Origin of the sequence: Sphingopyxis sp. (assembly GCF_016793825.1) — a bacterium.
Classification (GTDB): domain Bacteria; phylum Pseudomonadota; class Alphaproteobacteria; order Sphingomonadales; family Sphingomonadaceae; genus Sphingopyxis.
In genome coordinates, this window is record NZ_JAEULM010000017.1 from 1 (window position 1) to 53,729 (window position 53,729).

Annotated in this window: 61 protein-coding genes (1 of these 61 running past the window's edge); 24 read left to right on the forward strand and 37 right to left on the reverse strand. The window is 64.9% G+C overall.

Translation table 11 applies throughout. The annotated features are described in order from the left end of the window. The first annotated feature begins 135 nt into the window (after positions 1 to 135). Both JNM03_RS03685 and JNM03_RS03690 read left to right on the forward strand, forming a co-directional pair. Entirely contained in the window at positions 136 to 855 is a 720-nt protein-coding gene (locus JNM03_RS03685) for a hypothetical protein (RefSeq protein WP_294034471.1), read from the forward strand. Beyond that, positions 852 to 1,499 carry a hypothetical protein gene (locus JNM03_RS03690; RefSeq protein WP_294034472.1) on the forward strand — a complete coding sequence of 216 codons (648 nt, stop codon included), beginning with the start codon at positions 852 to 854 and terminating at the stop codon, positions 1,497 to 1,499. Before JNM03_RS03685 ends, JNM03_RS03690 begins: the two co-directional genes overlap by 4 nt. Before the next feature lie 26 nt (positions 1,500 to 1,525). Here JNM03_RS03690 and JNM03_RS03695 read toward each other — a convergent pair whose 3' ends face one another. From JNM03_RS03695 to JNM03_RS03705, 3 genes are all read right to left on the reverse strand, one after another. Then, positions 1,526 to 1,822 (reverse strand): hypothetical protein, encoded by a 297-nt coding sequence (locus JNM03_RS03695; RefSeq protein WP_294034474.1) that lies wholly within the window; start codon positions 1,820 to 1,822, stop codon positions 1,526 to 1,528. Next, positions 1,819 to 3,162, reverse strand: coding sequence for a hypothetical protein (locus JNM03_RS03700; protein WP_294034476.1), 1,344 nt, complete (start codon positions 3,160 to 3,162; stop codon positions 1,819 to 1,821). Before JNM03_RS03700 ends, JNM03_RS03695 begins: the two co-directional genes overlap by 4 nt. 103 nt (positions 3,163 to 3,265) lie before the next feature. Then, the gene (locus tag JNM03_RS03705) at positions 3,266 to 3,670 is read right to left on the reverse strand and encodes a helix-turn-helix transcriptional regulator (protein ID WP_294034478.1); all 405 of its coding nucleotides are present in this window, start codon (positions 3,668 to 3,670) and stop codon (positions 3,266 to 3,268) included. A gap of 222 nt (positions 3,671 to 3,892) precedes the next feature. Here JNM03_RS03705 and JNM03_RS03710 point away from each other — a divergent pair, with 222 nt between their 5' ends. Further along, complete coding sequence (locus tag JNM03_RS03710) at positions 3,893 to 4,519, forward strand: GNAT family N-acetyltransferase (protein WP_294034480.1); 627 nt, start codon at positions 3,893 to 3,895, stop codon at positions 4,517 to 4,519. A gap of 223 nt (positions 4,520 to 4,742) precedes the next feature. Here the strand turns inward: JNM03_RS03710 and JNM03_RS03715 are convergent, their stop codons facing one another. The 3 genes from JNM03_RS03715 to JNM03_RS03725 all read right to left on the reverse strand — a co-directional run bounded on the left by JNM03_RS03715 (position 4,743) and on the right by JNM03_RS03725 (position 5,900). After that, positions 4,743 to 5,027 (reverse strand): hypothetical protein, encoded by a 285-nt coding sequence (locus JNM03_RS03715; RefSeq protein ID WP_294034481.1) that lies wholly within the window; start codon positions 5,025 to 5,027, stop codon positions 4,743 to 4,745. A 187-nt stretch (positions 5,028 to 5,214) separates the two neighbouring features. Continuing rightward, on the reverse strand, positions 5,215 to 5,514 hold the full coding sequence (locus JNM03_RS03720) for a DUF1153 domain-containing protein (RefSeq protein WP_294034483.1): 300 nt from the start codon (positions 5,512 to 5,514) through the stop codon (positions 5,215 to 5,217). Positions 5,515 to 5,516: 2 nt separating this feature from the next. Then, positions 5,517 to 5,900, reverse strand: a complete 384-nt coding sequence (locus JNM03_RS03725) for a hypothetical protein (protein WP_294034484.1) — start codon at positions 5,898 to 5,900, stop codon at positions 5,517 to 5,519. Between the two features lie 132 nt (positions 5,901 to 6,032). Between JNM03_RS03725 and mnmA the strand changes: the two genes are divergently transcribed. The 5 genes from mnmA (at position 6,033) to JNM03_RS03750 (ending at position 10,105) form a co-directional block, all read left to right on the forward strand. Further along, on the forward strand, positions 6,033 to 7,181 hold the full coding sequence (gene mnmA / locus JNM03_RS03730; protein WP_294034486.1) for a tRNA 2-thiouridine(34) synthase MnmA: 1,149 nt from the start codon (positions 6,033 to 6,035) through the stop codon (positions 7,179 to 7,181). A 71-nt stretch (positions 7,182 to 7,252) separates the two neighbouring features. After that, entirely contained in the window at positions 7,253 to 7,672 is a 420-nt protein-coding gene (locus JNM03_RS03735) for a hypothetical protein (protein WP_294034488.1), read from the forward strand. Further along, positions 7,615 to 8,430 carry a hypothetical protein gene (locus JNM03_RS03740; RefSeq protein ID WP_294034489.1) on the forward strand — a complete coding sequence of 272 codons (816 nt, stop codon included), beginning with the start codon at positions 7,615 to 7,617 and terminating at the stop codon, positions 8,428 to 8,430. The genes JNM03_RS03735 and JNM03_RS03740 overlap by 58 nt, the downstream gene beginning before the upstream one ends. A gap of 298 nt (positions 8,431 to 8,728) precedes the next feature. Then, positions 8,729 to 9,415 (forward strand): DsbA family oxidoreductase, encoded by a 687-nt coding sequence (locus JNM03_RS03745; RefSeq protein ID WP_294034491.1) that lies wholly within the window; start codon positions 8,729 to 8,731, stop codon positions 9,413 to 9,415. Between the two features lie 111 nt (positions 9,416 to 9,526). Next, positions 9,527 to 10,105: a thermonuclease family protein gene (locus JNM03_RS03750; protein ID WP_294034493.1), complete on the forward strand. Its 579-nt coding sequence runs from the start codon at positions 9,527 to 9,529 to the stop codon at positions 10,103 to 10,105. A gap of 24 nt (positions 10,106 to 10,129) precedes the next feature. Here JNM03_RS03750 and JNM03_RS03755 read toward each other — a convergent pair whose 3' ends face one another. Next, positions 10,130 to 10,795, reverse strand: coding sequence for a hypothetical protein (locus tag JNM03_RS03755; protein WP_294034494.1), 666 nt, complete (start codon positions 10,793 to 10,795; stop codon positions 10,130 to 10,132). Between the two features lie 152 nt (positions 10,796 to 10,947). Here JNM03_RS03755 and JNM03_RS03760 point away from each other — a divergent pair, with 152 nt between their 5' ends. Further along, positions 10,948 to 11,187 carry a DUF2171 domain-containing protein gene (locus JNM03_RS03760; RefSeq protein WP_294034496.1) on the forward strand — a complete coding sequence of 80 codons (240 nt, stop codon included), beginning with the start codon at positions 10,948 to 10,950 and terminating at the stop codon, positions 11,185 to 11,187. Positions 11,188 to 11,306: 119 nt separating this feature from the next. Here JNM03_RS03760 and JNM03_RS03765 read toward each other — a convergent pair whose 3' ends face one another. Beyond that, a complete protein-coding gene (locus JNM03_RS03765) occupies positions 11,307 to 11,456 on the reverse strand; it encodes a hypothetical protein (protein WP_294034498.1) in 150 nt (49 codons plus the stop codon). A gap of 89 nt (positions 11,457 to 11,545) precedes the next feature. Continuing rightward, positions 11,546 to 12,184 (reverse strand): hypothetical protein, encoded by a 639-nt coding sequence (locus tag JNM03_RS03770; protein ID WP_294034499.1) that lies wholly within the window; start codon positions 12,182 to 12,184, stop codon positions 11,546 to 11,548. Between the two features lie 100 nt (positions 12,185 to 12,284). Here JNM03_RS03770 and JNM03_RS03775 point away from each other — a divergent pair, with 100 nt between their 5' ends. Then, positions 12,285 to 12,683 (forward strand): nuclear transport factor 2 family protein, encoded by a 399-nt coding sequence (locus tag JNM03_RS03775; protein ID WP_294034500.1) that lies wholly within the window; start codon positions 12,285 to 12,287, stop codon positions 12,681 to 12,683. Between the two features lie 93 nt (positions 12,684 to 12,776). Further along, positions 12,777 to 13,283, forward strand: coding sequence for a hypothetical protein (locus JNM03_RS03780; protein WP_294034501.1), 507 nt, complete (start codon positions 12,777 to 12,779; stop codon positions 13,281 to 13,283). A gap of 233 nt (positions 13,284 to 13,516) precedes the next feature. Here the strand turns inward: JNM03_RS03780 and JNM03_RS03785 are convergent, their stop codons facing one another. The 4 genes from JNM03_RS03785 to JNM03_RS03800 all read right to left on the reverse strand — a co-directional run bounded on the left by JNM03_RS03785 (position 13,517) and on the right by JNM03_RS03800 (position 15,104). Next, on the reverse strand, positions 13,517 to 14,059 hold the full coding sequence (locus JNM03_RS03785) for a DUF4440 domain-containing protein (protein ID WP_294034503.1): 543 nt from the start codon (positions 14,057 to 14,059) through the stop codon (positions 13,517 to 13,519). A 181-nt stretch (positions 14,060 to 14,240) separates the two neighbouring features. After that, a complete protein-coding gene (locus JNM03_RS03790; protein WP_294034505.1) occupies positions 14,241 to 14,555 on the reverse strand; it encodes a GIY-YIG nuclease family protein in 315 nt (104 codons plus the stop codon). A gap of 123 nt (positions 14,556 to 14,678) precedes the next feature. Next, positions 14,679 to 14,876, reverse strand: a complete 198-nt coding sequence (locus tag JNM03_RS03795; RefSeq protein ID WP_294034507.1) for a KTSC domain-containing protein — start codon at positions 14,874 to 14,876, stop codon at positions 14,679 to 14,681. A gap of 48 nt (positions 14,877 to 14,924) precedes the next feature. After that, entirely contained in the window at positions 14,925 to 15,104 is a 180-nt protein-coding gene (locus JNM03_RS03800) for a hypothetical protein (RefSeq protein ID WP_294034509.1), read from the reverse strand. Between the two features lie 531 nt (positions 15,105 to 15,635). Here JNM03_RS03800 and JNM03_RS03805 point away from each other — a divergent pair. Then, positions 15,636 to 16,232: a hypothetical protein gene (locus JNM03_RS03805; RefSeq protein WP_294034511.1), complete on the forward strand. Its 597-nt coding sequence runs from the start codon at positions 15,636 to 15,638 to the stop codon at positions 16,230 to 16,232. An 8-nt stretch (positions 16,233 to 16,240) separates the two neighbouring features. Here the strand turns inward: JNM03_RS03805 and JNM03_RS03810 are convergent, their stop codons facing one another. From JNM03_RS03810 to JNM03_RS03830, 5 genes are all read right to left on the reverse strand, one after another. Then, positions 16,241 to 16,468: a hypothetical protein gene (locus JNM03_RS03810; RefSeq protein ID WP_294034513.1), complete on the reverse strand. Its 228-nt coding sequence runs from the start codon at positions 16,466 to 16,468 to the stop codon at positions 16,241 to 16,243. Between the two features lie 153 nt (positions 16,469 to 16,621). Next, positions 16,622 to 17,686, reverse strand: a complete 1,065-nt coding sequence (locus JNM03_RS03815; protein WP_294034514.1) for a ribonucleotide-diphosphate reductase subunit beta — start codon at positions 17,684 to 17,686, stop codon at positions 16,622 to 16,624. Between the two features lie 117 nt (positions 17,687 to 17,803). Then, entirely contained in the window at positions 17,804 to 19,756 is a 1,953-nt protein-coding gene (locus JNM03_RS03820) for a ribonucleoside-diphosphate reductase subunit alpha (RefSeq protein WP_294034516.1), read from the reverse strand. Positions 19,757 to 20,399: 643 nt separating this feature from the next. Then, positions 20,400 to 22,670 (reverse strand): EAL domain-containing protein, encoded by a 2,271-nt coding sequence (locus JNM03_RS03825; RefSeq protein WP_294034518.1) that lies wholly within the window; start codon positions 22,668 to 22,670, stop codon positions 20,400 to 20,402. Positions 22,671 to 22,807: 137 nt separating this feature from the next. Further along, positions 22,808 to 24,550 carry an acyl-CoA dehydrogenase gene (locus tag JNM03_RS03830; RefSeq protein ID WP_294034520.1) on the reverse strand — a complete coding sequence of 581 codons (1,743 nt, stop codon included), beginning with the start codon at positions 24,548 to 24,550 and terminating at the stop codon, positions 22,808 to 22,810. 51 nt (positions 24,551 to 24,601) lie between these two features. On the opposite strand from JNM03_RS03830, the gene JNM03_RS03835 reads away from it, so the two are divergent. Further along, positions 24,602 to 25,561 carry an L-threonylcarbamoyladenylate synthase gene (locus tag JNM03_RS03835; RefSeq protein WP_294034522.1) on the forward strand — a complete coding sequence of 320 codons (960 nt, stop codon included), beginning with the start codon at positions 24,602 to 24,604 and terminating at the stop codon, positions 25,559 to 25,561. Positions 25,562 to 25,573: 12 nt separating this feature from the next. Here the strand turns inward: JNM03_RS03835 and JNM03_RS03840 are convergent, their stop codons facing one another. From JNM03_RS03840 to JNM03_RS03855, 4 genes are read right to left on the reverse strand one after another with little or no spacing between them, the layout of a single operon-like run. Next, positions 25,574 to 26,476 (reverse strand): DMT family transporter, encoded by a 903-nt coding sequence (locus tag JNM03_RS03840; RefSeq protein ID WP_294034525.1) that lies wholly within the window; start codon positions 26,474 to 26,476, stop codon positions 25,574 to 25,576. A gap of 34 nt (positions 26,477 to 26,510) precedes the next feature. Then, entirely contained in the window at positions 26,511 to 28,112 is a 1,602-nt protein-coding gene (locus tag JNM03_RS03845) for a peptidase S10 (protein ID WP_294034527.1), read from the reverse strand. Then, positions 28,109 to 28,888 (reverse strand): SDR family oxidoreductase, encoded by a 780-nt coding sequence (locus tag JNM03_RS03850; protein WP_294034529.1) that lies wholly within the window; start codon positions 28,886 to 28,888, stop codon positions 28,109 to 28,111. The genes JNM03_RS03845 and JNM03_RS03850 overlap by 4 nt, the downstream gene beginning before the upstream one ends. A 14-nt stretch (positions 28,889 to 28,902) precedes the next feature. Then, on the reverse strand, positions 28,903 to 29,397 hold the full coding sequence (locus JNM03_RS03855) for a thioredoxin family protein (RefSeq protein ID WP_294034531.1): 495 nt from the start codon (positions 29,395 to 29,397) through the stop codon (positions 28,903 to 28,905). 56 nt (positions 29,398 to 29,453) lie between these two features. Here JNM03_RS03855 and JNM03_RS03860 point away from each other — a divergent pair, with 56 nt between their 5' ends. From JNM03_RS03860 to JNM03_RS03880, 5 genes are all read left to right on the forward strand, one after another. Then, positions 29,454 to 30,971: an acyl-CoA carboxylase subunit beta gene (locus JNM03_RS03860; RefSeq protein ID WP_294034532.1), complete on the forward strand. Its 1,518-nt coding sequence runs from the start codon at positions 29,454 to 29,456 to the stop codon at positions 30,969 to 30,971. A gap of 64 nt (positions 30,972 to 31,035) precedes the next feature. Beyond that, complete coding sequence (locus JNM03_RS03865; RefSeq protein ID WP_294034533.1) at positions 31,036 to 32,181, forward strand: acyltransferase family protein; 1,146 nt, start codon at positions 31,036 to 31,038, stop codon at positions 32,179 to 32,181. A gap of 10 nt (positions 32,182 to 32,191) precedes the next feature. Next, complete coding sequence (locus JNM03_RS03870) at positions 32,192 to 32,398, forward strand: hypothetical protein (protein ID WP_294034535.1); 207 nt, start codon at positions 32,192 to 32,194, stop codon at positions 32,396 to 32,398. Positions 32,399 to 32,471: 73 nt separating this feature from the next. Beyond that, positions 32,472 to 33,599: a S41 family peptidase gene (locus JNM03_RS03875; RefSeq protein WP_294034537.1), complete on the forward strand. Its 1,128-nt coding sequence runs from the start codon at positions 32,472 to 32,474 to the stop codon at positions 33,597 to 33,599. 166 nt (positions 33,600 to 33,765) lie between these two features. Continuing rightward, positions 33,766 to 34,518, forward strand: a complete 753-nt coding sequence (locus tag JNM03_RS03880; protein ID WP_294034539.1) for a methyltransferase — start codon at positions 33,766 to 33,768, stop codon at positions 34,516 to 34,518. A 6-nt stretch (positions 34,519 to 34,524) separates the two neighbouring features. Here JNM03_RS03880 and JNM03_RS03885 read toward each other — a convergent pair whose 3' ends face one another. From JNM03_RS03885 to ispG, 5 genes are read right to left on the reverse strand one after another with little or no spacing between them, the layout of a single operon-like run. After that, entirely contained in the window at positions 34,525 to 35,010 is a 486-nt protein-coding gene (locus tag JNM03_RS03885; protein WP_294034541.1) for a GNAT family N-acetyltransferase, read from the reverse strand. A 31-nt stretch (positions 35,011 to 35,041) separates the two neighbouring features. After that, the gene (locus tag JNM03_RS03890; RefSeq protein ID WP_294034543.1) at positions 35,042 to 35,461 is read right to left on the reverse strand and encodes a hypothetical protein; all 420 of its coding nucleotides are present in this window, start codon (positions 35,459 to 35,461) and stop codon (positions 35,042 to 35,044) included. Continuing rightward, on the reverse strand, positions 35,458 to 36,183 hold the full coding sequence (locus tag JNM03_RS03895) for a hypothetical protein (RefSeq protein WP_294034545.1): 726 nt from the start codon (positions 36,181 to 36,183) through the stop codon (positions 35,458 to 35,460). Before JNM03_RS03895 ends, JNM03_RS03890 begins: the two co-directional genes overlap by 4 nt. Beyond that, positions 36,180 to 36,440, reverse strand: coding sequence for a hypothetical protein (locus JNM03_RS03900; RefSeq protein ID WP_294034546.1), 261 nt, complete (start codon positions 36,438 to 36,440; stop codon positions 36,180 to 36,182). The genes JNM03_RS03895 and JNM03_RS03900 overlap by 4 nt, the downstream gene beginning before the upstream one ends. After that, positions 36,437 to 37,588 (reverse strand): flavodoxin-dependent (E)-4-hydroxy-3-methylbut-2-enyl-diphosphate synthase, encoded by a 1,152-nt coding sequence (ispG, locus tag JNM03_RS03905; protein WP_294034548.1) that lies wholly within the window; start codon positions 37,586 to 37,588, stop codon positions 36,437 to 36,439. The genes JNM03_RS03900 and ispG overlap by 4 nt, the downstream gene beginning before the upstream one ends. A gap of 256 nt (positions 37,589 to 37,844) precedes the next feature. Here ispG and JNM03_RS03910 point away from each other — a divergent pair, with 256 nt between their 5' ends. From JNM03_RS03910 to creD, 3 genes are all read left to right on the forward strand, one after another. After that, on the forward strand, positions 37,845 to 38,597 hold the full coding sequence (locus JNM03_RS03910) for a TorF family putative porin (RefSeq protein ID WP_294034550.1): 753 nt from the start codon (positions 37,845 to 37,847) through the stop codon (positions 38,595 to 38,597). A gap of 326 nt (positions 38,598 to 38,923) precedes the next feature. Then, the gene (locus tag JNM03_RS03915) at positions 38,924 to 39,655 is read left to right on the forward strand and encodes a TorF family putative porin (RefSeq protein ID WP_294034552.1); all 732 of its coding nucleotides are present in this window, start codon (positions 38,924 to 38,926) and stop codon (positions 39,653 to 39,655) included. Positions 39,656 to 39,917: 262 nt separating this feature from the next. Continuing rightward, positions 39,918 to 41,318, forward strand: a complete 1,401-nt coding sequence (creD, locus tag JNM03_RS03920; protein ID WP_294034554.1) for a cell envelope integrity protein CreD — start codon at positions 39,918 to 39,920, stop codon at positions 41,316 to 41,318. 138 nt (positions 41,319 to 41,456) lie between these two features. Here creD and JNM03_RS03925 read toward each other — a convergent pair whose 3' ends face one another. From JNM03_RS03925 to JNM03_RS03940, 4 genes are all read right to left on the reverse strand, one after another. Beyond that, entirely contained in the window at positions 41,457 to 42,605 is a 1,149-nt protein-coding gene (locus JNM03_RS03925; protein WP_294034555.1) for an alpha-hydroxy acid oxidase, read from the reverse strand. A gap of 119 nt (positions 42,606 to 42,724) precedes the next feature. Then, entirely contained in the window at positions 42,725 to 43,990 is a 1,266-nt protein-coding gene (locus JNM03_RS03930; protein ID WP_294034557.1) for an FAD-dependent oxidoreductase, read from the reverse strand. Next, the gene (locus JNM03_RS03935) at positions 43,980 to 45,644 is read right to left on the reverse strand and encodes an amidohydrolase (protein ID WP_294034558.1); all 1,665 of its coding nucleotides are present in this window, start codon (positions 45,642 to 45,644) and stop codon (positions 43,980 to 43,982) included. The genes JNM03_RS03930 and JNM03_RS03935 overlap by 11 nt, the downstream gene beginning before the upstream one ends. Beyond that, complete coding sequence (locus tag JNM03_RS03940; RefSeq protein ID WP_294034560.1) at positions 45,641 to 46,519, reverse strand: NAD(P)-dependent oxidoreductase; 879 nt, start codon at positions 46,517 to 46,519, stop codon at positions 45,641 to 45,643. The genes JNM03_RS03935 and JNM03_RS03940 overlap by 4 nt, the downstream gene beginning before the upstream one ends. 59 nt (positions 46,520 to 46,578) lie before the next feature. Between JNM03_RS03940 and JNM03_RS03945 the strand changes: the two genes are divergently transcribed. Both JNM03_RS03945 and JNM03_RS03950 read left to right on the forward strand, forming a co-directional pair. Next, the gene (locus JNM03_RS03945; RefSeq protein WP_294034562.1) at positions 46,579 to 47,829 is read left to right on the forward strand and encodes a threonine ammonia-lyase; all 1,251 of its coding nucleotides are present in this window, start codon (positions 46,579 to 46,581) and stop codon (positions 47,827 to 47,829) included. Then, positions 47,826 to 48,224 (forward strand): thioesterase family protein, encoded by a 399-nt coding sequence (locus JNM03_RS03950; protein WP_294034564.1) that lies wholly within the window; start codon positions 47,826 to 47,828, stop codon positions 48,222 to 48,224. The genes JNM03_RS03945 and JNM03_RS03950 overlap by 4 nt, the downstream gene beginning before the upstream one ends. Here the strand turns inward: JNM03_RS03950 and JNM03_RS03955 are convergent. Further along, a complete protein-coding gene (locus JNM03_RS03955; RefSeq protein ID WP_294034565.1) occupies positions 48,221 to 48,934 on the reverse strand; it encodes an SIMPL domain-containing protein in 714 nt (237 codons plus the stop codon). The genes JNM03_RS03950 and JNM03_RS03955 overlap by 4 nt on opposite strands. Positions 48,935 to 49,040: 106 nt before the next feature. On the opposite strand from JNM03_RS03955, the gene JNM03_RS03960 reads away from it, so the two are divergent. Next, on the forward strand, positions 49,041 to 49,529 hold the full coding sequence (locus JNM03_RS03960) for a GNAT family N-acetyltransferase (protein WP_294034566.1): 489 nt from the start codon (positions 49,041 to 49,043) through the stop codon (positions 49,527 to 49,529). A gap of 29 nt (positions 49,530 to 49,558) precedes the next feature. Here JNM03_RS03960 and JNM03_RS03965 read toward each other — a convergent pair whose 3' ends face one another. From JNM03_RS03965 to JNM03_RS03985, 5 genes are all read right to left on the reverse strand, one after another. Next, a complete protein-coding gene (locus JNM03_RS03965; RefSeq protein ID WP_294034568.1) occupies positions 49,559 to 50,929 on the reverse strand; it encodes a sulfatase-like hydrolase/transferase in 1,371 nt (456 codons plus the stop codon). 106 nt (positions 50,930 to 51,035) lie between these two features. After that, entirely contained in the window at positions 51,036 to 51,512 is a 477-nt protein-coding gene (locus JNM03_RS03970) for a MarR family transcriptional regulator (protein ID WP_294034569.1), read from the reverse strand. Next, a complete protein-coding gene (locus JNM03_RS03975) occupies positions 51,496 to 52,827 on the reverse strand; it encodes a S41 family peptidase (protein ID WP_294034571.1) in 1,332 nt (443 codons plus the stop codon). Before JNM03_RS03975 ends, JNM03_RS03970 begins: the two co-directional genes overlap by 17 nt. Before the next feature lie 102 nt (positions 52,828 to 52,929). Further along, a complete protein-coding gene (locus tag JNM03_RS03980; protein ID WP_294034573.1) occupies positions 52,930 to 53,265 on the reverse strand; it encodes a hypothetical protein in 336 nt (111 codons plus the stop codon). A gap of 42 nt (positions 53,266 to 53,307) precedes the next feature. Further along, positions 53,308 to 53,729, reverse strand: partial view of an alpha/beta fold hydrolase gene (locus JNM03_RS03985; protein WP_294034575.1) — the 3' portion only. 319 nt of this gene lie beyond the right edge of the window; only the last 422 of its 741 coding nucleotides appear in the window; its start codon lies off the right edge, out of view; the stop codon is at positions 53,308 to 53,310.

Here is a 53,729-nt window from a genome sequence, read left to right on the forward strand (position 1 = left end):
TGCGCGCGCCTCCGGTCGGGCTACGCCCGCCCTCCGCCGCACGCAGCGCAAGGCCATCTTCAACAAACCAGCATCATATTATCCGAAAAGGGGGTCCCTCTTCGACGCCGATCGGGGGTCCCTTTTGAACGCCGTTTGACACTTGATGCCTTCATTTTGGCGGAGCTGGGCATGACAATGTTGCCGACCCATGACGACACGCCATTTGCTATTAGCAGGTCGTCTTTGCGTAGCGGTGGCAAAATGTTTCCGAATTACTATCGCCCTGATCGTCGCCATGCCGTCGAGGAACTTCGACGTCTGGGCGCCGATCTACTAGGCAATTTGGTGGATTTCATTCGCAATCAGCGCGCCATTTCGACTGACGATACGACCTATGTCGGCCTTGCCAATATCCGCTCCAACACGGGCGAATTTATTGACGCTGAGGAAGAGGTTGGCGGAATGGTGTCCGTCTTCAATACCGGTGATGTCCTGTTTGCCAAGCTGAGGCCTTATCTCAACAAGGTTTGGGTTGCCGATCGGCCTGGTGTCTGTTCTCCTGAATTTCACGTTTTGCGTCTGTCCTCTGGTGGACGCATTGAGTCCTCGGACTATCTGGCGGCAGCGTTGCGCGCTTCGCCAACGTTGACACAGACCGTTCGAATGATGACCGGCAACACCCACCCTCGGTTGGCGCCTGAGGATGTTGCCGAATTGGTCATCCCCGTCCCGTCACCTGCCGTCCAAAAGACTATTGCCGCCGAAGTCGATCGCCGCCGCACCGAGGCGCACCGCTTGCGCGCCGAGGCTCGCGTAGGGTGGGCGGCGGCGCGTCAGGCGTTCGAGGATGCACTGCTGGGGCCGGCGGAATGACGAAACTTCGCAATCTTGTCGCCGAAGTCGATGCAGCGCTTGACATCTATCTGGCCGGCCGCACCGGGCGGCAGTTCAATAAGGTCGCGTTCATTCTCGCAGATGATTGCTGCGAATTGGCGAGCAAGCTGTATTTGATTATGCAAAATCCGGGGTGGTCGGATGCACAGGGCAACGGCCGATTTAAGTCGTTCAGGACAGTAACGTCAGAAGTGCGTGCCGCGCTTCCTGCCACAGCGACTATCCTTGCCCGCATCGAAGCTCGGCGAGTGCGGCGTAATGGGTTCTTCCATTCGGCGGACTTGCTCGATCTGACTCTACAATCGCACGATGTAAATGACGCGATGCGTGACATGCTCGATTATGGTGCGTTGCTTTTCGGTCAAGATTGGGCTGACGAAGTGACCGGAACAGGCAATATGGAAACTGCGGAGGTCATCCTCCGCCTTGATTGCGCCGCTCGCGCCGACCCCCGCATCGGCCCCAAGGTCTCTGACGTGTTCGCCAAACGCAAGCGAACCGAAAAGCAAAAGGCCAAAGGCTGCGAGGTCACGCATCACCCTGAGGACCATCACTTACGCCTCGCGATCCGCAACGGCGGCAAGGAACTGCGCGATCAATTGGCCGCATTGCTGCCGCCGTAGATGTCATTGGCGATCCGACTGGACGTTCATTTTTCCTCCGAGCGCGCGATCCGCACCGCGCATCGCGCCGGAATTTCGACGATGCCGCTTATCCGCAAATCCTTGCCGCCAACAAGCATCGCCGATCCGGCGAGGGCTTTGATGCAGTCGTCTTTGTGGATCGGGCGGCCGACCGACAGGCGGGTTTGCGTCCTGCCGGGCTCGAAGTCGGGGTAGTCGATCCAGCTGCCGTCGGGTTCGCGCGGCTGGATCCATTCGATCGCTACGGTGCGGGCGAAGCGGGCGGCGATGCGGCCCGCGCGGGCGTCGTCGAGGGGGCTCATGCTTCGCCTGCCGGCTGCGGCTGGTTCGTGTCGACGGCGGCGTTGACGGGGTCGCCGTTCGCCGCCCGCCCTGCCTTCCACGCCGCCCAGCTTTCTTCGCTGTAGGCGGCGTTCCATTCGCGTTCCAGTGCGGCGATCGTGTGTTCGATGCGGCGGCGGGTGCCGTCGCGTTCGCGGCCCGTGTCGCCGCCCCGCAGCGTCGTGTTGGCGAGGAAGCCGTGGGGGTGCTGGTAGATCGGCTGGCGCGCAGCTTGCCAGGACTCGGCGCGTTCGCGCAGGGTGTGGGCGGCGAGGCGCATGTCGCCGCGGGTGAGCTTGACGGTTGCCGGTGTGTCGGCGGTTGTGGGGGTGCCGGCGGTTGTGGGGGCGGGGTCGCTCTCGCCGGCTTCGCCTTCGATCAGATCGTCCGCATAGCGTTCAAACCAGATTTCGTCCTCCGCGCCGCCCTCGGTCCCGGGGACGTAGTCGGCGGGGGGCGGGTTCGGGCTCGACAGGTCGCCGCCTTCCTCCGCATCCCAGTCGATATTGCCGGACCCTGCGGCCAGCGGGATGATCATGTCGGGGTGGAACATGTGCCATTCATGCTTCTGCGGGTTCGTATAGGCGTCCTCTTTGCGCACCGCGTCCCAGTCGGTGCCGGGGCCGGTGAGCATGTCCCATGCGGCGCGCTTGACCGGGTCGTGCGAGATCTTGCGCTGATAGGCGGTGCGGATGACGCGAAGGCGGTCGTCGAGGTCGGTCTCCTGCCGCCTGGCGCGCCGGTTGTGTTCGACCATCGCGGCCCGCCGCTCGGCTTCCCACTCGGCGCGCCATTTCTCGCGCAGGCGGCGGACCGCGTGCGGGATCGCGCTGGCGGGGCGACCATCGACGGGGTCGATGCTGCCGAAATTCTCGGGAAAGCGGCTGGCGGCGATATGCTGCATCGCGCGAATGTTCGGGCGGCGCCGCTCGAGGATGACCTGTCCTCGCTTCGAGATCGTCTCGGGCACGCCATAGATGGCATATTCCATGAGCAGATCGGCGACGCGGCGCGCGCCCGCCTCGACCGCGCGGTCCCATGCCGCGGCGAAGCTCTCCGCGCCGGCGCGCTTGCGCAGCTGGTAGAGCGCGGACGTGCTGTGGCCGATCGCCTTCGCCGCCATGCTGACCGCGCCGGTCGCGGCGAGCCGGGCGATGAAGAGGCGCTGCTTCGTCGCGGTTATCCCGGTCCAGCGCTTGCTCTGGCGCGCGACGGGCGTGAATTCCAGCTCCTCGGGCAAGTCGTCGATCGCCGTCCGGTCCGCCGGATCGGGGTCGGCCGGCGTCGGAAGAGGCAGCGGCGGGAGGATTTCCTGCGACATATTTGCTCCTGTGGTTCGATAAATTTGCATCAACGAACCATATGGGAACAATGTAGGAAAGCGAATCGTGCGGGACGCGGGGAGGGGCGCGTGGGGAGGGGCGTCAGACCTCGATGACGATCTTTACTTTTTCGGGGGCGATTCCGGCGGCCTTTGCGATCTCTATCCGTGCGCGGGCGACCAGATGTTGAAAATCCTGCGGTGCGGGCGCGCGGGCGGGTTCGGTCAGCGTGGACAACCCGACCTCGAGCGCGCTGGCGAGCGCATGCAGCCGCGCGCGTTTCGGCTGCGACCGGTCCTGTTCCCAATAGCAGACCGCGGTCATGCTGACGCCCAGCCGCTGCGCCAGATCGGCCTGCGTCAGCGCGGCGATCCGGCGCAGCCGCGCGAGTCGCTCGCCAAAGCTTTCGACGTGGGGCGCGACCGCGACCAATGCGGCCTCTTCGGGCGGGAGGTCGTCCAGCGGGAGGGCGCCGGGGGTGGCGGGAGACAGGGGGGCATTGTGCAAGGAGGCGACCTTTTATCCGGTTTCGATGCCCCCGGCCTATCCTGTTAAGATTCGCGCGACTTTCAACATTTCCCAATATTTCATCGGATCGCCGATCGGGCTTCGCACCGTCGGGGATGTTGCAGCGACGGCGGGAGCGAGGTTGCGGGGCGCGGCGCGGCCGGTTAGCCTGCATGGGTCGCAGCCCGCCCGCCGCGACCGCTGTACAAAGGGGATATGCCCGTGGCCCATGCCCGCGCCCGCCCGCTCGACGGCATTGTCGTGCATAGCGTGCTGAATGACGGCACGGCGGTGTGCCTGCGCACGATTACCCCCGACGACGAAGCGCTGATCCGCGAGGGGATCGCGAAGCTGTCCGACGGCGCCCGGTATCTGCGCTTTTTCTCCGCGGCGCCGGCGCTTCCCGACGAGGTGCTGCACCGGCTCGCCGCAGTCGACGGGCACGACCATATCGCGTGGGGCGCGATCTGCAGCGACTGCCCGGGGGAGCCCGCGATCGGCGCGGTCCATGCCGTGCGCTATCCCGACGAGGCGGATGGGACGGAGCGGCGCGTCGGCGAATATTCGGTCGCGGTGCTCGACGCCTTTCACGGCAAGGGGCTGGCGCGGATGATGACGGCGGCGCTGCTCGTCGATTGCCGTGCCGCAGGGCTGGCGGTGCTCGACGTTCATACGCTGTCGGAAAATCGGGCGGCGGTGAGCCTGGTTCATGCGCTGGGCGCAAGCTGGAAGAGCGAGAGCGCGGGGGTGGCGGAATATGCCCTCGATGTCGGGCGCGCGCTGGCGGCGCTGCGTGCCGATACCGACGCGCGCGGGGTGCAGGATGTGCTGGCGCAATTGGGGGCGTAGCGGCTGGTCTCTCCCGCCGCGAGGGGTCGCTTCTCGCGGCGGGAGAGTGTAAGGTTGCGGCCGAAGCATCGCCTCCCCACGCCCGGCGTTTAGACCGGGCGCCATGACGGCGCGGTGACATGGATCACAAAAATCGAAAATGGTGCGGATGCTGGCTCCGCAGGCACGAAAAAGGGCGCCGGGACAGGTCCGGCGCCCTTTTTGCTGTCCTTTCGGGACAGGCTTATTTCTTCGCGGGGTCGGCGGCCGGGGTCTTGCCGACTTCCGACGGGGCGATCTCGCCCTTGTCGTCGATGGCGTTCGCCTTTTCCTCGCCGGCCGCTTCGACCGCGTCGGCCCGGGCTTCGGTCGCTTCCTTGGCGGGGCCTTCGGGCATCGCGTCGGCCTGGGCGTCGATGGCGTCGGCCTTGGCTTCGGCCTGGTCCTCGACCTGATCGGCCTGCTTGCTCTGGCAGGCGCCGAGCGCGAGGGCCGAGGCGGCGGTAAGGGCGATGATCGTCTTGCGCATATCGAGTTCTCTCCAATGATTGACTCAGGCGCTCAACGCCGGGCAGCCCTCGGAGTTGCACGGGCGGGGTCGAATTCCCGAATCCCGCACGGGTTTTTGGCGGAAATCCGCGGCATCGGCGCGGCGCAAAAAAGAGGGCGCCCGCAGGCGCCCTCCCGATAACCCTTGCGGGTGCGTCCTTCCGCTCTCAGAAGCGCTGCTGGCGCTCGTAGAGGTCGCGATAGTGCTGGATGCGCGTGACGCGCAGCCCCGGCATGCCGCTGCGGTCGATCGACCGCTGCCAGCCGGCGAATTCCTCGAGCGTCAGGCCGTAGCGTTCGCAGACTTCGTCAACGGTCAGCAGCCCGCCGTTGACCGCCGCGACGACCTCTGCCTTGCGGCGCACAACCCAGCGGGTCGTCGTCGGCGGCGGCAGCGAATCGAGCGTCAGCGGTTCGCCGAGCGGACCGATAACCTGAGCGGGCCGGATTTTCTGATTCTCGATCATGTTCATTCCATATTGTCTTCGTCGTGGGGGATCGGTTGGACCGACCCCCAAGGCTCTATATCAGCGGAGTTCAACATCGGCTGAAACCCTCTGGTAAACAGGCTATTCATAGTTTCGGGCAGGTCGTTCGCTTCGTCGGACAGATCGAAGAAACGAACCGGCCGAACGGCGTCCTGTTCGGTCGCCGCAGGGGCCGCGGCCAGAAAATGGCTGAGGGCGTTAACCCGCTCCGCATGCACCGCGCGAGTCGCCTGCGCTTTCAGCATCCGCACCGTCGGCAGCGCCGCCTGCCGCGCCGCCGATACCGCCAGCAGGATATCGAAGCCGGGGCTTTCCAGGCCTGCCGCGCCGGAGAGCTGCGGGATATTTGACGGGTTAGCGTTCATGCTGCCGGTCTAGCGCCGAGGGCCTAAGGTCCCGTAAATGCCTGTTTCAGCACCTGTTAGCGAAGCTTAACTTGCGTCAATATCTTGACAGGCGGCGCAGAAAAGCTGGCATTTTCGGGTCCGCATCCCTAGATGGCGCCGACCATGATCGACATGATTTCCGCCCCAGCCGCCTCTGCGCAGGCCGACTTTCAGTTAAGTGGACCCCTGAAGGACCGCCGAATCGTCGTCGCGATGTCGGGCGGAGTCGATTCGAGCGTCGTCGCGGCACTGGCCGCGCGGTCGGGCGCCGAGGTCATCGGGGTGACGCTCCAGCTCTATGATCATGGCGCGAAGGCAAAGCGCGTCGGTGCGTGCTGCGCGGGGCAGGATATCCGCGATGCGCGGGCGGTCGCCGACCGCCTGGGCTTCGCGCATCATGTCCACGACCATGAAAGCCGCTTTCGCGACACGGTGATCGACCAGTTCGCCGACGAATATCTTGCGGGCCGCACGCCGATCCCCTGCGTGCGCTGCAACATGGGTGTTAAGTTCACAGACCTGTTCAAGTTGGCGAAGGATCTGGGCGCCGACTGTCTGGCGACCGGCCATTATGTCCGGCGCATCATGGGACCCGCCGGCGCCGAACTGCACCGCGCGGTCGATCCGGCGCGCGACCAGAGCTATTTCCTGTTCGCAACGACGCAGGATCAGCTCGACTTCCTGCGCTTTCCGCTGGGCGGGCTGGAGAAGAGCGTCGTTCGCGAGATCGCGCGCGACCTGGGTCTGGGTGTCGCGGGCAAGCCCGACAGCCAGGACATCTGTTTCGTCCCCGACGGCGATTATGCGACGCTGGTCCGCAAACTGCGCCCCGAGGCGGACGATCAGGGCGCGATCGTCCATGTCGATGGCACGGTGCTGGGCGCGCACAAGGGCCTGATCCACTATACGGTCGGCCAGCGGCGCGGGATCGAGATCGGCGGGCAGGCCGAGCCGCTGTACGTCGTGCGCCTCGACGCGGCAAAGCAGGAGGTCGTGGTCGGACCGCGCCGCGCGCTTGCCGTATCGGGCGCGCGACTGACCGAAGCCAACTGGCTTGCCGAGGTCGAGGGCCGTTCCGTGCTGGCGAAGGTGCGCAGCATGGCGAGGCCGGTGCCGGCGCAGGTCGCGGGCGACCGGCTGGTCTTCGCGGCGCCCGAATATGGCGTGGCGCCGGGACAGGCGGCGGTGCTGTACGACGCGGCCGACGAAAGCCGCGTGCTGGGCGGCGGCTGGATCGACGAGACGTTCCCCGCGAAATGATTGCCCCCGCAGAATAGATTGCACTTTTCCCGACGATGCCGCAGCCTGCGGGCAACAGAGGGAGACGATCGATGGTCAACTGGGTCTTGCGCGGCGCCGTCCTGTTGTGGGCGCTTTTCTTCCTGATCGTCGGAGCGCGGGGGTTGCTAGACCCGGCGAGCTATACCGAGACGTTCGGCATCATCGTCGATGGCCCGGCGACCAACACGATCCGCGCCGACCTGTCGTCCTTCTTCCTCGTCGCGTCGGGTGCAGCGGCGATCGGCGCGCTGGTGCCGGGATGGCTGCGCGCGCTGCTTGTCCCCGCCGCGCTTTATGGAACCGCACTGGCGGGCCGGCTGTTCGGCGTGGCGAGCGGCGATCCGGTCAATTCGGGGATCGTGCAGGCGATGATCATCGAAGCGCTGTCGGTGGCGCTGATGGCGGGAAGCTGGTGGGTGCTGTCGCGGCCCGCCGTGGTGGCGGAGGTGCCGCCCGATACCGTGCACTGAGCGCAAAGGGGGCGGCGGCTGTTCGGCCGGTTGCGGGTAAGAATTCCTCCCCATCGCTGCGCGACAGGAAAGATATTCCTTATCGTCATCCCGGACTTGATCCGGGATCCATTTCTGCAGTGCTGCTGTGGATCCCGGATCAAGTCCGGGATGACGAAGGTGAAGGACGAACCGCATCCCACGCCGTTCCTGCCTTTCGCTCCCACTCCGGATGCATTGACGGCAATCGACCGGTTGTGGACATTCGCTCTGCGCCCCATAAGGCTGCGTCGGTAGCATTTGGGAAAAGGGTAATGCAGCGGAAGCTTACCGCCCAGCTCGCAATTCAGGGCGGATTAGAGGTAATCTCGTTTCAGCATTGTGACTGCCTCGTCTTCGAGCGCAGAGAAACCTTGAAGATGCTTTCTCCCCATTCGAGCAGAATGCTCGGAGGAAACGCGCAGTATCGAAGAGTCGCGGGCGATCTGATAGTGATTTTCGAGGCAGATCTCGAACGTCTGCGTCCACCGTCAAAGCGATTTAAATTTGGCGGCTTTGTGACCTTCATGCCAACGGCGAATTTTCCGTCGACCATCACTGGCTCGGAGATCATCGAGGGCGAAGTCGACCGGAACTTTTTTGGGAAGATTCGCGACCTCCTGAATGCACTTCCCGATAGTAAATCAGAATGGATATCCAAATTCGGAGAAGATTTTTTCTCCCGCACCCTGACCGACCGCTGCGTTGACACCGTCAGATACCTGAGGTCCTGTGAATGATTTTCGATGTCCGCTCTCCACCCCAAAACCGCCGCCGCCTTGTGTTTTTGACAGGAGTGTGAGTAACTGGCGGCGGGTCGCTTCTGTTTCCTTTGGTTGGAGGGGAGAAGCGTATGTCCGTGGAAAAATCGCGCAGACCGGCAGACCGGCGCGCAGCGGATCGCAGGGTGGCCGACGATCCCGACTATGCCGGACCCGAGCGGCGCCAGGGCGACCGTCGGACAGGCAAGGATCGGCGGACGCCGTCGACCTGAGTTTTGGAAGGCAGGGCGTGGCCGTGCCGGCGGGAGATTTTGCCGTGAACGACGTGCCGCGCCTGTCAGTCGATATCGTGTCCGATGTGATGTGCCCCTGGTGCATCATCGGCTGGCTGAAGTTCGAAAAGGTGATGGCGCATTTCGAAGGGCGACTGGCGTTTCGCGTCCAGTGGCATCCGTTCGAGCTCAATCCCGACATGCAGCCCGAGGGCGAGGACGCCGCGGAGCATGTCATGCGCAAATATGGCGTCACCGCGGAGCAGAGCCGTGCGAACAGCGGCAAGATGGGCGGCATCGCCACCGAATTGGGTTTTGCGTTCAACCGGGGCCCGGGTTTCCGGATGCGCAACAGCTTCGATGCGCACCGGTTGCTGACCTGGGCGGGCGCGCTTGAATCGCCCGACCAGCAAAGCGCGACCGGCGTGCAGACGGCGCTGAAACTCGCGCTGTTCCGTGCCCATTTCACCGACAACCGCGACGTTGGCGATCACGCGACGCTGGTCGATATCGCGGCGTCGGTCGGGCTCGATCGCCAGAAGGCGGAGGCGATCCTTGCGGGCGACGAGTTTGGCGAGATGGTCCGCGCCGAAGAAGGATATTGGGCCGACCAGAATGTGACGGGCGTTCCCGCTTTCATTCTCGGCGGGCGGATGCTGATCCCCGGCGCGCAGGATCCCGAGGTCTTCATTCGGATCATCGAGAACAAGGTGCTTGCCGCCGCGGCCTGACGGCCGTTCCGTGCGAAGCGGTGCCACGGCGGACAGGGTTGGCCGGGCAGGACCGCGTTGCGGAGCAGGTCGTTCGCACTTTGCTAAGCCCCGGCTGGCAGAATGGCCGCAATGGCCAATCGTCGATTTTCCGCGAAACGATCGCGCGTTGCCCCCGCGGGCGGCAAAAGCCGGTTCGGGTTGGGGCTGTTTCTGGTCGTCGCGGGCGGGTTCGCCGGCACGTTCGGGGCCTTGCAGATGGAAGGCGATGTTCCCGAAGCCGCGGCGTCGGTGGCGCTGCCGCTTAGAGGGGAGATGCCACCCCCGCGCGGCGAGGTGGCCCCGCCGGCTTCCCCCGACCGGCTGTCGGCGCGCTTTGGCCTGTGCCATCGGGGCGGGGGGCGCAATTGCGTGGTCGATGGCGACACCTTCTGGTTCGAGGGCGAGAAATATCGCATCGCCGACATCGACACGCCCGAAACGCATCCGGCCCGCTGTGCCGAGGAGGCGGCGCTGGGCGAGGCCGCGACCCGCCGGCTGCACGGCTGGTTGAATGAAGGTGCCTTCACGCTGGAGACAATCGACCGCGATACCGACCAATATGATCGCAAGCTGCGGATCGTCCGGCGCCGCGGCGCCAGCGTCGGCGACGCGCTGGTCGACGCCGGACTGGCCCGGCGCTGGGAAGGCTATCGGCAGCCCTGGTGCTAGGGTCCTGACGCTAGCGTTCCGGCCCTAGTCCTGCGGCGGTGGGGGCAGGGCGTCCTTCAACGGCCGGTTTGGGCCGTCGAGCTGGCGCTGGATGTCCGCTGCCATCAATTGCGCGACGGGATCGGCACCCTGCGCGCCGAGTTCGTCGCGGCGGGCGATGAGTGCGGCGGTGCGGTCGGCCGCCGGACGCGCGGCAACGTCGGCATAGAAGCGCACGAGCTGGAGCCAGGGGGCATCGTCGGTCATCACGTCTTCGGCCCAGCGGCTGAATGGGCCGCCCGCCTCGTGCCATTCGCCGCCCTGTCGCCTCAGGAAGAAGAGGACGCGCGATCCGTCGGGGAACATGGTGCGGGTGCAGGCGCCGGCGAAGCTTTGCGGATGTGCTTCGTTCAGTTCGTAGGGGTTGCTGAGGATCGCATCGTCGCCGGGCGCGATCGAGGCCGCAAGCGCGATCGGCGCGGCGGGACGGTCGCCCTTCAGAACCGCGATCGGTTCGACCGCGATCATCTGTTGCGGCGTGCTGTCGGGCGCGAAATCGCCCGAGGTGACTTTGCCGAGCAGGATCAGGTCCGCGCCTTCAACGAGTTCGAGATTGGTCGGGACGCGATACCCGCTGGCGACCGAACAGGCGGCGGCGGGAAGCGGCGCAGCGGCCAGCGCCAGCGCGGTGAACGGAGCGAGGTTGCGCATCGGCGAAGGGTAGCGCTGCGATGCGGTGTTGGGAAGCCGGCGCGGCTTTCGGGCATTTTGTCGAAGGCTATGGAGCCGACTCGCGGGTGGTGCGTATGATCGACATCGCTTCCATCCCCTGAAGCGGCCCTCTAGCGGCAAGGAGACATAAAATGGCCGATCATGACCATAGCGCGATCAAGGAACAGATGACCGTCGTCGGCGCCGACGGCGTCCATATCGGCACCGTCGACCATCTCGACGGTGAGCGCATCAAGCTGACCAAGGCCGACAGCGGCGATGGCAAGCATCACTATCTTCCCGCCGGGCTGGTGGCGGCGGTCGAGGGCGATACGGTTCGTCTGTCGGCGAACGCGGCGAACGCGGTCGACCTGTTCGAAGAAGCCGAATAGGTCCGGATCATCAGATGGCCCCCGCGCGATCCGGCGCGGCGGCACTGAAACTGGCCCGCCCTCTCCCGACCGCTGTCGGGGAGGGGCGGGCCATTTTCGTGGGTGGCGGGCGAAACGGTTCAGTTCGTCCGCGGCGCCCGGGCAATCAATTTGTTGAGTGTCGCGATCCGCGTCCGCACCGCGCTCCAGTCGCGTTCGGGGTGCGCCTGTATCCGGCCAAGAAGCGTATGGAGTTCCTTGCGCCGATCGCCTTCGGTTACCGCCTGCATGCACTGTCTCCTTTCCCTGCCGATATAAGGGCGCGGGGCATCCCGTGCCGACGCCCTGCCGCGCGGACGGGGCACCCTGTCGCCAAAGGTCAGATCACCTCCTCGGTAAGGTCGCGCTCGCACAGTCCGGTGATGTCCCGCTGCCTGGCGAGCATGTTCACGACATGGTGTGCGTGGAGGGCGCGCAGCCCCGCCATGTCGAGCGGGAAATGCCAGGCGACGCGCGCCGCCTGCCGGCCCTTCGCGCCGTACAGCGTCACGGTCCAGTCGTGCGCGGCGAGCAGCGCGGCGATATCGGCGCGGTCCCGCACCCGAATATAGACGAAGGGTGCGCCGCCGTCGGGCGGCGAGGACGATCCCGTGAACGCCACCCGCACGGGCGCGGCGCCGGCGCGCTGGAACACCGCGGTGCCGCGCTTGATCGGCGCCGGCACGTCGAGGTTGATCGACATGTCGTCGGGCGCGAGGAAGGGCGCGTCGAGGCGGTCGTAGCGGTTGTACCAGCCGGTGTAGAAGCCGCCTCCCGACACGATCTGATACGGGCCGGCGATCGGCCGGGGCGGCTGGAACGGCGAGTGATAGCTTTGGCGGAAGACCGACCAGATGCCGCCTTCCTCGATCCGGTCGCCGCAATTCCAGCTTTCGGCATGGGCCGGCGCCGAAAGGGCCAGCGCGGCGCAGGCGTGGGCGAGGGCGAGGACAGGGACGATGCGAAACGGGCGGCGCATGGCGCCATGCTATCAGCTTCGCTCCGTTTCGGCGAGGGGACGACTCCCGTCGCGACGCGATTCGGCGTATAGGATGCGCTCCATGGGAGGGAGAGGGACCATGCCGACACGCGAGGAGATGATCGCCACCATCGACCGGGCCTTCCGCGCGCGCGCGGCGGGCGATATCGAGGTGATGAACGCGATCTGGGCGGACGGGGCGACCTATGCGATGGAAGGCGCCGAGGAGCTGATGACGCGCTATCCGACCGGGCCGGGCGACGCATCGGACGCGATCGAGCGGCTCGCCGACCTGCTCGATGCCGCCGATATCGAGCGTGTCGATACGATCGTCGAGGGACATCGCGCCGCGGTGCTGTGGCGCGCGTCCTTTTCGAACGGCCGCGAGGCCCGCACGCTGCAGCTTTTTTCGCGCTGGGAGTTCGACGAGGATGGCCGCGTCGCGACGATGCACGAATATGCCGACACCGCGACGATCGCCGCGCTGATCGCCGAATAGGGGCGGCCCACGCGACCGGCCGGCCCCCGCGCCGCGAGCGACGGCGCGCAGGAAACTGGCGCAGCCTGTCCGTCGTCCCTATCTGTACCGGCGATGCAGTATCGTAACCGGAACCCTATCGTGATCGCGCGGCTGAAGGGAAAGCCGCTGCTGGCCGGGCAGTTGGTCGCCGCGCTGGCGCTTGCCGGGCTGGTGTGGAGGCAGGCCTGGCCGGTGCGCGCCGACGGGGTGGGGGAGATGATCTGGTCGATCCTGTTCGGCGATGCGGTGGCGTCGGCGGCGATCGTCGGCGCGGCGTTGGCCCTTTCGACCTGTCGGCGGCTGTGGCGCCAGCGCGACACCTATATCTTTCACGACGGCGCGCGGCTGTACCGCGGCAGCAGCCTGTCCTGGCCGCTGGAGGCGATCCGCGACGTGGTGATCGATCGCGGCGCGCTGGGCCTCCCCACGCTGCGGCTGGTCGTCGACGACGACAGCGAGGTCACGCGCGCGCTGGTGCCGCTGCCCCTGCTCGAAGGCTCGGTCGAGGCGGTGCGCGGCGGGGTGCTGTTCGCGGCATCGGGCCTGCGCGGGGTGCCGGTCGGCGTGACGGTGAACTGAACCGCCGCGGGCGCCGTTCGGGCGCCGTCGAAGCCCGGGCCAAAGCTCGGGCCAAGGTTCGGGCCAAAGTTCGGGGACGTTCAGCCTTGTCGTCATCGCGGATCGGGATCTCCGGGGATGCCGATACGCTGCACGGCGGTGGTGCCGGGCGAGGGGATGGGCGAGGTGGCTCATTCGCCAGTTTGGGGCATGGCCGGGGGCTGCAGGACAGGGGCTTTTGGGGTGTGGGGCGCCTAGCGCTTCGGTTCTGCGCCGGGCGTGGGGGGATAGGGCGCCGCGGCGGCATGATCGTAGCTGTAGCTTTGCGACAGGCGGAAGCGGCCCTCGGCGGGCATCCATTGCCAAAGATGCATGTAGCGCGCGCCGCCGACCATGTCCCAGCGGGCGTCCCGCGCGTTCCATTCGAAGAAGATATGCGCCGCCTCTTCGAGCGCGCCCCAGTCGCCCATCGTGCGGATCGTACGCGATCCGGGGGCGAGTTGGCGGCGATTCCTGTACCCCGCCTGCGCGCCGCCGGGCTGGCGCGCGGCGCAGCTTTTGGTCACGTCGGCGATCATCGCATCGCGGCTCGGCTCGACCAGCCCGCCCTTGTCGTGGATCATCCGGAAGTCGGGGGCGAGGAGGTCGGGCAGCGCCTTTGCGTCGCAACCCTCGAACACCGCCCAGAAGAGGCGCGCGTCGTTATCGGCGATCTGGCGGGTGAGCGCCTCGCCGGTGGGCATGGGAGCGGGTGATGCGGCGGTCAGCGCGGCGGTGAGGAGGAGAGTGAGGGGCATGGGTGCGTCCTTGCTGTGTTGCCTACCTCATACAGTCGGGCGTCGACAAGACAAGGCCCTCCAACTCGTCGTCACCGCGGACGAGGCACGTGGCTCCTCTGCCTTGATCCGGGGTCCATGCCACGGCCGTAGTTATGGATGCCGGATCAAGTCCGGCATGACGAAGGAGGGGAGGGCAGCGTCACCCGGCCAGCGGCAGCAATCCCAGCTCCTCCGCCAGATCGCGCCAATCCGGGTTCGCCGCCTCGATCAGGCCGATCTTCCACTTGCGCTGCCAGTTCTTGATCTGCTTCTCGCGCGTGATCGCGGCGTGCATCGTCGCGGCGAGTTCGAACCAGACGAGCGTTTTTACGCCATAGCGTTTGGTGAAGCCGCCGAAACTGCCATCGCGGTGCTGGCAGATGCGCTGGATCAGGTGCGAGGTGACGCCGGTGTAGAGCGTGCCATGCCGCGCGCTCGCCATGATATAGGCGCAGGGCTGGAAGTCGGCGTGCATGGGTGGAGGCTAGGGCGGCGATGGACCCCGGATCAAGTCCGGGGTGACGAGGTTAGGCCGAACCGGATGCTTCTCTTCACATCGTCATGCCGGACTTGATCCGGCATCCATGCCGCCCCGCGATCAGCGATAACCGTACTGATCGCGGATGTTGTCGTTGAAATATTCGCCTTTCGATGCCGCCGCCAGCAGGCCGTTATAGATATACTGCGGCACCCCATAGTAGTCGTAGGTACGACCGCTGGTGAACGTGATCGCCAAGGTGTGGCTGGCGGGATTGTATTCCGCTGCGCGGATTGCCGAGGAAGAAAAGTAGGGCATTAGCCTGCTCCCAAAAAAAGAGGGCGGGCATTTCTGCCCGCCCTGCAATTAGGCGTACTGGATCAGCACCCAGACGACGGCTTTGCCGGCGTAGGGGGGCATGCGGTTGCCCTTGGCGATCGGGGCGGTCGTGGAGGGCGTCCCCTCGACCTTCCAGACGCCGCTTTCAGGGCAAATCGTACCAGTGGAGGCGCGGGTCCCGATGCGAGATTTGGTCGTGTGATTCATGTTATTAAACTCCATACAGTTGCAAGAATGCAAACTGAGGAGTAACGACACGCTTGAAAGCGGGCGTGGAGTTTACTCCTCAACCCGACAGGAAGAGGTGGTTCCAACACCTATTTCCGATCAGGAGGCGAGAGTCGCGATGCGGCTCTCGCCTTTTGCATTTCCGCCATAGGTCATGGGCTACTGGTGGGTCAAGAAAAATCACCGTAATTGGGCGTTATTTTAGGCTGTTAAAAATGGTGCGTCTTTCGATTTTTCCTGAGTCTAACCCGGACCTGAAAAATTAGCTAGAAAATTCCATTATAAAACAGCATGTTATATGACTCGCCTGAGCTTGAAAATTTTGGTGAGTCGTGATAGTTTTCCAATAAATAAGCTTTGGAGGATAGTTCTATGAGTAGCTTAAGTGCGCGAGATAGAAGCCGCAGCCCTCGCTTTCCAAGCCAATCGCTCGAAGAGTCGCTCCGACACGCGGAAGCGATTTATGACTCCGTGCATAGGAGTTCAGTAGACTCGTCAACGATTTATCGATTGATGGGCTTTTCGGGAAAATCAGGTACAAGTGCCAAGGCTCTTGGGGCATTGCGGCAATATGGTTTGATTGAAGGAATTGGCGAAAAAACCAGAATATCTGACTTGGCTCTCGCAATTTTGGAACCGGAAACGCCCAGCGAGAAATCTCATGCTATTCAGCTTGCTTCAAAGAGCCCCGATGTATTTGGGGAAATTCTCGGACGGTTTGATGGAAGGGTTCCCCAAGCAGATGAAGCGATCCGCGCATTCCTAATTCGTGAGTTAGGCTTTCAGAAGAACTCGGCAGACGAGTGCATAAAGTCACTCCGCCAAAGCTTGGCGTTTGCCGACAACTTTAGAGCACCTGAAATTGCTATTGATGCTGAGTCGATAGAGACGATTGCAGCCTCCGAGGCTGCAAAACCCGTTGGGCAGGTGCAGACAGCCCCCTCCTCAGCCCAAGCTGCGGGCGGGGAGATAATGGTGTTGCCTCTCACAAAAGATTGTCGTGCCGAATTGAGAATTTTTGGTGAGCTCAACTCTCGCGCAATTCACAACCTAATTCGCCACATTAATTTGTTCGCCGAGGTGTGGGCTGAGGACGAATCGGGCTAACGCATCACTCAAACCGAAAACCCGCCCGAGTTGCGCCGGTTCGAGCTGGCCGCCAGCACCTTCTTGCCCGTCGGGGTCAGCGCCCATTTGGCGCCCTGCTTGACCACCAGACCCAGCGTGACGAGTTCGTCGCGGATGGGGTCGGTGGGGAGTTGGGGGCGGCGGTTGGAGAGGCCCTCCAGCGTTGCGCGCTGGGGCTGGCTGAGATGTACGAGCTTGGGTTTCTTGTCGGTCATTCGGGTGGCCTTTTTGACTCTGTTCCTGCGCGGGGTGCGTAAGCGGTCTTGCCCTCCCCGCTGCGACTAGCGGGCATGGCCCGCAAGTCTCGTGGTCGGAGCCACGTGTCTCCGACCACCCCTCCCGCAGGCGGGAGGGGGTTTGGAGCGTGGTTATTCCGCGGCGATGCCGGCTTTCGCGAACATGTCCTCGCCATCGCTTTCGGCGTCGTTGACCGGCGCGGGGTCGTCGCTGGTCCGGGCTTTCTTGCGGCTGTCGAAGCTGGTCCACACCGTGTTCCAGTCGCCGCGTGTCGCGCCCTTGCTGTACTCGGTCGCGCGGGTTTCGAAGAAGTTCGCGTGCTCGACGCCGTTGAGCAGCGGGGCGAGCCAGGGGAGCGGGTGTTCGTCGATCATGTAGATCGGCTGGAAGCCGAGCTGCCCCAGGCGCCAGTCGGCGATGTAGCGGATGTAGCGCTTGATCTCCTTCGGCGTCATGCCGGGGACGGGGCCCTGTTCGAACGCGAGGTCGATGAACGCATCCTCGAGCCGCACCGTTTTCTGGCAGGTGTCGATGATGTCTTCCTTCACCGCCTTGGTCAGGCAGTCGCGTTCCTTGGTGAAGGTGTGGAACAGCTTGATGATGCCTTCGCAGTGCAGGCTTTCGTCGCGGATCGACCAGCTGACGATCTGGCCCATGCCCTTCATCTTGTTGAAGCGCGGGAAGTTCATCAGCATCGCGAAGCTGGCGAAAAGCTGGAGGCCCTCGGTGAAGCCGCCGAACATCGCGAGGGTACGCGCGATATCCTCGTCATTCTCGACCCCGAAGGTGCCCATATAGTCGTGCTTGGCGCGCATCTCGTCATATTCGAGGAACATGCCATACTCGCTTTCGGGCATGCCGATGGTGTCGAGCAGGTGGCTGTACGCCGCGATATGCACCGTTTCCATGTTGCTGAACGCGGTCAGCATCATCTTGATCTCGGTCGGCTTGAACACGCGGCCGTATTTTTCGTGGTAGCAATCCTGCACCTCGATATCGGCCTGGGTGAAGAAACGGAAAATCTGCGTCAGCAGGTTGCGTTCATGGTCGCTGATCTTTTGCGCCCAGTCGCGGCAATCCTCGCCCAGCGGCACTTCCTCGGGAACCCAATGGATCTGCTGCTGGCGCTTCCAGAAATCGAACGCCCAGGGATATTCGAAGGGCTTGTAGGTCTTGCGGGCTTCTAGAAGGGGCATTGCGGGCTTCCTTGGATCAAATCTTGTTCGTCATTCCGGCGAAAGCCGGAATCCATCGATGGGTTACGCTTCCCCGCGTGGACCCCGGATCAAGTCCGGGGTGACGGGGGAGAAGACTCACTGGCAGGCCAGACACTCGTCGTAGTCGGTGCTTTCGGCGCTGAGTTCATATTTCGGAGCCTCGGCGGTGTTGTCGGCCTCGACCCCGCCCGCGAAGCCGGCGCGCTGCACCGATTTCGAGCGGAGGTAGTAGAGCGATTTGATGCCGAGTTCCCACGCGCGGTAGTGGAGCATCAGCAGGTCCCACTTTTCGACGTCGGCCGGGATGAACAGGTTCAGCGACGCCGCCTGATCGATATAGGGCGTGCGGTCGGCGGCGAGTTCGAGCAGCCAGCGCTGGTCGATCTCGAAGCTGGTCTTGTAGCAGTCCTTCTCGTCCTGCGTCAGGAAGTCGAGGTGCTGGACACTGCCGCCGCGTTCGAGGATCGAGTTCCAGATCGCGTCGCTGTTCTTCGCCTTGTCGACGAGCAGCGCCTCGAGGTGCGGGTTGCGGATCGAGAAGCTGCCCGAGAGCGTCTTGTGCGTGTAGATGTTCGCCGGGATCGGTTCGATGCACGCGCTGGTGCCGCCGCAGATGATGCTGATCGACGCGGTCGGCGCGATCGCCATCTTGCACGAAAAGCGCTCCATCACGCCCTGATCGGCGGCGTCGGGACAGGGGCCGCGTTCCTTGGCGAGCAGCATCGACGCCTGATCGACCTGCGCGCGGATATGCTTGAAGACGCGCAGGTTCGACGATTTCGCCATCGCGCCCTCGAACGGCAGGCCGCGCGCCTGAAGGAAGCTGTGGAAGCCCATCACGCCGAGGCCGACCGAGCGTTCGCGGCTGGCGCTGTACTTGGCGCGGGCCATTTCGGGCGGGGCGCGGTCGATATAATCCTGGAGGACATTGTCGAGCATGCGCATGACGTCTTCGATGAAGACCTTGTCGCCGTTCCACTCGTCCCAGGTTTCGAGGTTCAGGGACGAGAGGCAGCAGACGGCGGTGCGATCCTTGCCGAGATGGTCGCGGCCGGTCGGCAGGGTGATTTCCGAGCAGAGGTTCGAGGTCGAGACCTTGAGCCCAAGGTCGCGATGATGCTTCGGCATCATGCGGTTCACCTGGTCGATGAAGATGATGTAGGGCTCGCCGGTCGCAAGGCGCGTTTCGACGAGCTTCTGGAACAGGCTGCGCGCGTCGACGGTGCCGCGCACGCTCTGGTCCTTGGGGCTGCGCAGGTTGAATTCGGCGCCGTCGCGGACGGCCTCCATGAACTCGTCGGTGATGAGGACGCCGTGGTGGAGGTTCAGCGCCTTGCGGTTGAAGTCGCCCGAGGGTTTGCGAACCTCGAGGAACTCCTCGATCTCCGGATGCGAGACGTCGAGGTAGCAGGCGGCCGAACCGCGGCGCAGCGAGCCCTGCGAAATGGCGAGGGTCAGGCTGTCCATCACGCGGACGAAGGGGATGATGCCGCTGGTCTTGCCGTTCAAACCGACGGGTTCGCCGATGCCGCGCACCGCGCCCCAATAGGTGCCGATGCCGCCGCCGCGGCTGGCGAGCCAGACATTCTCGTTCCAGGTGCCGACGATGCCTTCGAGGCTGTCGTCGACCGAGTTGAGGTAGCAGGAAATGGGCAGGCCGCGGCCGGTGCCGCCGTTCGAGAGAACGGGCGTCGCGGGCATGAACCACAGCTTCGAGATATAGTCGTAGAGGCGCTGGGCATGGTCCTGATCGTCGGCATAGGCGTCGGCGACGCGCGCGAAGAGGTCCTGATAGGATTCGCCGGGGAGGAGGTAGCGGTCCTCCAGCGTTTCCTTGCCGAAGTCGGTGAGCAGCGAATCGCGGCTGCGATCGACGACGATGTCGAATCGGCGCGCATGAACTTTCGCATCGCCCGAATCATTCAGCTTCGCGGACGAATCCCCCTTCGCCTCTCCCGTCGATTCGGGAGCGGCCGGAGCCTCTGTTTTCGTCAGTTCCACCGTCGCCACGTCGTTCGTCTCCACCCGTTCCGTCTCACGAAAATCCATTTAATCCGCCCCCGATTGCTCTTGCGCCGCAGCGCAAATGTTCCCGTCTTGTTCGACTCGGGGCGAGACCCCGGTCTTAGCATCTAAACCGACCGCGGGGGCACATATTTTTGGCCGCACGAAGCGCTTTCCCGTGCCCATATGCTGTGGGCGACGGAAATCCGCCATTCCTGGCCAAACACTAATTCTTGGGGTGCCCCCATAGTCTACCCACCATCCATAGTGCCACGTCGGCGCCGCGATGCAAGACGGTAAATGACAGATTAGGGACTCGGTTCGTCGATATTTTGATTCGTCTCGTCGCGCGGGACGAGGGCGTCATCGGAGGATTGCGCGCATTTCCGCCGGCTTTGCGCGGCGCGGCGGCGGCTGACGAAAATTGTCGGCGCGAGGGTCCCGGATCGATGCCGTCGAAGGGCAAAGAAAAAAGGCCCCGGAATATCCGGAGCCCTCTTCCTAATTCTTTTTCGACTTAGGCGCGGCCGCCGGCACTATCAGTGTCCGCACCGCCCAGCCATCTCCAGAACCAACCCATGTCAGATCTCCTGTTGGAACTGTCTACGCAGGACAGTTAACGCAGCATATACCTTAATCGATATGGTAAAGCGAGTCTTAACTATAAGGATTGGCGCCAGTTTGGTGGTTATGCGGAGCGGCTGTGGGGGGTGTCGCCGAGGCTGTTCAGGAGGTCTGAAAATAGCTGCGGCTTTCCAAGCAGATATCCTTGCCCCACGTCGCAGCCCAATTGTTCGAGAAGCGCCAAAGTCGGCGCGTCTTCAATGCCTTCGGCGACCGCGACGGCACCCAGGCGATGGGCAAGGTCGATCGTCGATTTGACGACCTCCAGGTTCCGCTGCGAATCGCGCATCGTCATCACGAACCGCTTGTCGATCTTGATCTCGTCGGCCTCGATCTCGGTCAGATATTCGAGGTTCGACTGGCCGGTGCCATAATCGTCGATCGACAGGCGGATCCCCGCGCGGCGAAGCTGGGCGAGCGTCTGGCGCGCCTGTCGGCTGTTTTCGATCTGCGCGGTTTCGGTGATCTCGATCGTGAGCAGTTCGGGACGCAGATGGTGCGCGGTCAGCATCACGCGGATCGTTCCGACGAGATCGCTGTGGTCGAGCAGGGTCGCCGACAGGTTCACCGACATATGGATGTCATGTCCCTGCGCATGGAGCTGCGCCGCCGAGCGGATCGCCTGATCCATCACGAACAGGGTGAGGCGATAGATGTCCTGGCTCTTTTCGGCCTGGACGATGAATTCGTCGGGAGGGATCGGGCCGCGCGTCGGGTGCGTCCAGCGTACCAGCGCCTCGGCACCGATAAGCTGGCGCGTGGCGATATGATACTGCGGCTGGAACGCGACCCATATATCGCCGCCGGTGAGCGCGTCCTCGAGCTGCGAGTGGAAGGAGAGCTGCCAGCCGGCGTCTTCCTTTTCGCGCGGCGCATATTTGGTCCATAGCGCGCGGCTGCGGATCGACTTTTCGGCCGCGACCAGCGCGGCGGCAAGCCGCTGCGCATTCGATCCCTCGAACTCGTCATTGACGCCGAAGGCGATCGCGACGTCGATCCGCTGCTCGCCGATCGTCAGCGGGGCGTTGAACAGCGCGGCGAGGCCCGCAAGCTGCGTTTCGATCTGGCTGTGCTGATAATAGGGGACAAGCCAGGCGAAGGTGCCGTCGAGGTCGTGGTGGAGCTGGGTCCCGTGGCAGGCGAGCGCGAGGCGTCGCGCGACCTGATCGACCATCTGCTTGCTGCCTTCGCCGGGGAGGAAGGCGGCGAGATCTTCGAAATTGACGAGCTTTGCGGCGATGATTGTCGCGCTGCCAAAGGGTGGCTGGGTGCGCATCGCCTCGAACGTAGGCAGACCCGATACGGGATTTTCACGTTGCGCAGAAGCACGGCGACGCTTGCGTGACACCATTGCGGTGATCACGGCGATGAAAAATAGACCTGCTCCGATCCAACTGGTGACCAGCGTCAAGGCAAGCATGACCTTGCTAACGATCAGTAGTATCGCCGTCCCGATTGCGGTCGGCAGAAAGGCACGTTGAAATCGCGACAACAGGACTGCCGCCAAGGGCGCTACGGCAATGAACAAACCCGGAAGCCAACCGACATCCACCGGATTTCCGCGCGTCAGGGTCTCTGCGGCAATTACGTGAATATACCCGCCCGGCAGGCGATCATGACCGGGCAGATAGAAAGTATCCTGGAAATTCGGCGCGGTCGGCGCGAAGATCACGTTCCTGCCGCCAAGCTCGCGTGTGCCAATTTTACCCGACAACAGGTCCATCGTGCTGTAGACCGAAATCGTCGAGGTGTCATAGGAGAGGTCGAGCCGAAAAGTCGCGGGCTCTTTACTGTATTTTCCAGCAATTACCGATGCGAAGCTCGGCAAGGGCCGACCGCCGGCGACATAAGTGATCGGCATGCTCCAGACCTGCCAGAACTCGGTGTCTAGTGCGATACTTGCAATCGGCGTGTCTGGTCCGAATTTCGCACTGGGAAAGATCGTTGTGCTTTCCCCCGTGCCTGATACCGCTCGTGTCGGCACCGCAAGGACGATGCGATCACCCATCCGGCGGACCGCTGAAACGAAATTGATGAAGTCGCGATCCTGTTCGCGGCGGTCGAAGTAGAAATCGATCAACAACCGCTTCGCCCCCGCGCGATTGGCGGCGTCGACTACATTTGCATATTGCGTCATCGTAAAGTCGCGGTTGGGGGACGCGGTTATGGTGCGGTCGTCTAGTGCTAGAACCACGGTCTCGCCAGAAACGGGTCGAGATGCCATGCGGCCGGCACCGACGTCGATCAGTCGGTCGACCACCTCGCCGGCGGACGAGATGCCGACAAGCAGGCTGATAAGCAGCGTGATCGCAAAGCTGCGCCAGCTGATGATCATCCGATTCATTTCAAGCGGCACGCACAGGTCTCCGACGATGAGCCGCCGGCACTATGCGAATTTGGTTATCATCGCGTTAATCATGAACGGAATCCTACCGACCCGCGCGGGTGGGGACGGTAGGGTTTCCGTGGGGTTCAGGCGATCTTCGGGATTGGCGCGAGCGCTGCGTCGCCTGCCAGCGCGGATGCCGCGAGACCGGTCGCGGCAGGGACGATCTGGTCCAGATAGAAGCGCGTCGAGACCAGCTTCGCCTCGAGGAACGCACGATCGCCTTCGCCCGCTTCGATCCCCGCCTTCGCGGCCTGATGCTGGATCGCCATCAGCCAGCCGCATGTCGCGGTCGAAAGCATGGTGAGATAGGGATAGCTGCCCGCCAGCCGGTCGGGCGTGTTCGCCTGTTCAAGCCAGTCGGTTACATGACGGCACGCCTCGACGAGCTGGACGAGGGCCGGAAAATTGCCCGCACTGCGTTCGATGTCGTCGATCAGGCCGCGCACGCCGTCGCCGCCCGCCATCCCGAGCTTGCGGCCAACGAGATCGGCCGCCTGGATGCCGTTGGTGCCTTCGTAGATCGGGGCGATGCGCGCATCGCGATAATGCTGTGCCGCCCCGGTTTCCTCGATGAAACCCATGCCGCCATGGACCTGTACGCCGAGGCTTGCGACCTCGCAGCCGATGTCGGTGGCGTGCGCCTTGGCCAGCGGGATCAGCACCTCGGCGCGCAGCGCGGCGGCTTCGTCGCCGAGTTTGCCGAAATCGGTCTGCGCCGATGCGTAATAGATGAGCGCGCGCGCCGCCTCGGTCTGCGCGCGCATCCGCCACAGCATGCGGCGGACGTCGGGATGCTGGTCGATGGTGACGGGCGTGCGGTCGGCGCTGCCCGCGAGCGACGACTGGACTCGCTCCGCGGCGAAACGCTGTGCCTGCTGGGTCGCGCGCTCGGCGATCTGGACCCCCTGGCACCCCACCATCAGCCGGGCGTTGTTCATCATCACGAACATCGCCTTCATGCCGCCCATCTCGTCTCCGACGATCTCTCCCAGGCAATCCTCGTCCTCGCCATAGATCATGACGGCGGTGGGCGATCCGTGAATGCCGAGCTTGTGCTCGATCGAGGCGCAGCGGACGCCATTGGAAATCGTCGGATTGCCGTCGGCGTCGAGGCGGTATTTGGGAACGAGGAACAGCGAGATGCCGCGCGTACCCTCCGGCGCGCCCGGCGTGCGGGCGAGAACGAGGTGGACGATATTGTCGGTCAGGTCATGTTCGCCAAAGGTGATGAAGATCTTTTGTCCCCTGACCTTGTAGAGGCCCGCGTTCGGTCCCTCGGTCACCTTTTCGGCGGTCGAGCGGAGCGCGCCGACGTCGCTGCCCGCAGCGGGCTCGGTCAGGTTCATCGTGCCGTTCCAGGCGCCGGTGACGAGTTTGGGCAGCCAGGTCTGGCGCTGCTCTTCGGTGCCATAGGCCATCAGCGCGTGGATCGCGCCGGGGGTCAGGATGCTGCACAGGGTGAAGCCCATGTCGGCGGTGCCCAGCGCCTCGATCACCACGGTCGCGAGCGTGAAGGGCAGGTCCTGGCCGCCATATTCGCCGGGGCCATCGAGGCTGCCCCAGCCCGCCTCGACGAACTGGCCGTACGCTTCCTTGAAACCCGGGGGCATGGTGACCTTGCCGTCGTCCCACTTCGGGTTCTGGACGTCGCCGACGCGGTTGAGCGGGGCATAGACCTCTGCCGCGAAGTCGCCGATGCCGGTGACGATCGCCTCGACCATGTCGGGACTGGCGGCGGCATATTTGTCGTGGGTGGCCATCGCGTCGATGCGGGCGATATGATCGAGGACGAAAAGCTGCTCGGTGGTGGGCGGCGTGTAGGTCATGCGGGTGCCACTTTCCTGATGATTCCGTTGCAGGCGGCGCTATAGCGCGGCATGATCGACGGTCAATCGAACGAGTCTTTCAGGACCGAAATCCTTGCTTATGGCGCCGACGCGATCGCGCAGGCCGCCGCCTGCGTCCTGCGCGGACGGCCGGTCGCGGTGCCGACCGAGACGGTCTATGGCCTTGCCGCCGATGCGCGCGATGCCGCGGCGGTGGCACGCATCTATGCCGCCAAGGGACGGCCCGATTTCAACCCGTTGATCGTCCATGTCGCCGACCTCGACGCGGCGGAAAAGCTGGGCGTGTTCGACCTCACCGCGCGCAGGCTTGCCGCGACATTCTGGCCGGGGCCGCTGACGATCGTCGTGCCGCGCACCGCCGATTGCCCGGTTTCGAGCATCGCCACCGCGGGGCTGGACACCATTGCGCTTCGCGTGCCGGCCCACCGCGCGATGCGCGCCTTGCTCGCGGCGACGGGCGCGCCATTGGCCGCACCGAGCGCCAACGCCAGCGGCCGCATCAGCCCGACGCGGGGCGAGCATGTGCTGGTCAGCCTCGACGGGCGGATCGCGATGGTGATCGATGACGGACCGACGGGCGCGGGAGTCGAATCGACCATTGTGCGGGTGACGGACGGCGGGATCGAGATTTTGCGGCCGGGCCCGGTGACGGCCGCGCGGCTGCATGAAGCGTCGGGGCTGGACGTGACCGGGCGGAAGGAAGCGGGCGTTGTCGCGCCGGGAATGCTCGCGAGCCATTATGCGCCGGGCAAGCCGGTGCGGTTGAACGCCACCGCGTTCGGGGCCGACGAGTTCGGTATCGGGTTCGGCGGGCTTGCAGGCGATTATCAACTCAGCGCCGAGGGCGACCCGGTCGCGGCGGCGGCGCGGCTGTTCGATGCGCTGCACGCCGGCGCGGCGAGCGCAAAAGCGAAGATCGCGGTTGCGGCGATTCCAGCCGAAGGGCTGGGCGCCGCGATCAACGATCGTCTGGCGCGCGCCGCGGTCTGACACGGGTTCGCGTTAAGCCGCTGCCGGCTCCACCGGGTCGCCGTGCGGCGTCTTGCGGGCGACGATCAGGCACGCTGCGACGATGAGCAGCGCGCCGGCGATCGTCGGCCAGGTGACCGGTTCGTTGTAGAAGATCCAGCCGAAAAGCATCGCCCACAGGAAGCCCGTATATTCGGTCGTTGCGAGGATCTGCGCCTCGGCACGGGCATAGGCCCAGCTCAGCAGCAGCAGCGACAGCGTTGCGAGGATCGCGGCGCCCGCGATTTCAGGCGCGAGGTGCATGCCGGGGACGGCCAGAAACCACGGTGCGCCGATGGCCAGGAACAGCGTCACGAAAAGGTTCTGGAAGAAGGCGATTTCCATCGGCCCCGCCATCTTGGCCTGCCGCCGGGCGAGGATGAGGTTATAGGCGTAGAGCATCGCGGAAAAGAACACTGCGCCCACCGCCCACAGCGCCTCGGGCGCATAGTCGCCGCGGCCGAGCTTGCCCGCGACGATGACGATGACGCCGACGAGGCCCAGTGCCGACGCCGCGATCGAGCGCCGGCCGATCGTCTCGCCGAGAAAGATCGCGGCCATGTACAGCGTCATCAACGGGGCGACGAAGGCGAGCGCGATCGCTTCGGCCATCGGTAGCCGCGCCAGCGCCCAGAAGAAGGTGATCGCCATCCCCGCCACGAACAGCGCGCGCCAGGCGTGAATGCGCATCGTCGGCCGGTCGGGCATTGTGGGACGCATGGCAAGATAGGCGAGCCCGCTGACGAGGGCGCCCGCGCCGGTGCGCCACAGCACCGCGTTATAGGCGCCGATGTCGATCGACAGCCCCTTCATCAGCACATCCATCGTCGAGAAGGTCGCGATGCCCGCGCAAGCGACGAGGAAGGGAATGACGGGAGAAGGCGAATCGGGGCGCATGGTGGGGCTGTAGCCGAGATTGCACCGACGGGCGCTAGTCGATCCCGTCGGTCCGGCGGATGAAGTCTGCGGCGTCGTTTCGCATTTCGGCCAGCAGTTCGGGTTTCACGTAGACCATGTGGCCGGCGGCGTAATATTTATACGCTATATTTGCCTGCAAGTCCTTGGGCACGGGGAGGTGCCGGAGCTCGTAGCGGCCTGCGAAATACGGCGTAGAGACGTCGTAGTAGCCGCCGGTGACGAGCAGTTTCATCTTCGGATTCTGCTTCATCGCGACCGCGAGATCGGGCAGCACATTCGGCAGCGCGATCAGCGCTCGATCGGCGCCGGGCGGGCGGTGCCTATAGTCCCAGCTGGAATAGACATCGAGCCCGGCTTCATAATGCCGGCCCGCGCCATAACCGAGTGTGCCGCGGACGTAATCATTGAGCCCGGCGATATAGGCCGCCGCGATCGCCGAGCTCTGTGGGTCGTTCGACGCGACCTTGCTCAGCGGGTCGAGCGTTGCACCGGTAAAGCGTGTGTCGAGTGTTCCCGTCGTCAGTCCCTTGTCCGCGAGCAGTTCCTTTTGCAGTGCCCCATATTCGATGCGAAGGTTGGTTTTCAGCAGATACTCGACCGAAAGCCCGGTGTAGGAGTGGAGTCGCATCGCGATCGCCTGTCGCTCGGCGTCGGGAAGATCATTCCCTTTCATCAGCGCCAGTGCATACTCCGTCGTGGCGAACGCTTCGGTTTCGGCAAGCCAGGACGAAAGATCACGGCCTGCGCCGGCGCGCTTATGGTACCAGGCGGTCGCCGCATAGGTGGGAAGCGTGACGACGTAGGGAAGATCGACCCCCGGATTGATCTGCGGATCGTCGGGCAACAAGTCCCAATTCAATATGTCAGAGAGCAGGATGACGCCATTGAGATCGATGTCCTGGTTCTGCAGCGCGAGCGTCATTCCCGCTGCGCGCATCGTCCCGTAGCTTTCGCCGTAGAGATATTTGGGCGATTTCCAGCGGCCGTATTTCGACAGGAAATCGCGGACGAAGATGGTGAAGGCGTGGATATCCTGATCGACCCCGAACCATGCCTTGTCCTTGTCCTTCCCGGCGACGCGGCTGAAGCCGGTTCCGGGCGCATCGACGAAGACGAGATCGGAGACATCGAGCAGGCTCTGGTCGTTGGCGACGGTGCGGTAAGGAGCGCTGCCATGCTCGCGATCGGGCGTTTCGACGCGTACCGGACCATAGGCGCCCATGTGCAGCCACAGCGTCGGTGAGCCAGGGCCGCCATTGAAAAGGAAGGTAATCGGTCGGGTTTCTGCGGACGCGCCTTCCTTGAAATAGGCAGTGTAGAACATCGACGCTTCGGAGTTCGGGACGTCTTCGACGGCATCCTTGTCGCGCTTGCGTTCGATCGGCACCGTATCGTTCCATCCGATCGGATGGACGACAAGCGTGCCCGCTATCGCGCGATAAGGGATTGCGACACCCCCCACCGTCACGGACCCGTGGCTTTCGATTTCGGTCGGTTCGAACATCGGCGCATCGGGCGCCGGTTTGTCGGCCGCAGGGCGCGCCTCTTTCGATTGTGCGGCTGCGCAGCCAGCGAGCGAGATGGCGACGGACGCCGCGAGAAGGATCCGTCTCATCGAAACGTGGCCTGTCCCGCGCCGTCGATGTTGAGCTTTTGCCCCGAGCAATAGGGGTTCGCGTCGCTGACGAACCAGAGCACCGCCGCGGCGACGTCGGCGGGGACGGCGACTCGGCCGAAGGGCATTTTCGCGGCCAGATGCTGGATATCATCCTGTCCGGTGATGGCGCGCGACAGGCGTTCGCCCATGTCGCTGACGGTCAGTGCGGGGGCGACGACGTTGACGCGGACGCCGTTCGCCAGTTCTTCCTTCGCCAGCGCATAGGCCATCGCTTCGCCCGCTGCCTTCGCCATCGTGTAGGGCGCGCCGTTGGCGGTGTGGTGCAGCGTCGCGATGCTGGAGATGACGATGATGTCGCTGCGCGCATGCTGGCGGAGCTGGGGAAGCGCGAGACGGCTGAGCCGGTGCGGGCCGACCGCATGGACGGCGAGCAGCTTTTCGACCTCGGCCGCGTCGGTGTCGATGACCGCCTTGCCCCGGCTGGCGATGCCGGCGTTGTTGACGAGGATCGACATCGGGCCGAAGTCGGCTTCGACCGCGGCGACCATCGCGGCGCACGCGGCTTCGTCGGCGACCGAGGCCTGATAGGCTTTGGCCTTGCGGCCCAGTGCGCGGATCGCCGCGACGGTTTCGGCGGCGGCGTCTTCGCCGCGGGTGTAGTTCACCGTCACGTCGGCGCCCGCTTCGGCGAGGCCGATCGCGATGCCGCGGCCGATCCCGCGCGAGGCGCCCGTGACGAGTGCGGTTCGGCCCGCAAGGTTCATTTCGGCCATCTTTCTCCCTCTCCCTATTTCATCAATTCGGCATAGGTTTCATCGTCGCTGCGGCTTGCCGCATTGCGCCACTTCGGTGCGGCCCTGCGGTTGAGGACATGGCCGCTGGAATCGAGGATCGCGACGGTCGGCGTGCCCTTGATCCTGAAGCCGAAGCGCTTTGCGACCTCGGGATGTTTTCCCCGGCCTGCGGTCTGCGGCATGCCGATGTCGGCATAGACGACCTCGTAGCGCGCACGCACCGGCGCGAACCGTTCGGTCGCGATCAGGTTCGCGAACCACGCGCTGTCGTGGCAGCCGTTCGTTCCCATCACCAGCAGGACGCGCTTGCCCGATCGCCCTGCCGCCGCGAGCGCCGCGTCGATCGCCGCCATCGGGTCGGCGGCGGGATCGAAGGCGTCGGTCCTGTAGGGATCGGCGACCCCCGGCATCTCGCGCGGCGCGAAGGCGAGCGCGGGGGAAAGCGAGAGGCACGAGGCGGCGACAGCGAGGGTGATTTTCCGGATCATGGCGCAACGATAGGTTTTGCATGACGTTTCCGTCAACGTCAGTTAGCACGGGCGACATGAGCTGGAAAAAGGAAGTCGGTGAACTCGCCGCGCGGCGCCAGATGGCCGAGAAAATGGGCGGCGAGGAAAAGGTCGCGCGCCAGCATGGACGCGGCAAGATGGATGCGCGGGCGCGGCTCGCGGGAATCGTCGATGCGGGTAGCTTTCGCGAGATCGGCAAGATCGCGGGACGCGGGACCTATGGCCCCGACGGCGAACTTGAAAATCTGGCGGCGTCGAATTTCATTTTCGGCCGCGCCGACATCGACGGCCGGCCGGTGGTTGCGTCCGCCGACGATTTTACCGTGCGCGGCGGCGCGGCCGATGCGGCGCTGCATCGCAAGTTCGTCCAGTGCGAGGCGATGGCGCATGAATATCGCCTGCCGCTGATCCGCATGATCGACGGCACCGGCGGCGGCGGGTCGGTGAAGACGCTGGAGGATATGGGATATACCTATATCCCGCATGTTCCCGGCTGGGACCAGATCATCGCCAACCTCGACACCGTGCCGGTGGTGGCGCTCGCATTGGGGCCGACCGCCGGGCTGGGCGCGGCGCGGGTCGTTGCGAGCCACTACAGCGTGATGGTGCGCGGCCTGTCGCAGCTTTTCGCGGCAGGTCCGGCGGTTGCCGCGGCGATCGGCGACACGCTCGACCGCGAGGAGCTGGGCGGCAGCGATGTCCATACGCGCAACGGCGTCGTCGATGACGAAGTGGCGAGCGAGGCCGACGCCTTTGCCGCGGCGCGGCGTTTCCTGTCCTATCTGCCGTCGTCGATCCATGACCGGGCGCAGCGCATAGAGTGCAGCGATCCGGTCGACCGGCGCGAGGAGGCTTTGCTGTCGGTCGTGCCGCGCGAGGCGAAGCAGGTCTATTCGATGCGGCGTATCGCCAATGCGGTCTTCGATCAGGGCAGCTTTTTCGAGATGGGCGCGCGCTGGGGACGCGCGGTGATCACCGCCTTCGCGCGTCTCGACGGCTATCCGGTCGCGGTGCTGGCGAGCGATCCATCGTACCTCGGCGGATCATGGGATGCCAAGACGAGCGAGAAGGCCGAGCGCTTTGTGAAGATGGCGGACCAGTTCCGCCTGCCGATCGTCCATCTGGTCGACAATCCGGGCTTCATGATCGGCGGCGAGGCCGAGCGGACGGGGACGATCCGCTATGGCGTGCAGGCGATGAACGCAATCTACCGCGCGACCGTGCCGCTGGCGTCGGTGGTCGTGCGCCGCGCCTATGGCATCGCGGGCAGCGCGATGAGCAACGCCGAACGGTTCCAGTATCGTTTTGCCTGGCCGTCGGGCGACTGGGGCAGCCTGCCGATCGAGGGCGGGGTCGAGGTGGCGTACAAGAGCGAGCTGGAGGCGGCCGAGGATCCGGCGGCGCATCTGGAGGCAATCCGCGCGCGATTGAACCGCGTGCGCTCGCCATTTCGCACGGCCGAGAAATTCGGGGTCGAGGATATCATCGACCCGCGCGACACGCGGCCGCTGCTTTGCGAATTTGCGGAGCTGGCGTGGCGGACGCTGAAATAGTTCGCCCCTTGTTGCGCGACGGTGCATGGATCCCGGTTCAGGTCCGGGATGACGAGGGAGCGGGATGAGCACAGGCATGACCTCGCAGCGCCATCTGGGCATGGACTGGCTGCGGATCGGCGCGTTCGCGCTGCTGATCCTGTATCATATCGGCATGTATTTCGTGCCGTGGGGCTGGCATGTGAAGATTGCGGAGCCGCTTGAATGGGTGGCGATCCCGATGCGGGCGCTGAACAGCTGGCGGCTGCCGTTGCTGTTCCTCGTGTCGGGCTATGCCAGCGCCGCGCTGTTCGCGAAGCTGGGCAGCGCGGGGCGTTTCGTTCGTTCGCGCAGCGCCCGACTGCTGATCCCGCTGGTGTTCGGTATCATCGTCATCATCCCGCCGCAGCCGTGGATCGATCTGACGGGCCAGCACGGCTATACCGCCGGGTTCGGGCATTTCTGGCTGCACGATTATTTCCGCTTCGGCGCGCTGGACGGGATCGTGCTGCCGACCTGGCAACATCTGTGGTTCGTCGTCTATCTGTGGGTTTACACGCTGCTCGCGGCGGCGGTGCTGGCGTGGGTTCCGGAGCGGACGCGGGCGATGGTCGCCGATGGCGCGGCGCGCTGGCTGGCGGGGCTCGGCATGCTTGCCATCCCGCTGATCGGCTGGTTGCTGATCTTTGCCCTGGTTCCGGGCGAGCATGAAACGCATGCGCTGGTCGACGATTGGCCGACGCACGCCCATTATCTGATCCCCTTTGCGGTCGGCTGGCTGCTGCGTGTCCGGCCCGCCCTGTTCGCGGCGGTCGCGCGTTGCTGGCGCATCGCGCTGACGATCGGGATCGTCGCATTCGGTTTCATCACCTGGGCCGAATATATGTGGCCCGGCAACACCCCGTCGCCGCCGGGTGTGTGGGAAGCCTTCGACATCGCCCGGCTGCTGCACGGCTGGACGACGATCATCGTGCTGGTCGCTTTCGCCGACGCCTATTGGAACCGCGACCATCGTTGGCGCGCGACGCTGGCCGAGGCGGTATTTCCCTTTTATATCATCCACCAGACGATCATCGTCGTCGTCGGCTGGTATCTGCGCCAGGCCAGCGTCGCGGCGCTCCCCTCGTTCCTGACCCTTGTCGCCACGACCGTTGCCGGATGCTGGCTTTTCTATTGGATCGGGCGCAACATCGGCTGGCTTCGCCCGTTGATAGGGCTGCAGCGTACGTAAGGAGGCAGTCATGGGAGCGCTGAAAGGGATTGCGGCCATCGTCGGCATCGTCGCGGCGATGATGGGGAGCCTGTTCCTGTTGCAGGGGCTGGGCGTCGTCCGTTGGCCGTCCGACAGCTTCATGGTGGGGAACCGCGACTGGGTCCTGTACGGAGCGATCATCGCGCTGGCAGGGGGCCTGTTGGTGGCGCTGGCGAACCGGCGACCGGGACCCTGATCGACTACATTTGTAGTTGATCCGTATTGTTATCCTGATACACCTTGTCCGATCCGGGGTTGGATTGGAGCTGATGATGATTCGTTCTTCGCGCCTTTTGCCCGGCCTGTTGCTCGCTGCCGCGACGATGGCTGTCCCCCTGTTCATACCGTCCCCCGCCTATGCCGCCGACGAGGCGAGCGGCGATGTCGTCGCCGAGGCCTATGCCGTCCTGCTGGACCGCGATTATGTGTATCCCGAAACCGGCAAACGCTATGCCGAGGCGCTGCGCGCAGGCATCCGGGCCGGACGGTACCGCGCGCTTAGCGGGGAAGCGCTGGGCGCCGCGATCGACGCCGATGTCCGCGCCATCGCGGCCGACGGCCATTTGCGGCTGCGCGTTCCCGACGCCGCGGTTCCCGCCGCCGGGTCCGCGACCCCCGCGACGCCGCCGCCCGCGGCGCGTGCGCGAAAGGAGCCGGTCGAGCAGGCGGGCTGGATCGCACCGGGTATCGCCTTCGTACGGTTCAATGTCTTTCCGGACGATCCGGCGGTGACCGCCGAAGCGGCGAAATTCATGGCCGATCACGCCGATGCGAAGGCGATCATCTTTGACGTTCGCACCCATAATGGCGGCGGGCTGGCCCAGATGGACGCGATCTTTCCTTGGCTGTTCGCCAAGCCGACGCGGCTCGTCACCATGGCGACGCGGGCGTCGGTTGATGCCGAGGGCGGTTCGCCGATCGACGGCATCGCCTCGATGCGGCTCGTGAAGGGCGAGGCGGGCATGGTGACGCGCGAACATTGGGCGACGCCCAATGGCGACGCGCGACTCAAACAAGCGAAAGTCTATGTGCTGACCTCGGGCGCCAGCGCGTCGGCGGCCGAGCATTTCGCGCTGGCGATGAAGCACACGGGGCGCGGCACACTGGTCGGCGCGCCGACCGCCGGTGCCAACCACTTCGGGCGCGGCGAAGATCTGGGCGGCGGCTATGCCGCGTTCATACCCGTGGGGCGGACCTATGACCCCGCGACGGGCAAGGATTGGGAAGGCGCGGGCGTCCAGCCCGATATCGCGGTGCCTCCGGCCGAGGCCCTGATCCGCGTGCTGACCGATCTCGGCGTGACAGCGGCCGAAGCGAAGGCGCTGTCGGACGCGCACATGCCGCGCTGGCCAATGGAGCGGCGGAAGCCGCGGGTGCAGCCGCCTTCGACGCCCTGACCGCGGGTTTCGCATCGACTTGCCGTCCGTCCGCCGGTCGGCATTTCATGTGTGTTGGTCGAATAACACAGCATGGGGCGATGAAACGCGCTTAGGCATCGCGATGCATCCAATCGCCGCGCTGCGTGCGTCTAGCCAATGTTCAAGTAAACCAAGGGAGGTTTTCATGCCGATATCGCCATCGTTCCGCCGCGGTCCCGCTCTTCTGGCGGCCTGCGGCATCATGTTCGCCGCCGTTGCGACGATCCCCTCTGTCACCGGAGTGGCGGGAGCCGCGACATCGTCGCAACCCAATCGTCCCGCGAGCGATATCGAGCAGGATGGTCTGCGCAAACCCGGACTGATGATGCGGTTCGCCGGCATCAAGCGGGGGCAGACGGTCGTCGAGATCCTGCCGGGGGCGGGCTATTTCACGCGGGTCTTTTCGAACGCGGTGGGACCGAGCGGCAAAGTGTTTGCCGCGACCCTCAAGGATTCGGAGGATCTGAACGCGCTGAGCCGCGAGCCGGGCCATCGGAATGTCCGCGTGCACGTTGGCCCGTTCACCGAGATCGTGCCGGCCGGTTCGGCGAATGTCGTCTGGACGTCGCGCAATTATCACGACCTTAAAGGCGCAAAGGCGCCGGAGGGCGCCGCGGCCGCCGTGAACAAGGCGGCTTTTGCCGCGCTCAAGCCCGGCGGCTATTACATCGTGCTGGACCATAGCGCGGCTGCCGGCACCGGCTTTCGGGATGTCGATACGCTGCATCGCGCAGACGCCGAAGCGGTGAAAGCGGAAGTGCTGCAAGCGGGCTTTGTCTTTGATTCGGAAAGCAAGGACCTCGCCAATGCCGGCGACGACCGGACCAAGCCGGTGTTCGACCCGTCGATCCGCGGGAAGACCGACCAGTTCGTCCTGCGCTTTCGCAAACCGAAATAGCGCGGATCAGGCGGCGCTGGCAGCCAGCCTGTCCAGCGCCGCCCCGTCGACGCGCATGACGGTCCATTCGTCCATCAACTTCGCGCCGAGGCTCTGGTAAAAGCCGATCGACGGGGTGTTCCAGTCGAGTACCCACCATTCGAGGCGCGCGCAGTCGCGTTCGACACACAACCGGGCGAGATGGGCCAGCAGCGCCTTGCCGAGACCCGAGCCGCGCGCTTCGGGCCGGACGAACAGATCCTCAAGGTAGATGCCGGGGCGCCCCTCGAACGTCGAGAAATTGTGGAAGAAGAGCGCGAAGCCCTGCGCCGCGCCGTCGATCTCCCCGATCACCACCTCCGCATAGGGACGCGGGCCGAACAGGTTGGCGGCGAGCTTTGCCTCGTCGAAGCGCACCTCATCGGCGAGCTTTTCATAGTCGGCGAGGTCGCGGATGAACTGCGTGATCAGGGGCAGGTCGGCGGGCGTGGCGGGGCGGATCGAGACGGTCATATCCACCTCCTGTCGCGCACCGCCGCGGCTGTCAAACCCGCTTTCGCACCCTCAATATCGCCAGCGCGGCGATGACGAGCGCCGGTTGGCCGATGACGGCGGGCGCGTCGGCCCAGAAGGTCGCGGGCCCGCAGATGCCGGCGGCGACCTCATAGATGTGGAGCAGGCCGTGGAAGGTGAGCCACAGGCCGCCGACGACCGCGGCGCGCCAGCGGGCGGCAGGGTTGGCGGCCGCGTAGAGAAGGATCAGTCCCGACCCGATGTAGGCAAGCCCGATGTCGCGGATGAAATGGGCGTTGGGCGGGCCGGTGGTGACCACGGTAGGCACGAACACGTACCAGTCGAGCGGCTTTGCCAGCATGAAGACGCCGTTGGCGACGGTGGTGACGGCGGCAAGGAACAGGAGAAGCTGGACGAGGCGATCGAGGGCATCGGGTTTTGCGGCGATCATCGGGGCGTCCTTCCGTGAAAACGGTCATAGGCGACGAACATCGCCGCGCCGACCGACGAGGCCATGAGACCGACGACCAGCGCGTCGAACATCATCAGCGCCCAGACCGCGATGTCGGGCATACCGAGCGCCCATCGGTGGTTCATGCCGTGGAGCCACGACAGCGGCGCGAAGCCGAGCGGGAGTAGAAGCGCGAGTAGCAGAAGCCAGGGCCAGCTTTGCAGGATCAGCGCCTTGAGCGGCGTCGCGCGGTCGCCGAACAGGCCGGCGAGCATCACGAACAGGAAGGGCAGGGACAGCAGGCTGGCGACGATCGGGACGGCGATCGGCGCCTTGGTCCCGGTGAACAGCGGGACAAGCTCGCCAACCGATCCGATCGCCATGAACAGCGCGAAGCCGAGCAGCAACCGGCCCCAGGCGAATTGGCGCGGATCGTACCAGCGTCCGCCATGCTTGCGGCACCACCAGAAGCGGGCCGACGCGATGAAGGCGAGGACCAGCCCGGCGATCTTGGCATAGCCGAACGCCCAGCGCAGCGGATCCTGCCCCGCGATTTTCGCCGCCGCGAGACTGTCGAACATGCCGAGGTGGATTTCGGCGATATGCTGGGCGAACTCGGGCACGACGACGAGGGCGACAACGAGGGGACCGACCAGAAACAGGCTGAACGCCAGGCGGAAATAATCGGCAATGGCACCCCCCAGCGCACGCAGAACCGTCATATATTCTCCCGGTCAGTTCGGATGATTTTCCCCACCTCGAGTTCGTCGATCCGGAGCTTGCGGATGCGGGCCTTGCCGATACGCAGGCGGCCGATCGCGAGGGCGCCGACGGCGAAGGCACCGAGCGCGAAGGCGCCGATCGCCAGCGCGGCAACCGCGCCCGAACCCAACGCCGCGGTTCCCGTCGCCGCGGCGCCGGTCGCGACGGCCTTGCGCGCCGCCGGCGGATCGATGGCGATGTCGGTTCCGGCCGTCACGCCGCCTTGCCGTGCAGCGTGTCCATGCTGACCGCGCTGCCGGCGTCGATCTCGGCCGCCTTGGCTTCGACCAGCCGGACGATATGCGCGATCATGTCGGCGTCCTCGACATGGTGGTCGGTTACGCCAGAGAGATAGACCATATGCTTGCCGTTGCCGCCGCCGGTGATGCCGATGTCGGTCTCGCGCGCTTCGCCCGGACCGTTGACGACGCAGCCGAGGACCGAGAGCGACATTGGGGTCTTGATGTGCTGAAGCGCGTCTTCGAGCGCCTGGACGGTGCGGATCACGTCGAAACCCTGGCGCGCGCAACTGGGGCAGGAGACGACGCGGACGCCGCGGGTGCGCAGGCCCAGCGCCTTCAGGATTTCATAGCCGACGCGCACTTCCTCTTCGGGTTCGGCCGAGAGGCTGACGCGGATCGTGTCGCCGATCCCGGCCCAGAGGAGGTTGCCGATGCCGAGCGCCGATTTGACGGTGCCGCCGATCAGGCCGCCGGCCTCGGTGATGCCGAGGTGGAGCGGGCAATCGACCGCGTCGGCAAGCTGCGCATAGGCGGCGACCGCGAGGAAGACGTCGCTGGCCTTCACCGCGACCTTATAGTCGTGAAAATCATGATCCTGGAGCAGCTTGATATGATCGAGCGCGCTTTCGACCAGTGCCTCGGGACAGGGTTCTCCATATTTTTCGAGCAGATCCTTTTCGAGGCTGCCGGCGTTGACGCCGATGCGGATCGCGCAGCCGTTCGCCTTGGCGGCGCGGACCACTTCGCCGACCCGCTCGCTGCTGCCGATGTTGCCGGGGTTGATGCGCAGGCAGGCGGCCCCGGCGTCGGCGGCTTCGAGCGCGCGCTTGTAGTGGAAATGGATATCGGCGATGATCGGGATGCGCGCCGCCCGCACGATCTGGCCCAGCGCCGCAGTGGAATCGGTGTCGGGGCACGACACGCGGATCAGGTCGGCGCCCGCTTCCTCGCAGCGGCGGATCTGGTCGATCGTCGCGACCGGGTCGCTGGTCAGCGTGTTCGTCATCGTCTGGACGCTGATCGGCGCGCCGCCGCCGACGGGGACATTGCCGACCATGATCTGGCGGCAGGTCCGCCGCGCAATATCGCGCCAGGGGCGCAGGCCGGGGTTGTGATCGCTCATGAATCCGCTCGAAACAAGGGGGGTGTGCGCCGCTCTTTAGCCGCCTGCGACCGTCTTGGCAAAGCGCAACCGCTGCGACACACCCTGTGGCGCGAAAGACACAGGAAGCGCCCGATATGACCGTTTTGCGCAGATTTTATTTGTGCGCCGCAAAAATTTGGGCGACTTTCCGCCGTCGGCCGTATGGCGCCCGTTTTCGAGGCGGCAATGCCGGCAGCAGGTTGGACGTGCGTTTCCATAGATAGGGGCTTCCCAGATGACGTTTGCTACCAAGGCGTGCTACGGCCTGTTGCTTGCCGTTTCGGCCATGTCCACGCCGGCTTTTGCCGAGGAAGAAGAGGGCGCGAGCGGCCCGTTCACGCTCTCGGGCGGCGCCGACCTGGTTTCCGATTACCGGTACCGCGGCATATCGTTGTCGAACGAAAAGGTGGCGGTGCAGCCCAGCCTGACGCTGACCCACGAAAGCGGCTTTTACGTCAGCGGCTGGGGATCGACCCTTCCGGACAGCCCGCTGTACGGCAAGTTCGAGCTTGACCTGATCGCGGGCTTTTCGACCGAAGTGGCGCCCGGAACGACCGTCGACCTCAACACCACTTATTACACCTATCCCGGCCACCGCAACGGTGCCGGACCGGCGAACTATGTCGAGTTCATCGGTTCGCTTTCGCACGACATCGGTCCGGTGTCCGCGACCGGCCTGGTCGCCTATGCGCCGAGCCAGAAGTCGCTGGGCAGCGACGACAGCGTCTATCTGAACCTGGGACTGGGTTATGCGATCGCCAATTCGCCGGTCACGCTGAACGCGGGCGTCGGTTATACCGACGGTTCGCTCGGTGTGGCGGCACCCGATGGCAATTACCTGGACTGGTCGATTGGGGCATCCTTCGCGGCGGGCCCGGCCACCCTTTCGGTCGCCTATATCGACACCGACATCAAGAAGACGGGCGTGAAAGCCGACGATACACTCTATGATCCGACCGTGGTCTTTACGCTGGGCGTCGCTTTCTGATCGCACCGGCGGGTCAGCGACCACGCGCTCGAGGGGGCGGCTTTCGGGGGGAAGCCGCCCCCTTTTCGTTGGGGCCGGGGCATCCCCTCGCACCATCGCCAGCATCGACCGTGTAATATTATTCCACTCGATGCGCCTTCTGCGATGCCGGTTGTTGCGAAAAAGTCGCATACGCGCGTCTTTTGTACGCCGCCCATGCATTTTTCATTTGTGCGGCGCAGCAATTTGGAGGACAGACATCGCACGCGGGACCAGATCAGCCCAGACAGAGGCTGACAATCCGGCGGCAGGCAGGGACGATCCATCAACCGATAAGGGATCTGTCCATGAAAAATCTCTCCCGCGCGTGCCTCGGCATGCTCCTTGCGCTTTCGGCGCTTCCCACCGCCGCCCATGCCGACGAAGAGGAATCGACCGACGGCATCACCATCACGGGCAGCGCGACCGTCGTCAGCGACTATCGCTTCCGCGGTTTCAGCCAGTCCAACGAGAAGGCCGCCATTCAGGGCGGTTTCACGATCGGCCACGACAGCGGCCTCTATGCCGGCACCTGGGGGTCGAGCATCGGCTTCAACAATGGCACCGAAATCGACGTCTTCGCCGGTTTTGCGAAGGAAGTGACCCCGGGGCTGACCGCAGACGTCGGCGCGACATTGTATCTTTATCCGGGCGTCAACAACACGACGGTGATCGAACCCTATGCGTCGCTGACCGGCACGGTCGGACCCGCATCGATCAAGGGCGGCATTGCCTGGGCGCCCGGCGGCCAGAATTCGCTGGGCGATGCGAGCGCGGTCTATCTCTATTCCGATGTCGGGGTTCCCCTGGGCGACCTGCCGGTCAAGCTGAAGGGGCATTTCGGTTATGCCAAGAGCGACAGTTTCCTGGGGGGACTCGATGGCGACGTGATCGATTATTCGGTCGGCGTCGATTTCACCTGGAAGGTGCTGACGCTGGGCGTCGCCTATGTGAACACCGATGCCCCGAAGCTCGGCGGATACAAGGAAGGCGTCGGTGCCGACGGCGCGGTCGTGTTCTCGCTCGGCGCGGCTTTCTGACACGCACGCGAGGCGGTTTCCGTAGCGGGGCCGCCTCTTGTCCGGGTATCGAAAGACGAAAGGGGCGGCCCGTCGGGCCGCCCTTTTTTGCGAGCAGGCGCTTCGTCGCAAGCCGGCTTGACGAGCATCGATGAACCGTGCAATTTCATCGATGAGTTGAATAGCTGGAGCTACCTGAATGTCTCAAGCCTCTCAATCCCCCCAAAATGTTTCCGTTCCTCCCCCGGTTCCACCCGCGCGCAGCGGGGAACGGAGCCCCGGCGTGAAGCTGGTGATCGCGGTGCTGATCGCGGTCGCGCTGATGGTGCCGCTGCTCATGGTCTATGGCCTGCTCTGGGATCGCCAGCAGCAGGCCGAAACCGCCCAAGCCTCGATCGGGCAGGGCTGGGGCGGGCAACAGACGATCGGCGGGCCGGTCATCGTCATTCCCTATCGCGCGACCGAAACGCAGACGGTGCAGGAGAATGGCCGCGACGTGACGCGGACGGTGAACATGATCCGCAACCTTTACCTCTCTCCGCAGGCGAACAAGGCCGATGTCGTCATCAAGCCGGAGAAGCGGCGGAAGGCGATCTATGAGACCGTGGTCTATGAAAGCCAGATTTCGGGCAGCGCCGATTTCGTGCTGCCCGCCGATATCGCACGCTATGGCGTGACGCGCGAGGCGCTGATGCTCGACCGCGCCGAAGTCCGGTTGGGGATCAGCGATGCGCGGGGTCTGGTCGACGGGAACAGCCTGTCGGTGAACGGCACGCCTGCCGCGCTCCTGCCCGGCAAGGGGCTGGCCTCGACAGGCAATTCGGGGACCTTCGCGTTCGTCGACTGGACCGGCGCGGTGCCGTTGAAGATCGATTACAAGATCGGCGTTCGCGGACTTGGCGATTTCAAGCTGATCCCGCGCGGTGTCGATACGCGCTGGACGGTGAAATCGAGCTGGCCGAATCCGAGTTTCGGCGGCGACTTCCTGCCCGCGAAACGAAATGTGTCGGGAAGCGGTTTCACCGCGACCTATGCGATCCCCAACCTCGCGCTGGGACAGGCACAGGTTCTGACCGGCGATTTGTCGCCGCCGGTGCAGACGAATTACGCCAATGGTACGCGCTATGCCGAGGCGGTCGAGGTCGCGGCGCCCGCTGCCGACAACGGCGCCATGGAAAGTTCGGGCGGCACCGCGAAGGCGGTGGCGATCAGCCTGGTCGAGCCGGTCGATCTCTACAGCCAGGTCGATCGCAGCATCAAATACGGGTTCCTGTTCATCGGCTTTACCTTCGTCGCTTTCCTGATGTTCGACATCATCGCGGGGGCGCGGGTCGCGGCGGCCGAATATCTGCTGACCGGTGTCGCGCTGGTGCTGTTCTTCGTGCTGCTGCTGGCCTTTGCCGAGGTGATCGGGTTCACCTTTGCCTATCTGCTCGCATCGGCGGCGATCATCGGGTTGCTTGCGTTCTATAGCGCGGCGGTGCTCAAGAGCTGGAAGCGCGCGCGCTTCCTCGCGGCGATGCTGATCGGGCTTTATGCGCTGCTCTATGTGCTGCTCAACCTCGAAGCCTATTCGCTGCTGATCGGATCGGTGCTGATGTTCTTCGCGCTGGCGGGCGTGATGTACATGACGCGCAACATCGACTGGGGCGGGCTGGGCAAGAAGGAGGCGGTTGCGGCCTAGGCTGATAATCCTCCCTGTGCCGCAGGCATGCGGAGGTGGCAGCGCGAAGAGCTGACGGAGGGGCCGTTGCACAGCGCAGCAGCCCCTCCACCACCTTCGGTGGTCCCCCTCCCCACGGCTGCGCCGCAGGGAGGATTTTTACCGCCAGCGTAAATTGTGGGGGCCGAGATCCGCGAGGGTTTTGGCCCCCATCAATTTCATGCCGCGTTCGATCTCGGCGCGGAGCAGGCCGACCGCGCGGCTGACGCCCTCTTCTCCTGCCGCGGCGAGCGCGTAGAGATAGAGGCGGCCGCCCGAACAGGCCTTCGCGCCGACCGACAGCGCCTTCAGCACATGGGTGCCGCGCGTGATGCCGCCGTCGCAGATCACCTCGATCCGGTCGCCGACCGCGTCGACGATCTCGGCGAGCGCGTCGAAAGGCGAAATGCTGCCGTCGAGTTGCCGCCCGCCATGGTTCGAAACCATGATCGCGGTCGCGCCAATGTCGACCGCCCGCTTCGCATCCTCGACCGCGGCGATGCCCTTGAGGCAGAAGGGGCCGCCCCATTGCTTGCGGATCGACTCGGCGCGTTTCCAGTCGAGGCTCTGGTCGAGCATCGTGGTGAAATATTCGGCGACCGATTTGGGCACGCTCGACCCTTCGGTGACGTGGGTCGCGAGGTTGGGCAGGCTGAATTTTTCGCGCAGGACGTAGTTGAGGCCCCAGCCGGGCTTGATCGCGTAGCTCAGCATGTTGCGCGCCGTGAAGCGCGGCGGCGAGGTGAAGCCCGAGCGCAGGCAGCGTTCGCGATTGCCGCCGACGATCGTGTCGACGGTGAGCGCGACGGCGTCGAACCTTGCCGCGCGCGCGGCGTCGAGCATGGCCTTGTTGAGACCCTCGTCATGGTGGACGTAGAGCTGGAACAGCTTGGGGCCATCGGTCAGCGCGCCCGCTTCGGCAAGCCCGATCGTCGCGAGGCTGGAAATGCCGGCGACCGTGCCCGCGTCGGCGGCGGCGCGAAGGACGGCGCGCTCGCCCTGCCAGTGGAACAGCCGCTGGAGCGCGGTCGGCGCGAGAAAGAGCGGCATCGCGATCTCGCGCCCGAAGAGCGTGGTCTTCATGTCGACGCTCTCGACCCCGGCGAGGACGCGCGGAATGAGGTCGCATCGGTCGAAGGCGGCGCGGTTGCGGCGGCGCGTGACCTCGTCGTCGGCGGCGCCGTCGATATAGTCGAACACCGGCCAGGGCAGGCGGCGCTTTGCGAGCGCCCGGAAATCGTCGATATTATGGCAATCGGTCAGGCGCATGCTTATCTACCCCCAAATCGTCATCCCGGCGAAGGCCGGGATCTCACCCTCTCGTTCTGCTGCACCGGCGAGATCCCGGCCTTCGCCGGGATGACGGAGAGGGTATGAGTTCGCCGTCGTCAGAACACCGTCCGCGCCGCGACGGCGCCCTTGGTCGCGTAGCTGAAGCGCGGTTCGACGGGCAAGGCGGGATCGAGGATGTGCGCGGCGACCCGTTTCCCCACGGCCGGGCCATTCTTGAACCCGTGGCCCGACCCGCCGCCCACGAGCCAGATGCGATCCTGTCCCGGCAACCGGTCGATCAGATAGTCGCCGTTCGAGCTGTTTTCGTACTGACAGACGCGCGCGCCGATCAGCGGTGCGTCGGTGAGGCCGGGGAAGCGCTGCGCGATATAGGCGCGCGCTTCGGCAATGCCCGCCGGCGTCGGCGCGCGGTCCTGGGTGTCGGGGTCCACCACCGGGCCGTGGACGTCGATCGCGATCTTGAACCCCGCGCCTTCGAGGTCGGGAATGCCATAGACGATGCGTCCGTTGTTGAAGTCGGCCCAGACCGGCAGTTCGGGCGGGGCGAAGCGCGTGTCGCCCTGCGGCGCGCCGAAATGATAGACTTCCTGCCGTGTCGCGACGATCTTGTTCATGAGCTGCTGCGGGAACAGCTCGGCGAGCCAGGGGCCGCAGGCATAGACGAGATGGTCCGCGGTTCCGCCGTCGGGCAGCGTGTGCTTCTTGATCTTCTTGGCGATCAGCGGCGCGGGCATGACGACGCGCTCGACCTCGATCTGGGCGTCGGCGATGACTTCCTGCACGCCGCGGCCGGCGATCAGCGCGCCGCAATCCTTTTCGAGTATCCCCGTCTCGCCCTGATAGAACTGGATCTGGCGCCAGTTTCTTTGCAGCCAGTGAACGTCGCCATGATCGTGATCGACCCGGTTCGCCCTGAGCCAGTCGAGCGATTGCGCGGTATAGGTGTCGCCCTGTGGTGCGAACCAGAGCACCCCGGTGTTGTGAAAGATCGGCAGGCTGGCGGTGTCGGAAAGATCCTTCCAATATTCGAGCGATTCCTGCGCCATCTCCGAATAGATGCTGTCCGCGCCATATCCCATGCGGATGACGCGGCTCTCACCGCCGGACGAGGCGCGCCAATGACCAGCACCATAGGCGTCGAACAGCCGCACTGATTTGCCAGCGCGCAGCAGGTGCCAGGCGGTCCACGCGCCGAAGACCCCTGCGCCGATGATCGCGACATCGACATGCTGGACCTTTGGCCGCGCGGGTTTGCGTTTCTTCGATTTGCGTTCCCTGCCGTCGGCGGCCGTCGCGGCGGCGGCGACCGGGAGCGCGGCAAGGCCGGTCAGGACGGCGCGGCGGGACGGGCTATCGGCCAAGCGTCCCGCCCTCGCTTTTCTTGTAGTAGCGGTAGCCGCCGATCCAGGTTTCGAGCGGGGCCATCCGGCGAATCTCGTCGGGACTGGCGAGCAGCGGGTCGGCATCCAGCATCAGGAAATCGGCGCGCATCCCGGGCATCAGCGTCCCGAGCCGGTCCTCGGCGAAGGCGGCAAAGGCCGCCGTGCGCGTAAAGCCGTCGAGCGCGCTCTCGCGGCTTACCGTTTCCTCCGGATGCCAGCCGCCGATCGGCTGGCCCGCGGCGTCGGTGCGCGAAATCGCGGCGGCGATGCCGGGGAACGGATTGGCGCTTTCGACCGGTACGTCGGAACCGAAGGCAAGGCGGACGCCGGCCTTTTCCATGCTGCGCCAGGCGTAGGCGCCCTTCAGCCGGTCGGGGCCGAGCCGCGCCTCGGCCATCGTGCGGTCCGACGTCTGGTGCGTCGGCTGCATCGAGGCGATGACTTTCAGTTCGGCGAATTTCGGGATGTCGAGCGGGTCGACGATCTGCGCATGTTCGATCCGCCAGCGGCGCTCGCCCGGTAGGTCTCGGCTGAGATCGTCGATCGCCGCGAGCGCTTCGGCATTGGCGGCGTCGCCGATCGCGTGGATCGCGACCTGGAACTTGTCCATCGACGCGCGCACCATCTTGTTGCGAAGCTGCGCGGGCGTGAGCAGCGGCAGGCCTTTTTGCCCCGGCGCATCGCTGTACGGCGCCTTCAGCCAGGCGCCGCGCGACCCGAGCGCGCCGTCGAGATAGAGTTTGACCCCGACCATGCGCAGCTTGTCGTCATAGAGCCAGGGCGTGGGTTCCGAGCCGGCGATCAGCGCCATATTGTCGATGTCGCCGCCATAGGAGAGGATACGGATCGCGAGCTGTTTCTTGTCGCCGGCGCGGCGATACGCCTGCCACTCGGCGATCGAGGTGCCCATGTCGGCGATGCTCGTGATGCCCTGTGCCATCAGTTTCTGCTGCGCGAGCAGGAAGGCGCGGTCGAGATCGCGGGCGAGCGGTTTCGGCTTGGCGCTGTCGATCAGGCCCATCGCGGCATCGACGAAGACGCCGCTCGGCTTGCCGGCGACCATTTCGATGCGGCCGCCCTCCGGCGCCTTGGTCGTCGCGGTGATCTTGGCGGCATTCAACGCCGCCGTATTCGCCCAGCCGGCATGACCGTCGACACGTTCGAGCCACACCGCGCGGTCGGGAACGGCGGCGTCGAGGTCGGCGGCGGTGGGAAAGCGGCCGAGCCCCCATTTTTCCTGATTCCAGCCGAAGCCGATGATCCACGGCATTTCGGGATTTTCGGCCGCATATTTGCGGATCGCCGCCTGCGCCTCGGCCAGCGACGCGGTGTCTGACAGGTCGAGCAGCATGAGCTGGAAGCCCAGCCCCATGACATGGCCGTGCGCATCGATCAGGCCGGGGATCAGGGTGCGACCCTTGCCGTCTTCCTTGAAATCGGGGCGTTCAGGGCGCTTGTCCTTGCGGTCGAGGAGCTGCTTGACCTTGCCTTGCGTATCGATGACGAGGCCGGTGAAGCGCACGACCTTGCCATCCTGGTCGAGCGTGATGCCGTTGACATTATCGACCAGCGTGTCGGCATGCGCGGGGGCGGCGATCGCAAGCGCCAGTAGCGCAAAGGTCAGGCGTTTCATTTCGGCAGTCTCGTCACCAGCGAGCTGGTATCGCGGCGGCCGTTTCCGGCCTTCTGCACATCGGCGTAGAATTGATCGACGAGGCTGGCGACCGGCAGCGTGGCGCCGTTGGTGCGCGCCTCGTCGAGCGCGAGGCCGAGATCCTTGCGCATCCAGTCCACCGCAAAGCCGAAGTCGAATTCGTCCTTCGACATCGTTGCCCAGCGATTGAGCATCTGCCAGCTTGCCGCCGCGCCGCCCGACACCGCTTCGAACACCTTGTCGGTGTCGAGCTTCGACACCTGCGCAAAGCGCAGCGCCTCGGACAGGCCCTGCAGGACGCCGGCGATTGCGATCTGGTTCACCATCTTGGTCGTCTGCCCGGCGCCGGGCCCGCCGATATGGGTGATCCGGGCGGAATAGGCGCGCATGACGGGTTCGGCGGCGGCGAAGGCATCCTTCGTGCCGCCGCACATGGCCGAGAGCGTGCCCGCCTGCGCGCCCGATTCGCCGCCCGAGACGGGGGCATCGACGCTGAGCAGGCCCAGCCCTTCGGCCTCGACCGAGAGCTGGCGCGCGATGCGGGCAGAGACGGTCGTGTGGTCGATGAAGAGGGCACCCCGCCGCATCGCGCGAAACGCGCCGTCGCGGCCGAGCGTGACTTGCGCAAGATCGTCGTCGTTGCCGACACAGGTCAGGACCACGTCGGCGTCCTTCACGGCTTCGGCGGGTGTTGCCGCCGCGGCGCCGCCATATTGTGCGACCCAGGCGTCGGCCTTGGCCCGGGTGCGGTTATAGACGGTGAGGGCGTGGCCCGCGTTCACGAGATGCCCTGCCATCGGCCCGCCCATGACGCCGGTTCCGATGAAGCTGATGCGCAATTTCTGTTCGTCCATGCGGCAATCCATAACCATGGTTTGCGCGGCGCGCCAGATAGGCTAGGGCGCTTGCCGTTATGACCGATCAACTGACCCTGACCTCCGCCGCCGATTTTCCGGCGATCACATTGGACGATGTGCGCGCGGCGGCCGGGCGAATTAACGGCGCGGTCGTGCGGACGCCGACGTTGAAGTCGCTGACGCTGTCCGAACTGGTCGGCGCCGAGGTCTGGCTGAAGTTCGAGAATCTGCAATTCACGGCGGCATACAAGGAGCGCGGGGCGCTCAATGCGCTGCTGCTGCTCAGCGATGAAGCGAAGGCGCGCGGGGTTATCGCGGCGTCGGCGGGCAATCATGCGCAGGGCCTTGCCTATCACGGCAAGCGGCTGGGCGTGCCCGTGACGATCGTGATGCCGAAGACGACGCCGCAGGTGAAGGTGTCGCAGACCGCGAGTCACGGTGCGGAGATCGTGCTGTTCGGCGAAAAGTTCGACGACGCCTCGGCCCATGCGCGGGTGCTGGAAAAGGAACGCGGGCTTACGTTCGTGCATCCGTTCGATCACCCCCATATCGCGGCGGGGCAGGGGACGGTCGCGCTCGAAATGCTGGAGGATGTGCCCGAACTCGACACGCTGATCGTGCCGATCGGCGGCGGCGGCCTGTTGACCGGCATGGGAACCGCGGCGCGCGGGATCAAGAACGACATGCGCCTCGTCGGCGTGCAGGCCGAGCTCTATCCGTCGATGTATGCCCGGCTGAACGGCGTCGACATGGCGTGCGAGGGCGACACGCTGGCCGAGGGGATCGCGGTCAAGGAACCCGGCGAATATACGCGCAAGATCGTCGCGGCGCTGAACGACGACATCGTCCTTGTCGCCGAACGCCACCTGGAACGCGCCGTCAGCCTGTTGCTCCAGATCGAGAAGACGGTGGTGGAGGGAGCCGGCGCGGCCGGCCTCGCGGCGATGCTCGCGCACCCCGAAGCGTTCGCGGGGCGCAAGGTCGGGCTGGTGCTGACCGGCGGCAATATCGACACGCGGCTGCTCGCCAACGTGCTGCTGCGCGACCTTGCGCGTTCGGGCCGCATCGCGCGCCTGCGCATCCGGCTGCAGGATCGGCCCGGCGCGCTGTTCAAGGTGATGAAGCTGTTCGACGAGAAGCAGGTCAACATCATCGAAATCTATCACCAGCGCATCTTCACGACGCTGCCCGCGAAGGGGCTGATCACCGACATCGAGTGCGAGGCGCGCGACAAGGACCATCTCGACAGCCTCGTCGCCTCGCTGCGCGATGCCGGCTATATGGTGACGACGGTGGAGCTGGCTTGAGGGAATTCACTCTCGACTTCGTCGCGACGCCCGGGAGCATCGACGAACTCGGCCACGTCAACAATGCGGTGTGGGTCCAGTGGATTCAGCAGGTTGCGACGGGGCATTGGGATACCGTCGCGCCGCAGTCGCACAAGGACGCCTATGTCTGGGTCGTCGTGCGCCACGAGATCGACTATCTGCGCGCGCTTGGTCCCGGCGAGACGGTGACGGCGCGAACCTGGGTTGCCGACAGGCCGCAGGGCGCAAAGTTCGACCGCTTCATGGAATTCGTCGGAGCCGACGGGAAAGTGCACGTCCGCGCGCGCACGGTGTGGGCGCTGCTCGACAAGGCGAGCGGCCGGCCGCTGCGCGTGACCGACGCGATCGTCGCGCCGTTTCTGGGCGCCAGCTAAATCTTCGTCAATTCGAACACGACGCCGACCGATACCATGACGTTGTCGTCGGCTGGATCGATCCGCGTCGGCGACGACGCCGCCACGTTCATGACCGTGGGGCGGGGTGCGCGATAGCCCGAACTGTCATTGATCGACACGATACGGCGAATCTTCATGCCCAGTGTCCTGGCATATATGTTCGCGCGATCCATGGCGTCGGTTACGGCAGCCTTGCGGGCGCGGGCGGCCGATGCCGGATCGGCGTCCCAGGTCATTATCGGTCCACGAATATTGGTGGCGCCTGCATCGACAAGGCGGTCGATGATCATACCGGCGTCCTCGGGCTTGCGAAACGTGATCGACAGCGAGTGCGAGACCTGAAAGCCTTCGATACTTTCGCCCCTCTCATGCTTTCGCGTCGGCGACAGGGTCAGAGCGGACGTCGAGAAATCCTTTTCCGTGACACCATATCGTTTGAGGGTACGCCGCATCTGATCAAGATTGTCGGCATTGCGGCGTACCGCGTCCGATGCCCGCGGCGCGAATTCCTCGACACCGGCCATGATCTGAAGGGAGGCGGCAGGCTGGCTGTCGAACCCCTGGCCGGTGATCGAGAGCCTGGTGGAGGTGTCGTCGATACCGTCCCCCGCGGTCGCCCCCCACAGGAGAGGCGTGGCGCCGATAACGGCAGCGGCGGCGAGCAATCTGTAGTGATTTTTCCCGAGCATATGTCCCTCCTGCTTTGATATCGTTCGATACTTGTCCGTAGTTAAGGAATGTCGAATCCACGAAAGGCGAGTTGAACCGGCGGCAAATGCCCGCATATGATGCGGCATGCGGATCCGGGCTGCCAATCATGACGATGCCGCTGCCATCTGGGCGATCATCGAACCGGTGATCCGGGCGGGCGAGACCTATGCGCTCGACCGCGACATGGGCCGGGCGGATGCGCTTGCCTATTGGTTCGGCGCGGACAAGGAGGTGTTCGTCGCCGAAGAGGATGGCGTCCCGCTTGGCACCTATTATCTGCGCGCCAATCAGGCCGGCGGCGGAGCCCATGTCTGCAACGCCGGCTATATGACAGCGGCGGCGGCGACGGGGCGCGGGGTTGCGCGGGCCATGGCCCGGCATTCGATCGACCTTGCAACAGAGCGCGGGTTTCGCGCGATGCAGTATAATTTCGTGGTGAGTTCGAACGAACGGGCGGTGCGGCTATGGCAGGCGCTGGGGTTCGAAATCGTCGGGCGTTTGCCGCAGGCTTTCGATCATCCGGCGCTGGGGCTTGTCGATGCGCTGGTGATGGTTCGTCAGCTCCAGCCCTAGGGTCCTCACACAGGCCGATCGATCCGCCATCAGGTGTGGCTGGGCGCCCGCGTCCTGCCGGCCGGCGCCGCTCCCGTGGCGTGCCCCGCCTTGCTGCGCAGGAGGATCCACGGAACATGGCTTTCGTCGAAGCGCACGCGGCTGTCGCGATCGAAAAGCGGCGGCATATGGTCGCCGACGATCAGGATGTCGGTCGGCGGCAGCGCGGGATCCATCGCCATCGCGTCGAGCGCCGCGGCCAGTTGATGATGAACCGAGAACAGGCGGCAAAGCTGCTGGTTCTCGGCGCTCCATTCGGCAGGTCCAAGACGGCAGCCGATCGTACCCAGCGTCTGGTCCTCGACCACCGGCACATGCGAATTGAGCGTCAGCCAGTAGATCATCTGCGGTTCGGTGGCGTTTGCGAGCCGCCGGGCGATCAAGGCCGGTACATCCTTGTCGCAGGCTCCGGGAAACATGCCGCCACAGGGTCGCGCGCCATCCTTGATCAGGTCGGACGCAAACTCGATCCGGTCGAAATGGAGCTTGGGATACCAATGGGTGCGGTCGAAGAACTCGCCGGTAAAGCTGTGCATCGCCGTCGTCTTGTAACCGGCCTTGCGATACCGGCCGGGCAGGCAGTCCGACTTTGCGAAATCGAAGTTCATGTAGAGGCCCCACACCCCGCACAGCTCGCGGATTTCGGCGTTTGTCGTCGAGCCGTAATAGGGGACGCTGCCCTGTGAGACGTCGTACCGCGTTCGCCAACCGGGCCGGTTCCAGTCGGCGTCGAACAGGGCCTTTTCGACCCGGCTCGTCGGTCGTCCCAGTGCCTCGACCACGATGATGACGACATTGCGTTTTCCGGCGGCCGGTTCCTCCAGACCCGCCATGGTCGTCGCGGCGTGAAAGGGCTCTCCTGCTGCGGGAACCGCATGGTAGCTGTCCTTGGTGGAACGGGCGGCGACATCGTCGATCATGCTCATCGCATAGATCGACGAAATAGCGACCAGCATCGACAGCAAGGATGGAAAACGCTGGACGCGAGGCGCGTGACGGAGAGTGATCAGCACCACGCCGAGGAATAAAAGTCCCCCCAGCAGATAGATGGACACCAGCCAGGGGCGCACTTCGACCGCAAATTCGGGCAGATACTGGATAGCCCATATCGGCAGGTTGAAGGTGAGGCAGATGTAGTAGGACATCATGGTCCCCATCATGCCGAGCAGCAAGGTCTGCTTCACCCGCTTCCAGGGAAGCTGCGACACCAGAAGACCAGAAAAACCGAACAGCTTGAGGACGTTGGTCATCGACGGGCCGCCGAGGGGCCATGTCAGGATGATGATCAGATTTGGGATCACCAGCCAGTACAACGCCCATCGCCACGGTATCGACCGTTCGAGAAATGCTCCGATTTGCAAAACGAACCCCTCCGCTTCAAGGCCGACCTTAAGCAGTTTTGGTTAGCAGACGGTAAAGGGCGTCATCGGATGTTGGCGCGGGGCTTATACGGGTGGCGCCCGTGGGTCAGGCGAGGTCCTGTCTCGCCCGCTCGCGAAGCGGTCGGTCGGCGAGCGCCTTCAGCGACCTCAGAATCGCGCTGTGGACATCGCCGACTTCGTCGAACAGCCGTTTGTACACGATCCCGATATCGGCGCTGTAGGTGTCGAGCCTCGCAAGCTGTGCGAGCCCTTCTTCGGTCAGGCGGAACAGCTTGCGGCGCGCATCGGCAGGATCGGGGCGCTGATCGATGAGGTTCAGCCGCAGAAGCGCCGGACATTTTTGCAGGACAAGCTGGTGCGATTGACCGAGGGCGCGCGCCAGTTCGGCTGCGGATGCTTCCCCCGCCTGTCCCAGCGCAGTGAGAAGCGAGCAGGATCGCACGGGGACGATAATGCCCGATGCGGCGAACAGATCGCGCGTCTGCTCCTCGATCGTCTGGCTCAGCAATTCGCTGAGCCGGCCGAGGAAGGAGATGTCGTTAAGGTCAGTCGAGGCGGGCATAGGTCTGGCTGGTTCCATCGCGGTTTATGCGTTCGAGGGCGATGATCCTGCCCGCCTTTCGCGCGAGGCGAAAGCGGAAGTCGTCGATCCCTTCGATCGCCAGCAGATCGGCGCCGAGCGGTTCCAGTCGCAGGCGGAACCTCTCGCGCCAGGTGTAGACGAGCTTGCCGTCCGCGACGTCGATCCGGCGCCCTTCATAGCGCCCGGCAATGGCCTTCATGCGATCGGGTGGGAGAGTGACGGGGGCGGCGCGGGCCGACAGCAGGGGGGCCAGCCAGTCGGCATCGGCCTGTCGGGCCGGATCCGATCTGGCGAGATCGGCGAGTGCCAGGCGGTGCGCGAAGAGCAGGGCGTCGGCGGACGCAACCTCATGGTCGGGTTTCACGCCCTGTCCTTCGAAATCGCCGTGATCGACGGGGTCGCGTATCTGGCCGATCGGCACCTGCACGAAGAAATCGCGCCCCACCGGCTTGCGGTCGACGGGATGCGCCCCACCCGCCGTGCGTTCGCCGATCAGCGTCGCGCGGCCAAGTTTATGGAGCGAATAGGCGAACCATTCGGCAGCGGAGAAGGAGGTTGAGCCGGTGAGGACATAGACGGGTTTGCCGGTCAGCCGTTTCGCCGGAAGCGCGGGCAACACCCATTGTCCGCGCTCGACCCGGCGGCCATCCTCGACATAATAATAATCGAACAGTTCCTGGTCCTTGTCGCCGCGAAACAACTGGCTTGCCAGAAGCTGCGCCATCTCCAGCGTTCCGCCATTGTTGTAGCGTAGGTCGTAGATGACCGCGTCGCTGTTCTCGATGAAGCGCATCGCGGCGGCAGCGGCGTCATAGCCAAGCTCCGGATCGGCAAAGTGAGACAGGCCGACATAGGCAATATTCCCGTCGAGCCGGCGGAGTTCGCTGAAGCCGAAATTGTCACGCTCCTCGGCGCGCCGTTCCTTGTCGCGGGTCGCGGCCGCGCGTGCGGGGTCGGCCTTGGCGGCATGATCGGCCGCAAATTCGGGGTCGACGCCGACAAAGAAATGAAGGTCGTTGCTGGCCGCGACCACATCGGCGGACAAGGCCTGCGCGAGCGCCTCCTTGTCGGCGGCATCGTCATAGTCCCCCTTGTCCAGATGCGCGCGCAGCGCAGCGGCGATGTTCCTCGCCTTGTCGGGGAACACATAATTCGCCTCGATCGTCTGGCTCAGCTGATCGACGATCGCGCGCTTGTCTTCGGCGGTCAGCGGTGCGGCGCCGCCGGCTGCGACGCACGAAAGCCAGGCGGCTGCGACGAGGAGGATCGATCCGGGGCGGTGGTAGCGTGGCATGATTTTCACCTGCGGTCTTAATATACAATATATTGCGCAATATATTGTATATCGGCGTGGCGCAAGATCGATTCTGCCGTTCGGTTCGCGAAATCCGATACTCTAGCGCGCGACGGCGCGAATATTCTGCCGTTCGACCCAGCCGTTCGCGCAGGTCGAGGCAACGCGGCCGTCGAGACCGTTCGCGGTGCCCTGACACGAATAGCGGCCGCTGCGATAATGGACCCAAAGCCAGCGGGGGTTTTCGCCGCAGACATAAATGACCGAGCCGGCCTTCAGCTTGCCGGTCTTTCGCGCGGCGCGCGACGGAGTGCGATAGACCGAAACCTCGGCATCGCGTGGACCGCCCGCGACGATCGCATAGGGGCAGGTCGCCGCAACGGCGGGCGCCGGGCTTTGCAGCATGATCGCCAGCACGGCGCTTGTCATCGTCAGCATATCAGTCCTTCCCGTGCGGCGGCGATGCGCGCTTGTGGCACATCAGTCTATGTCTTCGGTTAACGCCTGGACGATCGCGGCAACCGATGTCGGTGCATAGGCGAACCCCATATGCCCGCAATCGACCTCGACCTGCCGGTCGCTTTCATGGCTTTGGCCGCGCGCGCTGTTCACCGCGACGACGCCGTCATGTTTTGACCACAGCGCGAAGGTCGGCATTGACGGGCGCGGCGCGGGGTGAAAGTCGAGCGGCGGATTGTCGACGGGGTGCCGCGCGATCAGATGATAAAGGCGCCACGCGCGATTGGCGCGGCGGCTGCCCGAAAAGGGCGAACCGAGCGTCACCACGCGGGCGACCTTGCCCGGATGATGCTTTGCGTATTCGCGCGCGTAGATGCCCCCGAGGCTCCAGCCGACGAGCGCGGGCGCATGGCCGGTGCGGTCGATGATCCACTGCACGCGGC

Coding starts and splice junctions, on each gene's coding strand:
- JNM03_RS03890 (WP_294034543.1), bottom strand. CDS start 35,461: ATGATCGCCGCAAAACCCGATGCCCTCGATCGCCTCGTCCAGCTTCTC.
- JNM03_RS03835 (WP_294034522.1), top strand. CDS start 24,602: ATGATCGACGGTCAATCGAACGAGTCTTTCAGGACCGAAATCCTTGCT.
- JNM03_RS03865 (WP_294034533.1), top strand. CDS start 31,036: ATGAGCACAGGCATGACCTCGCAGCGCCATCTGGGCATGGACTGGCTG.
- JNM03_RS03970 (WP_294034569.1), bottom strand. CDS start 51,512: ATGCCCGCCTCGACTGACCTTAACGACATCTCCTTCCTCGGCCGGCTC.
- JNM03_RS03910 (WP_294034550.1), top strand. CDS start 37,845: ATGACGTTTGCTACCAAGGCGTGCTACGGCCTGTTGCTTGCCGTTTCG.
- JNM03_RS03945 (WP_294034562.1), top strand. CDS start 46,579: ATGACCGATCAACTGACCCTGACCTCCGCCGCCGATTTTCCGGCGATC.
- JNM03_RS03860 (WP_294034532.1), top strand. CDS start 29,454: ATGAGCTGGAAAAAGGAAGTCGGTGAACTCGCCGCGCGGCGCCAGATG.
- JNM03_RS03760 (WP_294034496.1), top strand. CDS start 10,948: ATGGCCGATCATGACCATAGCGCGATCAAGGAACAGATGACCGTCGTC.
- JNM03_RS03880 (WP_294034539.1), top strand. CDS start 33,766: ATGCCGATATCGCCATCGTTCCGCCGCGGTCCCGCTCTTCTGGCGGCC.
- JNM03_RS03895 (WP_294034545.1), bottom strand. CDS start 36,183: ATGACGGTTCTGCGTGCGCTGGGGGGTGCCATTGCCGATTATTTCCGC.
- mnmA (WP_294034486.1), top strand. CDS start 6,033: ATGGCGCCGACCATGATCGACATGATTTCCGCCCCAGCCGCCTCTGCG.
- JNM03_RS03850 (WP_294034529.1), bottom strand. CDS start 28,888: ATGGCCGAAATGAACCTTGCGGGCCGAACCGCACTCGTCACGGGCGCC.
- JNM03_RS03755 (WP_294034494.1), bottom strand. CDS start 10,795: ATGCGCAACCTCGCTCCGTTCACCGCGCTGGCGCTGGCCGCTGCGCCG.
- JNM03_RS03810 (WP_294034513.1), bottom strand. CDS start 16,468: ATGACCGACAAGAAACCCAAGCTCGTACATCTCAGCCAGCCCCAGCGC.
- ispG (WP_294034548.1), bottom strand. CDS start 37,588: ATGAGCGATCACAACCCCGGCCTGCGCCCCTGGCGCGATATTGCGCGG.
- JNM03_RS03935 (WP_294034558.1), bottom strand. CDS start 45,644: ATGAAACGCCTGACCTTTGCGCTACTGGCGCTTGCGATCGCCGCCCCC.
- JNM03_RS03955 (WP_294034565.1), bottom strand. CDS start 48,934: ATGCTCGGGAAAAATCACTACAGATTGCTCGCCGCCGCTGCCGTTATC.
- JNM03_RS03870 (WP_294034535.1), top strand. CDS start 32,192: ATGGGAGCGCTGAAAGGGATTGCGGCCATCGTCGGCATCGTCGCGGCG.
- JNM03_RS03845 (WP_294034527.1), bottom strand. CDS start 28,112: ATGAGACGGATCCTTCTCGCGGCGTCCGTCGCCATCTCGCTCGCTGGC.
- JNM03_RS03775 (WP_294034500.1), top strand. CDS start 12,285: ATGCCGACACGCGAGGAGATGATCGCCACCATCGACCGGGCCTTCCGC.
- JNM03_RS03790 (WP_294034505.1), bottom strand. CDS start 14,555: ATGCACGCCGACTTCCAGCCCTGCGCCTATATCATGGCGAGCGCGCGG.
- JNM03_RS03750 (WP_294034493.1), top strand. CDS start 9,527: ATGGCCAATCGTCGATTTTCCGCGAAACGATCGCGCGTTGCCCCCGCG.
- JNM03_RS03855 (WP_294034531.1), bottom strand. CDS start 29,397: ATGATCCGGAAAATCACCCTCGCTGTCGCCGCCTCGTGCCTCTCGCTT.
- JNM03_RS03875 (WP_294034537.1), top strand. CDS start 32,472: ATGATGATTCGTTCTTCGCGCCTTTTGCCCGGCCTGTTGCTCGCTGCC.
- JNM03_RS03980 (WP_294034573.1), bottom strand. CDS start 53,265: ATGCTGACGATGACAAGCGCCGTGCTGGCGATCATGCTGCAAAGCCCG.
- JNM03_RS03735 (WP_294034488.1), top strand. CDS start 7,253: ATGGTCAACTGGGTCTTGCGCGGCGCCGTCCTGTTGTGGGCGCTTTTC.
- JNM03_RS03785 (WP_294034503.1), bottom strand. CDS start 14,059: ATGCCCCTCACTCTCCTCCTCACCGCCGCGCTGACCGCCGCATCACCC.
- JNM03_RS03715 (WP_294034481.1), bottom strand. CDS start 5,027: ATGCGCAAGACGATCATCGCCCTTACCGCCGCCTCGGCCCTCGCGCTC.
- JNM03_RS03820 (WP_294034516.1), bottom strand. CDS start 19,756: ATGGATTTTCGTGAGACGGAACGGGTGGAGACGAACGACGTGGCGACG.
- JNM03_RS03960 (WP_294034566.1), top strand. CDS start 49,041: ATGCGGATCCGGGCTGCCAATCATGACGATGCCGCTGCCATCTGGGCG.
- JNM03_RS03830 (WP_294034520.1), bottom strand. CDS start 24,550: ATGACCTACACGCCGCCCACCACCGAGCAGCTTTTCGTCCTCGATCAT.
- JNM03_RS03925 (WP_294034555.1), bottom strand. CDS start 42,605: ATGCGCCTGACCGATTGCCATAATATCGACGATTTCCGGGCGCTCGCA.
- JNM03_RS03915 (WP_294034552.1), top strand. CDS start 38,924: ATGAAAAATCTCTCCCGCGCGTGCCTCGGCATGCTCCTTGCGCTTTCG.
- JNM03_RS03720 (WP_294034483.1), bottom strand. CDS start 5,514: ATGATCGAGAATCAGAAAATCCGGCCCGCTCAGGTTATCGGTCCGCTC.
- JNM03_RS03825 (WP_294034518.1), bottom strand. CDS start 22,670: ATGATCATCAGCTGGCGCAGCTTTGCGATCACGCTGCTTATCAGCCTG.
- JNM03_RS03770 (WP_294034499.1), bottom strand. CDS start 12,184: ATGCGCCGCCCGTTTCGCATCGTCCCTGTCCTCGCCCTCGCCCACGCC.
- JNM03_RS03780 (WP_294034501.1), top strand. CDS start 12,777: ATGCAGTATCGTAACCGGAACCCTATCGTGATCGCGCGGCTGAAGGGA.
- JNM03_RS03795 (WP_294034507.1), bottom strand. CDS start 14,876: ATGCCCTACTTTTCTTCCTCGGCAATCCGCGCAGCGGAATACAATCCC.
- JNM03_RS03940 (WP_294034560.1), bottom strand. CDS start 46,519: ATGGACGAACAGAAATTGCGCATCAGCTTCATCGGAACCGGCGTCATG.
- JNM03_RS03690 (WP_294034472.1), top strand. CDS start 852: ATGACGAAACTTCGCAATCTTGTCGCCGAAGTCGATGCAGCGCTTGAC.
- JNM03_RS03885 (WP_294034541.1), bottom strand. CDS start 35,010: ATGACCGTCTCGATCCGCCCCGCCACGCCCGCCGACCTGCCCCTGATC.
- JNM03_RS03815 (WP_294034514.1), bottom strand. CDS start 17,686: ATGCCCCTTCTAGAAGCCCGCAAGACCTACAAGCCCTTCGAATATCCC.
- JNM03_RS03695 (WP_294034474.1), bottom strand. CDS start 1,822: ATGAGCCCCCTCGACGACGCCCGCGCGGGCCGCATCGCCGCCCGCTTC.
- JNM03_RS03700 (WP_294034476.1), bottom strand. CDS start 3,162: ATGTCGCAGGAAATCCTCCCGCCGCTGCCTCTTCCGACGCCGGCCGAC.
- JNM03_RS03800 (WP_294034509.1), bottom strand. CDS start 15,104: ATGAATCACACGACCAAATCTCGCATCGGGACCCGCGCCTCCACTGGT.
- JNM03_RS03975 (WP_294034571.1), bottom strand. CDS start 52,827: ATGCCACGCTACCACCGCCCCGGATCGATCCTCCTCGTCGCAGCCGCC.
- JNM03_RS03725 (WP_294034484.1), bottom strand. CDS start 5,900: ATGAACGCTAACCCGTCAAATATCCCGCAGCTCTCCGGCGCGGCAGGC.
- JNM03_RS03765 (WP_294034498.1), bottom strand. CDS start 11,456: ATGCAGGCGGTAACCGAAGGCGATCGGCGCAAGGAACTCCATACGCTT.
- JNM03_RS03840 (WP_294034525.1), bottom strand. CDS start 26,476: ATGCGCCCCGATTCGCCTTCTCCCGTCATTCCCTTCCTCGTCGCTTGC.